Origin of the sequence: Streptomyces lasiicapitis (genome assembly GCF_014646335.1) — a bacterium.
GTDB lineage: Bacteria > Actinomycetota > Actinomycetes > Streptomycetales > Streptomycetaceae > Streptomyces > Streptomyces lasiicapitis.
This window is the reverse complement of sequence record NZ_BMNG01000008.1, coordinates 197,486-253,111: the sequence shown is the minus strand read 5'-3', so window position 1 is coordinate 253,111 and position 55,626 is coordinate 197,486. Positions and strand designations below refer to the sequence as shown.

General features: G+C 71.0%; 55 protein-coding genes (2 of these 55 only partly in view). 23 read left to right on the top strand and 32 right to left on the bottom strand.

Annotated features, from left to right (window positions below):
* On the bottom strand, positions 1–430 hold the 5' portion of the coding sequence (gene pdxH, locus IEY91_RS19605) for a pyridoxamine 5'-phosphate oxidase (protein ID WP_164323758.1). The gene continues 218 nt to the left of window position 1, outside the view; 430 of the gene's 648 nt are visible here — the first part of the coding sequence; the start codon lies at positions 428–430; its stop codon lies beyond the left edge, outside the window.
* A gap of 381 nt (positions 431–811) precedes the next feature.
* Between pdxH and IEY91_RS19600 the strand changes: the two genes are divergently transcribed.
* Positions 812–1,912 (top strand): citrate synthase 2, encoded by a 1,101-nt coding sequence (locus IEY91_RS19600; protein ID WP_189174991.1) that lies wholly within the window; start codon positions 812–814, stop codon positions 1,910–1,912.
* A gap of 114 nt (positions 1,913–2,026) precedes the next feature.
* Positions 2,027–2,497: a cupin domain-containing protein gene (locus IEY91_RS19595; protein WP_189174990.1), complete on the top strand. Its 471-nt coding sequence runs from the start codon at positions 2,027–2,029 to the stop codon at positions 2,495–2,497.
* A 38-nt stretch (positions 2,498–2,535) separates the two neighbouring features.
* Here IEY91_RS19595 and IEY91_RS19590 read toward each other — a convergent pair whose 3' ends face one another.
* The 9 genes from IEY91_RS19590 to IEY91_RS19550 all read right to left on the bottom strand — a co-directional run bounded on the left by IEY91_RS19590 (position 2,536) and on the right by IEY91_RS19550 (position 12,772).
* Positions 2,536–3,150 (bottom strand): TetR/AcrR family transcriptional regulator, encoded by a 615-nt coding sequence (locus IEY91_RS19590; protein ID WP_189174989.1) that lies wholly within the window; start codon positions 3,148–3,150, stop codon positions 2,536–2,538.
* Positions 3,151–3,250: 100 nt separating this feature from the next.
* Positions 3,251–3,853: a hypothetical protein gene (locus tag IEY91_RS19585; RefSeq protein WP_189174988.1), complete on the bottom strand. Its 603-nt coding sequence runs from the start codon at positions 3,851–3,853 to the stop codon at positions 3,251–3,253.
* A gap of 177 nt (positions 3,854–4,030) precedes the next feature.
* A complete protein-coding gene (locus IEY91_RS19580) occupies positions 4,031–4,654 on the bottom strand; it encodes a TetR/AcrR family transcriptional regulator (RefSeq protein WP_189174987.1) in 624 nt (207 codons plus the stop codon).
* Positions 4,642–5,391: an enoyl-CoA hydratase family protein gene (locus IEY91_RS19575; RefSeq protein WP_189174986.1), complete on the bottom strand. Its 750-nt coding sequence runs from the start codon at positions 5,389–5,391 to the stop codon at positions 4,642–4,644. Before IEY91_RS19575 ends, IEY91_RS19580 begins: the two co-directional genes overlap by 13 nt.
* Before the next feature lie 17 nt (positions 5,392–5,408).
* Positions 5,409–6,572 carry an acyl-CoA dehydrogenase family protein gene (locus tag IEY91_RS19570; protein ID WP_189174985.1) on the bottom strand — a complete coding sequence of 388 codons (1,164 nt, stop codon included), beginning with the start codon at positions 6,570–6,572 and terminating at the stop codon, positions 5,409–5,411.
* A gap of 40 nt (positions 6,573–6,612) precedes the next feature.
* Positions 6,613–8,526 carry an acetyl/propionyl/methylcrotonyl-CoA carboxylase subunit alpha gene (locus IEY91_RS19565; protein ID WP_189175110.1) on the bottom strand — a complete coding sequence of 638 codons (1,914 nt, stop codon included), beginning with the start codon at positions 8,524–8,526 and terminating at the stop codon, positions 6,613–6,615.
* 55 nt (positions 8,527–8,581) lie between these two features.
* Positions 8,582–10,183 (bottom strand): acyl-CoA carboxylase subunit beta, encoded by a 1,602-nt coding sequence (locus tag IEY91_RS19560; protein ID WP_189174984.1) that lies wholly within the window; start codon positions 10,181–10,183, stop codon positions 8,582–8,584.
* Between the two features lie 34 nt (positions 10,184–10,217).
* Entirely contained in the window at positions 10,218–11,933 is a 1,716-nt protein-coding gene (locus IEY91_RS19555) for an acyclic terpene utilization AtuA family protein (protein WP_189174983.1), read from the bottom strand.
* Positions 11,930–12,772, bottom strand: coding sequence for a TIGR03084 family metal-binding protein (locus IEY91_RS19550; RefSeq protein ID WP_189174982.1), 843 nt, complete (start codon positions 12,770–12,772; stop codon positions 11,930–11,932). Before IEY91_RS19550 ends, IEY91_RS19555 begins: the two co-directional genes overlap by 4 nt.
* Before the next feature lie 254 nt (positions 12,773–13,026).
* On the opposite strand from IEY91_RS19550, the gene IEY91_RS19545 reads away from it, so the two are divergent.
* A complete protein-coding gene (locus IEY91_RS19545; RefSeq protein WP_189174981.1) occupies positions 13,027–13,602 on the top strand; it encodes a hypothetical protein in 576 nt (191 codons plus the stop codon).
* A 96-nt stretch (positions 13,603–13,698) separates the two neighbouring features.
* On the opposite strand, the gene IEY91_RS19540 is transcribed toward IEY91_RS19545, so the two are convergent.
* Positions 13,699–14,163, bottom strand: a complete 465-nt coding sequence (locus IEY91_RS19540) for a hypothetical protein (protein ID WP_189174980.1) — start codon at positions 14,161–14,163, stop codon at positions 13,699–13,701.
* Between the two features lie 91 nt (positions 14,164–14,254).
* Positions 14,255–15,433: a helix-turn-helix domain-containing protein gene (locus tag IEY91_RS19535; protein WP_189174979.1), complete on the bottom strand. Its 1,179-nt coding sequence runs from the start codon at positions 15,431–15,433 to the stop codon at positions 14,255–14,257.
* A gap of 132 nt (positions 15,434–15,565) precedes the next feature.
* Here IEY91_RS19535 and IEY91_RS19530 point away from each other — a divergent pair, with 132 nt between their 5' ends.
* A complete protein-coding gene (locus IEY91_RS19530) occupies positions 15,566–16,105 on the top strand; it encodes a flavoprotein (protein ID WP_189174978.1) in 540 nt (179 codons plus the stop codon).
* A 58-nt stretch (positions 16,106–16,163) separates the two neighbouring features.
* Here IEY91_RS19530 and IEY91_RS19525 read toward each other — a convergent pair whose 3' ends face one another.
* From IEY91_RS19525 to IEY91_RS19505, 5 genes are all read right to left on the bottom strand, one after another.
* A complete protein-coding gene (locus tag IEY91_RS19525; RefSeq protein WP_189174977.1) occupies positions 16,164–16,724 on the bottom strand; it encodes a PIN domain-containing protein in 561 nt (186 codons plus the stop codon).
* 3 nt (positions 16,725–16,727) lie between these two features.
* A complete protein-coding gene (locus IEY91_RS19520) occupies positions 16,728–17,189 on the bottom strand; it encodes a helix-turn-helix domain-containing protein (protein ID WP_189174976.1) in 462 nt (153 codons plus the stop codon).
* A gap of 167 nt (positions 17,190–17,356) precedes the next feature.
* Positions 17,357–18,394, bottom strand: coding sequence for an EamA family transporter (locus IEY91_RS19515; protein WP_229697084.1), 1,038 nt, complete (start codon positions 18,392–18,394; stop codon positions 17,357–17,359).
* 175 nt (positions 18,395–18,569) lie between these two features.
* Positions 18,570–21,407 carry an FAD-binding and (Fe-S)-binding domain-containing protein gene (locus IEY91_RS19510; RefSeq protein ID WP_189174975.1) on the bottom strand — a complete coding sequence of 946 codons (2,838 nt, stop codon included), beginning with the start codon at positions 21,405–21,407 and terminating at the stop codon, positions 18,570–18,572.
* A gap of 47 nt (positions 21,408–21,454) precedes the next feature.
* A complete protein-coding gene (locus IEY91_RS19505) occupies positions 21,455–22,021 on the bottom strand; it encodes a DinB family protein (RefSeq protein ID WP_373287979.1) in 567 nt (188 codons plus the stop codon).
* A 215-nt stretch (positions 22,022–22,236) separates the two neighbouring features.
* Here IEY91_RS19505 and serC point away from each other — a divergent pair, with 215 nt between their 5' ends.
* Positions 22,237–23,355, top strand: a complete 1,119-nt coding sequence (serC, locus tag IEY91_RS19500) for a phosphoserine transaminase (RefSeq protein WP_164323732.1) — start codon at positions 22,237–22,239, stop codon at positions 23,353–23,355.
* A gap of 64 nt (positions 23,356–23,419) precedes the next feature.
* Here serC and IEY91_RS19495 read toward each other — a convergent pair whose 3' ends face one another.
* Both IEY91_RS19495 and IEY91_RS19490 read right to left on the bottom strand, forming a co-directional pair.
* The gene (locus IEY91_RS19495; protein WP_229697083.1) at positions 23,420–24,283 is read right to left on the bottom strand and encodes an ABC transporter permease; all 864 of its coding nucleotides are present in this window, start codon (positions 24,281–24,283) and stop codon (positions 23,420–23,422) included.
* The gene (locus IEY91_RS19490) at positions 24,280–25,287 is read right to left on the bottom strand and encodes an ATP-binding cassette domain-containing protein (RefSeq protein WP_164323730.1); all 1,008 of its coding nucleotides are present in this window, start codon (positions 25,285–25,287) and stop codon (positions 24,280–24,282) included. The genes IEY91_RS19495 and IEY91_RS19490 overlap by 4 nt, the downstream gene beginning before the upstream one ends.
* A gap of 85 nt (positions 25,288–25,372) precedes the next feature.
* Between IEY91_RS19490 and IEY91_RS19485 the strand changes: the two genes are divergently transcribed.
* Entirely contained in the window at positions 25,373–26,131 is a 759-nt protein-coding gene (locus tag IEY91_RS19485; protein ID WP_189174973.1) for a TetR/AcrR family transcriptional regulator, read from the top strand.
* 103 nt (positions 26,132–26,234) lie between these two features.
* On the opposite strand, the gene IEY91_RS19480 is transcribed toward IEY91_RS19485, so the two are convergent.
* Positions 26,235–27,263, bottom strand: a complete 1,029-nt coding sequence (locus tag IEY91_RS19480) for a TolB-like translocation protein (protein ID WP_229697082.1) — start codon at positions 27,261–27,263, stop codon at positions 26,235–26,237.
* Positions 27,264–27,416: 153 nt separating this feature from the next.
* Here IEY91_RS19480 and IEY91_RS19475 point away from each other — a divergent pair, with 153 nt between their 5' ends.
* Entirely contained in the window at positions 27,417–28,100 is a 684-nt protein-coding gene (locus IEY91_RS19475) for a GDSL-type esterase/lipase family protein (protein ID WP_189174972.1), read from the top strand.
* A gap of 90 nt (positions 28,101–28,190) precedes the next feature.
* Complete coding sequence (locus tag IEY91_RS19470; RefSeq protein WP_164323722.1) at positions 28,191–28,688, top strand: peptidylprolyl isomerase; 498 nt, start codon at positions 28,191–28,193, stop codon at positions 28,686–28,688.
* A 117-nt stretch (positions 28,689–28,805) separates the two neighbouring features.
* Here IEY91_RS19470 and IEY91_RS19465 read toward each other — a convergent pair whose 3' ends face one another.
* Positions 28,806–29,744, bottom strand: coding sequence for an MBL fold metallo-hydrolase (locus IEY91_RS19465; RefSeq protein ID WP_189174971.1), 939 nt, complete (start codon positions 29,742–29,744; stop codon positions 28,806–28,808).
* A 129-nt stretch (positions 29,745–29,873) separates the two neighbouring features.
* Here IEY91_RS19465 and IEY91_RS19460 point away from each other — a divergent pair, with 129 nt between their 5' ends.
* Together IEY91_RS19460 and IEY91_RS19455 are read left to right on the top strand one after the other, a co-directional pair.
* Entirely contained in the window at positions 29,874–30,821 is a 948-nt protein-coding gene (locus IEY91_RS19460; RefSeq protein ID WP_189174970.1) for an AraC family transcriptional regulator, read from the top strand.
* Positions 30,822–30,914: 93 nt separating this feature from the next.
* Positions 30,915–31,442 (top strand): hypothetical protein, encoded by a 528-nt coding sequence (locus IEY91_RS19455; protein ID WP_189174969.1) that lies wholly within the window; start codon positions 30,915–30,917, stop codon positions 31,440–31,442.
* A 52-nt stretch (positions 31,443–31,494) separates the two neighbouring features.
* On the opposite strand, the gene IEY91_RS19450 is transcribed toward IEY91_RS19455, so the two are convergent.
* Positions 31,495–31,968 carry a profilin gene (locus tag IEY91_RS19450; RefSeq protein WP_189174968.1) on the bottom strand — a complete coding sequence of 158 codons (474 nt, stop codon included), beginning with the start codon at positions 31,966–31,968 and terminating at the stop codon, positions 31,495–31,497.
* Positions 31,969–32,119: 151 nt separating this feature from the next.
* Between IEY91_RS19450 and IEY91_RS19445 the strand changes: the two genes are divergently transcribed.
* Entirely contained in the window at positions 32,120–33,913 is a 1,794-nt protein-coding gene (locus tag IEY91_RS19445) for a tetratricopeptide repeat protein (protein ID WP_189174967.1), read from the top strand.
* A gap of 4 nt (positions 33,914–33,917) precedes the next feature.
* On the opposite strand, the gene IEY91_RS19440 is transcribed toward IEY91_RS19445, so the two are convergent.
* A complete protein-coding gene (locus IEY91_RS19440; protein ID WP_306309902.1) occupies positions 33,918–34,907 on the bottom strand; it encodes a hypothetical protein in 990 nt (329 codons plus the stop codon).
* An 85-nt stretch (positions 34,908–34,992) separates the two neighbouring features.
* Positions 34,993–35,421, bottom strand: a complete 429-nt coding sequence (locus IEY91_RS19435) for a hypothetical protein (protein WP_189174966.1) — start codon at positions 35,419–35,421, stop codon at positions 34,993–34,995.
* A 119-nt stretch (positions 35,422–35,540) separates the two neighbouring features.
* Here IEY91_RS19435 and IEY91_RS19430 point away from each other — a divergent pair, with 119 nt between their 5' ends.
* The 5 genes from IEY91_RS19430 (at position 35,541) to IEY91_RS19410 (ending at position 41,891) form a co-directional block, all read left to right on the top strand.
* Complete coding sequence (locus tag IEY91_RS19430; RefSeq protein ID WP_189174965.1) at positions 35,541–36,317, top strand: helix-turn-helix domain-containing protein; 777 nt, start codon at positions 35,541–35,543, stop codon at positions 36,315–36,317.
* The gene (locus IEY91_RS19425; protein WP_189174964.1) at positions 36,314–36,523 is read left to right on the top strand and encodes a DUF397 domain-containing protein; all 210 of its coding nucleotides are present in this window, start codon (positions 36,314–36,316) and stop codon (positions 36,521–36,523) included. Before IEY91_RS19430 ends, IEY91_RS19425 begins: the two co-directional genes overlap by 4 nt.
* A 48-nt stretch (positions 36,524–36,571) precedes the next feature.
* The gene (locus tag IEY91_RS19420) at positions 36,572–37,906 is read left to right on the top strand and encodes a DUF418 domain-containing protein (protein WP_164323706.1); all 1,335 of its coding nucleotides are present in this window, start codon (positions 36,572–36,574) and stop codon (positions 37,904–37,906) included.
* A 115-nt stretch (positions 37,907–38,021) separates the two neighbouring features.
* Positions 38,022–39,482 (top strand): FG-GAP and VCBS repeat-containing protein, encoded by a 1,461-nt coding sequence (locus IEY91_RS19415; RefSeq protein WP_189174963.1) that lies wholly within the window; start codon positions 38,022–38,024, stop codon positions 39,480–39,482.
* 153 nt (positions 39,483–39,635) lie between these two features.
* A complete protein-coding gene (locus tag IEY91_RS19410) occupies positions 39,636–41,891 on the top strand; it encodes an FG-GAP repeat domain-containing protein (protein WP_189174962.1) in 2,256 nt (751 codons plus the stop codon).
* A gap of 7 nt (positions 41,892–41,898) precedes the next feature.
* Here the strand turns inward: IEY91_RS19410 and IEY91_RS19405 are convergent, their stop codons facing one another.
* On the bottom strand, positions 41,899–42,411 hold the full coding sequence (locus IEY91_RS19405; protein WP_189174961.1) for a carboxymuconolactone decarboxylase family protein: 513 nt from the start codon (positions 42,409–42,411) through the stop codon (positions 41,899–41,901).
* Between the two features lie 14 nt (positions 42,412–42,425).
* Between IEY91_RS19405 and IEY91_RS19400 the strand changes: the two genes are divergently transcribed.
* Entirely contained in the window at positions 42,426–42,953 is a 528-nt protein-coding gene (locus IEY91_RS19400; protein WP_189174960.1) for a MarR family winged helix-turn-helix transcriptional regulator, read from the top strand.
* A gap of 150 nt (positions 42,954–43,103) precedes the next feature.
* Positions 43,104–44,096 (top strand): aldo/keto reductase, encoded by a 993-nt coding sequence (locus tag IEY91_RS19395; RefSeq protein WP_189174959.1) that lies wholly within the window; start codon positions 43,104–43,106, stop codon positions 44,094–44,096.
* 128 nt (positions 44,097–44,224) lie between these two features.
* On the opposite strand, the gene thpR is transcribed toward IEY91_RS19395, so the two are convergent.
* A complete protein-coding gene (thpR, locus tag IEY91_RS19390) occupies positions 44,225–44,839 on the bottom strand; it encodes an RNA 2',3'-cyclic phosphodiesterase (protein ID WP_189174958.1) in 615 nt (204 codons plus the stop codon).
* 105 nt (positions 44,840–44,944) lie between these two features.
* Between thpR and IEY91_RS19385 the strand changes: the two genes are divergently transcribed.
* Together IEY91_RS19385 and IEY91_RS19380 are read left to right on the top strand one after the other, a co-directional pair.
* Entirely contained in the window at positions 44,945–45,706 is a 762-nt protein-coding gene (locus IEY91_RS19385) for a bestrophin-like domain (protein WP_189174957.1), read from the top strand.
* A gap of 9 nt (positions 45,707–45,715) precedes the next feature.
* Complete coding sequence (locus IEY91_RS19380; RefSeq protein WP_189174956.1) at positions 45,716–46,282, top strand: GNAT family N-acetyltransferase; 567 nt, start codon at positions 45,716–45,718, stop codon at positions 46,280–46,282.
* A gap of 108 nt (positions 46,283–46,390) precedes the next feature.
* On the opposite strand, the gene IEY91_RS19375 is transcribed toward IEY91_RS19380, so the two are convergent.
* The gene (locus tag IEY91_RS19375) at positions 46,391–47,746 is read right to left on the bottom strand and encodes an MFS transporter (protein WP_189174955.1); all 1,356 of its coding nucleotides are present in this window, start codon (positions 47,744–47,746) and stop codon (positions 46,391–46,393) included.
* A gap of 184 nt (positions 47,747–47,930) precedes the next feature.
* Positions 47,931–48,368 (bottom strand): MarR family winged helix-turn-helix transcriptional regulator, encoded by a 438-nt coding sequence (locus tag IEY91_RS19370; RefSeq protein ID WP_164323685.1) that lies wholly within the window; start codon positions 48,366–48,368, stop codon positions 47,931–47,933.
* Positions 48,369–48,534: 166 nt separating this feature from the next.
* Here IEY91_RS19370 and IEY91_RS19365 point away from each other — a divergent pair, with 166 nt between their 5' ends.
* Positions 48,535–48,717: a ribbon-helix-helix protein, CopG family gene (locus tag IEY91_RS19365; protein WP_164323683.1), complete on the top strand. Its 183-nt coding sequence runs from the start codon at positions 48,535–48,537 to the stop codon at positions 48,715–48,717.
* Between the two features lie 5 nt (positions 48,718–48,722).
* Here the strand turns inward: IEY91_RS19365 and IEY91_RS19360 are convergent, their stop codons facing one another.
* Positions 48,723–50,168 carry an NCS2 family permease gene (locus tag IEY91_RS19360; RefSeq protein WP_164323681.1) on the bottom strand — a complete coding sequence of 482 codons (1,446 nt, stop codon included), beginning with the start codon at positions 50,166–50,168 and terminating at the stop codon, positions 48,723–48,725.
* A gap of 237 nt (positions 50,169–50,405) precedes the next feature.
* Between IEY91_RS19360 and IEY91_RS19355 the strand changes: the two genes are divergently transcribed.
* Together IEY91_RS19355 and IEY91_RS19350 are read left to right on the top strand one after the other, a co-directional pair.
* Positions 50,406–50,711 (top strand): DUF2530 domain-containing protein, encoded by a 306-nt coding sequence (locus IEY91_RS19355; protein ID WP_164323679.1) that lies wholly within the window; start codon positions 50,406–50,408, stop codon positions 50,709–50,711.
* A 109-nt stretch (positions 50,712–50,820) separates the two neighbouring features.
* Positions 50,821–53,223, top strand: a complete 2,403-nt coding sequence (locus IEY91_RS19350; protein WP_164323677.1) for an HAD-IC family P-type ATPase — start codon at positions 50,821–50,823, stop codon at positions 53,221–53,223.
* Between the two features lie 9 nt (positions 53,224–53,232).
* On the opposite strand, the gene IEY91_RS19345 is transcribed toward IEY91_RS19350, so the two are convergent.
* The 3 genes from IEY91_RS19345 to IEY91_RS19335 all read right to left on the bottom strand — a co-directional run.
* The gene (locus IEY91_RS19345; RefSeq protein WP_189174954.1) at positions 53,233–54,012 is read right to left on the bottom strand and encodes a calcium-binding protein; all 780 of its coding nucleotides are present in this window, start codon (positions 54,010–54,012) and stop codon (positions 53,233–53,235) included.
* Positions 54,013–54,067: 55 nt separating this feature from the next.
* A complete protein-coding gene (locus IEY91_RS19340; RefSeq protein ID WP_189174953.1) occupies positions 54,068–54,919 on the bottom strand; it encodes a calcium-binding protein in 852 nt (283 codons plus the stop codon).
* A 220-nt stretch (positions 54,920–55,139) separates the two neighbouring features.
* A protein-coding gene (locus IEY91_RS19335; RefSeq protein ID WP_189174952.1) for a molecular chaperone Hsp90 crosses the window boundary here: on the bottom strand, positions 55,140–55,626 show its final stretch. 2,783 nt of this gene lie beyond the right edge of the window; 487 of the gene's 3,270 nt are visible here — the last part of the coding sequence; its start codon lies off the right edge, out of view — the gene reads right to left on this strand; the stop codon is at positions 55,140–55,142.

Here is a 55,626-nt window from a genome sequence, read left to right as displayed (position 1 = left end):
TCACGGAGGACTGCGCGCTGGCCCAGGCACCGAGCTGGGACCCGTGCGGGCGGCTGCGGAAGTAGCGGACGGTCTCGTCACGGCCGGTCCGCGCCGCCGTACCGGTGACGATGACCTGGCGCCGCATCGGATGCCAGGGGAAGAGCAGCGAGACATGCGGGTTCGCGTCGATGTCGCGCGCCTTGCGGGACCCGTAGTTCGTGAAGAAGACGAAGCCCCGCTCGTCGTACCCCTTCAGGAGCACAGTGCGGGAGCTCGGCCGCCCGTCGGCGTCCGCCGTCGACACGACCATCGCGTTCGGCTCGTGGATCACCCCGGCGGGGTCCGCCGCCTCGGCGGCCGCCTGCGCGAACCAGCGCCCGAACTGCTCGACGGGATCGGCGGCAAAGTCGGCTTCGGCGATGCCCTCGGCGGCGTAGTGCGCCCGCATGGCGGCCAGGTCACCGGCGTGGGATGCGCCAGATGATTCAGGTGCTACAGATGCTTCAGATGCGTCGGAGTCAGTGGCACGGAAGTCGGTCACGCGGTCATCTTGCCGTATACGAACACCCCCTCACACAGCGGCAGTCGGCGGGCGCACACCGCCACCAGGAGGTGATGTGTGGCACTGGGTGCCGCATTCCATCGCCAAGGGTGGCACCAAGGGTTATCGTTCCGAAGCCGTGTCGGTTGGGTGACCTCCGGCCGCGCGGGGCATCACCGGGTTACCCCGGACCCAAGCGCCCAGGCCTCGGGTCACAGACATCCCGCACACATCGCGTACACATCCCGACGTACACACCGTGTCGCACACATCATGAGGAGCCGCCTGATGTCCGACTTCGTACCCGGACTTGAAGGAGTCGTCGCGTTCGAGACGGAGATCGCCGAACCGGACAAGGAAGGCGGTGCCCTGCGCTATCGGGGCGTCGACATCGAGGACCTGGTCGGCCACGTCTCCTTCGGCAACGTGTGGGGCCTGCTCGTCGACGGCGCCTTCGACCCCGGCCTGCCGCCCGCCGAGCCGTTCCCGATCCCCGTGCACTCCGGGGACATCCGCGTCGACGTGCAGTCCGCGCTCGCCATGCTCGCCCCCGTGTGGGGCCTGCGCCCGCTCCTCGACATCGACGAGGCCCAGGCCCGCGACGACCTCGCGCGCGCCGCCGTCATGGCGCTTTCGTACGTCGCCCAGTCCGCGCGCGGCCAGGGCCTGCCGATGGTTCCGCAGCGTGAGATCGACAAGGCCGAGACGGTCGTGGAGCGGTTCATGCGGCGCTGGCGCGGTGAGCCCGATCCGCGGCACGTGCAGGCCGTCGACGCGTACTGGACGTCGGCCGCCGAGCACGGCATGAACGCGTCCACGTTCACCGCCCGTGTCATCGCCTCCACCGGCGCCGACGTGGCCGCCGCGCTGTCGGGTGCGGTCGGCGCCATGTCGGGCCCGCTGCACGGCGGCGCGCCCTCCCGCGTGCTCGGCATGATCGAGGAGATCGAGCGCACCGGTGACGCCGTCGCGTACGTCAAGCAGGCCCTGGACAAGGGCGAGCGCCTGATGGGCTTCGGGCACCGCGTCTACCGCGCCGAGGACCCGCGCGCCCGCGTCCTGCGCCGCACCGCCCGCGAGCTGGGCGCGCCCCGCTTCGAGGTCGCCGAGGCCCTGGAGAAGGCGGCCCTGGACGAGCTGCACGCCCGCCGCCCGGACCGCGTCCTCGCCACGAACGTCGAGTTCTGGGCGGCGATCGTGCTCGACTTCGCCGAGGTCCCGGCGCACATGTTCACGTCGATGTTCACGTGTGCGCGCACGGCCGGGTGGTCGGCGCACATTCTTGAGCAGAAGCGGACGGGGCGCCTGGTGCGGCCGTCGGCCCGGTATGTGGGGCCCGCCGCGCGTGGCCCGCAGGAGATCGCGGGGTATGGAGACCTCACGGGCTGAGCGCCGCACCGCCGACGCGGCGGCGCCGGGCCGGGGCACCGGTGCCCCGGCCCGCGCCCGGGGGTTCCGGCTCCCGGGCCGGCCCGCCGGTCGGCAGCGGAGGAGACACTCCCCATGCGGTGGCAGCGAGCACGGTCGCGTACACGTCTGATCACGGGTTTCGGTACGGCGCTCGCGGCGACCGCCGCCCTCGCCGTCCCCCTCACGGCCCCCACGGCCGCCCACGCCACGCCGCCGGGCCCCGGCGTCACCAGCGAACTGATCCGCCAGACGACCGTCGGCGACACCGACTACATCCTGCGCCGCGTGACCCTGCCGCCCGGTCAGGCCACCGGCTGGCACTTTCACGACGGCCCGCTGCACGCCGTGGTCAAGCAGGGAACCCTCAGCCACTTCGACGCGACCTGCGCGTCGGACGGCGTCTACCCGGCCGGCTCCCCCGTGTACGAACCGCCGGGCGCCGACCACGTCCACATCGGCCGCAATCTCGGCACCCGCCCGGTCGTCCTTGAGGTCCTCTACGTCCTGCCGCACGGCGCGCCCCTGTCGCAGGACGCGCCCAACCCGGGCTGCCCGTTCCAGTAGAGCCCGAGCGGGGCGGGGCTGAGTGGAGGGCGGGGCCGTCAGCCCAACGCCTCGTCCACCAGGCGTCCCCACTGCGCCACGACCCGCTTCCGCCGCACCGCGTCATCGGTGAGGAGGTTCGCGAGGCCCAGGCCCCGCGCCATGTCGAGCAGCCCCTGCACGGTCTCCCGGACACCGCTCCCGCTCTCGTCGGCGCCGAGCAGCTCCACCGCGATGCGGTGCGTCTCCCGGCCGACGCGGGCCTCCAACTCGGCGACCCGAGGGCTCAGTTGCTCCTCGTTGGACGCGGCGACCCAGAGCTGGAGCGCGGCCCGGAACAGCGGGCCCGTGTAGAGGTCGACCAGGGCCGCGACCACCGCCGTCCGGTCGGCCCCGGCCACGCCCCCGCCCGCGTCCGGGAACAGCCCCCGCAACGCGGCCGACCGCTCCTCGGCGACGTACTCCACCGCGGCGGTGAACAGCTCCTCACGCGTACGGAAGTGATGCTGGGCGGCCCCGCGCGACACCCCGGCCCGCTCCGCGACCACCGACACGGTCGACCCCGCCCACCCGTGCTCGGCGAGGCAGGACACGGCCGCCTCAAGGAGCCGCTGCCGGGTGACGCGGCTGCGGTCCTGCTTGGGCGCGCGATCCGCCTCCGTCTTGTCGAACACGTCAAGAACCCTAGCCGTGACACATTTCCTGGCGACGGCCAGCGCCCCCGGTCCGCTGCCGGACCGGGCGCGCCGCTGTGTGGAGGTGTGGAGGGGCCTGCTACCAGCAGGGGATGACGTAGCGGACGGGGTTCCAGTCGCCGTGCTTGTCAAAGCTGTACGCCTGTGGCGTCTTGTAGACCATGTCACCCCTGGGGTTGTACATCCTGGCCCGGCGGCTCTCCAGGTTGCGGGTCTGGTCGTTGATCCAAGAACCGCCCCTGCCCCAAGTGGACACGTAGTACTTCTTATTGCACGTGACCATGTCGATCCTGGTGCCCTCGAAGTTGTCCTTCTGGTAAGCACAGAAGGTCTTGGACACCACCGGACTCTTGCACGGGTCGGCGGCCATGCGCATCCCGTCGCCCGAGGCGAAGTCGCGCGGACGGTCCTCGCCCGGGAGGGCGACGAGGATCTGGCCCTTGCCCTTGAGGTCGATCTTGTTGAGCGCGACCTGGGTCCCGCCCGTCTTCTTCAGGTAGCGGTCCACGTCCGCCTGCAGCGCCGTGGTCTGCGCACTGGTCAGGCGCGCGGACTCGGCCTGCGAGGCGAAGCGCGGTGTGCTCGGTGCGGCGGACCCCGCCTGGGCCGAGGCCACGCCCGTGCCGAGCATCAGCAACGCTCCTGCGGCCGCGACGGCGAAGCGGCCCTTCGTGACTGCCATGTGGTTCCCCCTGGATCTTCGCGGTTCTCTGCTGAAGCCGCCGCGTTTCGCGGCGCACTCAGAAGATTCCAGCGGGACGAAGCCGAGTCATCTACCGAGGAGTTGAGCCGGATAAACCTCTGGTGGACGCCATGGATAAACCTTTGGTGGACGCTGCGGAGAAACCCTTGGTGGACGCTACGGACCACGGCGGTTCCGGCCGAGGACGTCATCGAGGACCGATGTCCACTGCGCCACCACCCGCTCCCGTCGCGCCCCGTCGTCCGTGAGGAGGTTCGCGAGGCCGAGGCCCCGCGCCATGTCCAGGAAGCCCTGGATGGTCTCCCGGACCCCTGGGGCCGACTCGTCCGCGCCGAGCAGCTCCACGGCCATCCGGTGCGTCTCGCGCCCCACGCGGCCCTCCAACTCGACGACCCGGAAACCCAGTTGGGGTTCATGGGAGGCCGCGACCCACAGGTGCAGCGCGGCGCGGAACAGCGTGCCGGTGTAGAGGTCGACGAGGGCGGTGACGACGGCGCGGCGGTCGGGGGCCGCGGCCTCCGCGGGGAAGAGGCCGCGCAGGGCGGCGGAGCGCTGCTCGGCGACGTACTCGACGGAGGCGGTGAAGAGGTCTTCGCGGGTGGGGAAGTGGTGCTGTGCCGCGCCCCGCGAGACACCGGCGTGCTCGGCGACCACGGCCACGGTGGAGCCGGTCCAGCCGCGGTCGGCGAGGCAGGCCACGGCGGCTTCGAGGAGGCGCTGCCGCGTGGCCCGGCTGCGGTCCTGCTTGGGCGACCGGTCGGGCTCGGTCACAGCGCCCATGAACGCTCCCTTCGTTCCAGGAACGCCGCCATGCCCTCCCGCGCCTCGGCGGAGCCGAAGCGGCGTGCGGACAGGGCGACGAGGGCGTCCGCGTCGTTGTCGAACGCGCTGAGCATCTCGGCCGTGACCAGCCGTTTCGTGTCGGCCAGCGCCCCGGGGGCGGCCTTGCGCAGCCCGTCGAGGACGGGCGCGAGCACCCCGTCGACGTCCTCGCCCTCGGCCGCGTACGCCGAGACCAGGCCGATCCGCGCCGCCTCCGCCGCGTCGAACCGCTCCCCGGTGAGGTAGTAGCGGCTCGCCGCGCGCGGGTCGAGGCGCGGCAGCAGGGTCAGGGAGATCACCGCCGGTACGACACCGATGTGCACCTCGGTCAGCGCGAAGGAGGCCGCTTCGGCGTCGGCCACCGCGATGTCGCACGCCGCGAGCAGCCCGAGCCCACCCGCCCGGACATGCCCCGTCACCCGCGCCACCACCGGCTTCGGCAGCTCCACGAGCTGCCGGAGGAGCGCCACGAACGCCCCCGGGTCCGGCGGTTCGCGCAGGTCCGCGCCCGCGCAGAAGGTGGTGCCGGTGTGGGTGAGGACGATCGCGCGTACGGCGTCGTCCTTGCCCAACTCCGCAAGCGCGGCGGAGAGTTCGCTCACGAGTGCAGCCGAGAGCGCGTTGCGGTTGGCGGGCGAATCCAGGGTGAGGGTGACGATGCCGCGGTCGGGCGGCGAGACGAGGACCACTGCCATGACGACTCCAGCTGCGACTAGTACGACTTGGGCAGGCCCAGGCTCTGGTGGGACACGAAGTTCAGGATCATCTCCCGGCTCACCGGCGCGATCCGCGCGACGCGGGACGCCACGATGAGCGAGGCGAGCCCGAACTCCTTGGTCAGACCGTTGCCGCCGAGGGTGTGCACCGCCTGGTCCACGGCCTTCACACAGGCGTCGGCCGCCGCGAACTTCGCCATGTTCGCGGCCTCGCCCGCGCCCATGTCGTCGCCGTCGTCGTACAGCCGGGCCGCCTTCTGCATCATCAGGCGGGCCAGCTCGATCTCGATGTGCGACTGGGCGAGGGGGTGCGCGATCGCCTGGTGGCCTCCGATGGGCTGCTTCCACACGGTGCGTTCCTTCGCGTACTCCACCGCCCGCGCCAGCGCGAACCGCGCCATGCCCAGCGAGAACGCCGCCGTCATGATGCGCTCGGGGTTGAGCCCCGCGAAGAGCTGGAGCAGGCCCGCGTCCTCGTCGCCGACGAGCGCGTCCGACGGCAGCCGCACGTCCTCCAGGACCAGCTCGAACTGCTTCTCCGGCGCCTGGAGTTCCATGTCGATGCGGTTGCGCGTGAAGCCGGGCGCGTCGCGCGGGACGATGAACAGGCAGGGTTTGAGCTTGCCCGTGCGGGCGTCCTCGGTGCGGCCGACGATGAGGGTCGCGTCGGCGATGTCGACGCCGGAGATGAAGACCTTGCGGCCGGTGAGGATCCAGTCGTCGCCGTCCCTGCGGGCGGTGGTGGTGATGCGGTGCGAATTGGAGCCCGCGTCGGGCTCGGTGATGCCGAACGCCATCGTCCGGCTGCCGTCGGCCAGGCCGGGCAGCCACTCGCGCTTCTGCGCCTCCGTACCGAAGCGGGCGATCACCGTGCCGCAGATCGCCGGGGACACCACCAGCATGAGCAGCGGGCTGCCCGCCGCGCCCAACTCCTCCAGGACGATGGAGAGTTCGGCGATGCCTCCGCCTCCGCCGCCGTACTCCTCGGGCAGGTTCACGCCCAGGTAGCCCAGCTTGGCGGCGTCCGCCCACAGTTCGTCGGGGTGGCCCTCGCTCTGGACGACGCGGGTCATGTAGGTGCGGCCGTAGCGCTTGCCGAGCGCCGCGACGGCCGCGCGCAGTGCCTTGTGTTCCTCGGTTTCAAGGACGGGAGCGTTCACAGTTCTTCCTCCTGTACGTCGTCCACGATCACGCTGCGACTTACTGGGCGCCTTCGGTGTCCTCGTTGTCCTCGGCGTCCTCGGTGTCCTCCTGGACCACCGCGAGCAGTGCGCCCACCTCGACCTGCCTGCCTGCTTCCGCGTGCAGCGCCGTGAGTACTCCGGAGGCGGGAGCCACGACGCGGTGCTCCATCTTCATCGCCTCCAGCCAGACGACCGGCTGCCCGGCCGTGACCCGCGCGCCCTCCGCAAGACCCTCAGCCACCCGCAGCACCGTCCCCGGCATCGGCGCGAGCAGGGAGCCCGGCTCCTGCCGCACGGTGGGCTCGGGCAGCAGCGGCAGCGCGGTGAGCGCCACGTTCCCGACGTACACGCGGTCGCCGCCGTAGCGCGTGACGGCGAACTCCCGCCGCACGCCGTCCACTTCGAGTGCGACTCGACCTCGAGAGGCCCGCACCACCCGCACGCCCTCCGCGACCGGACCGCCCCGCGTATCCGCGTACCGGACCTCGTGCTCGACCCCGTCCGCCTCGTTCCGGTACCGCTTGACCTGCTCCTGCGACCGCAGATTGCGCCAGCCCCCGAACCGGGACCGCCCGCAGGCGTCGGCGAGCGCGGCGGCCAGCGGCGCGTACCGGGACCCGGGGCCGGGGTCCGCCGCCGTCAGCTCCGGCAGATGCCGGTCGTAGAACGACGTGTCCATGCGGGCGGCCGTGAACTCCGCGTGCCGCAGGGAGCGTACGAGCAGCTCACGGTTGGTGACCGGGCCGTGTACGACGGTCCGGTCCAGGGCGCCCGCGAGCTTGCGGAGTGCCTCCGCGCGGGTGGGCGCGTGGGCGACGACCTTCGCGAGCATCGCGTCGTAGTGCACGCCGACGGTGTCGCCGTCCGCGTACCCCGTGTCGAGGCGCACCCCGTCCGGCACGGACAGGCGGTGCAGGGTGCCGGTCTGCGGCGCCCAGCCGGCCGCCGGGTCCTCGGCGTAGAGCCGGGCCTCGACGGCGTGACCGCGCGCGGGCGGCGGCTCCGGGCCCTCCAGCGGCTCGCCCTCCGCGATCCGGATCTGCAGGGCGACCAGATCGAGGCCGAACACGGCCTCCGTGACGGGGTGTTCGACCTGGAGGCGGGTGTTCATCTCCAGGAAGTGCGCGGTGCCGTCGGCGGCGACCAGGAACTCGACGGTGCCCGCGCCCCGGTAGTCGGTGGCGCGGGCGGCGCGCACCGCCAACTCATGCAATCCGCCGACGAGTTCCTTGCCAAGGCCCGGCGCCGGGGACTCCTCGATCACCTTCTGGTGGCGGCGCTGCAGCGTGCAGTCACGCGTCCCCAGCGGCCACACCGTCCCGTACGCGTCCGCGAGGACCTGCACCTCGACGTGCCGCCCGCCCTCGACGTACGGCTCGACGAACACTTCACCGTCCCCGAAGGCACTGGCGGCCTCGGCCCGCGCAGCCTCCAACTCGCCCTTCAGCGCGTCGAGTTCACGTACGACCCGCATCCCGCGCCCGCCACCACCGGCGGCAGCCTTCACAAGCACCGGCAGATCGGCCTCCGTCACCGCGTCGGCGGCGAGCGGCGCGAGGCCCATCAGTTCCTTCGCGCGCGTCTTGGACGCCATCGCCTCGATGGCCTCCGGCGGCGGCCCGATCCACGTCAGGCCCGCGTCGGCGACGGCCCGCGCGAACTCGGCGTTCTCGGACAGGAACCCGTAGCCGGGATGGACGGCGTCCGCGCCCGCCGCCTGCGCGGCCTTCACGATCAGTTCGCCGCGCAGATACGTCTCGGAGGGCGCCGCGCCCGGCAGTCGTACCGCCTCGTCCGCCTCGCGTACGTGAAGGGCGCCCGCGTCGGCGTCGGAGTGCACGGCGACCGTGGCGATGCCGAGCGCACGGCACGTACGGAAGACGCGGCAGGCGATCTCGCCCCGGTTGGCGACCAAAAGCTTGGATATCAACGGCCGGGAGGGCATGGGGGATTGGGAAGTCATGGGGGATCCAGTCACCTTGTTCCTACATCCTGAAGACGCCGAAGCCGCCGCGGGCGCCCTCGACCGGGGCCGTGTGGATCGCGGACAGGCAGATGCCGAGGACGGTGCGGGTGTCGCGCGGGTCGATCACCCCGTCGTCGTACAGCCGCCCCGAGAGGAACATCGGCAGCGACTCGGACTCGATCTGCTGCTCCACCATCGCGCGCAGCGCCGCGTCGGCGTCGTCGTCGTACGGCTTGCCCTTGGCCGCCGCGGACTGCCGGGCGACGATCGACAGGACGCCCGCGAGCTGCTGCGGACCCATCACGGCGGACTTGGCGCTGGGCCAGGCGAACAGGAAGCGGGGGTCGTAGGCGCGGCCGCACATGCCGTAGTGCCCGGCGCCGTACGAGGCGCCGACCAGGACCGACAGATGCGGCACCCGGCTGTTGGAGACCGCGTTGATCATCATGGCGCCGTGCTTGATGATGCCGCCCTGTTCGTACTCCTTGCCGACCATGTAGCCGGTGGTGTTGTGCAGGAAGAGCAGCGGGATGTCGCGCTGGTTGGCGAGCTGGATGAACTGGGCGGCCTTCTGCGACTCCTCGGAGAACAGCACGCCCTGGGCGTTGGCGAGGATGCCGATGGGGTAGCCGTGCAGCGCGGCCCAGCCGGTGACGAGGCTCGTCCCGTAGAGGGGCTTGAACTCGTCGAAGTCGGAGCCGTCGACGATGCGCGCGATGACCTCGCGCGGGTCGAAGGGGGTGCGCAGGTCGCCGGGGACGACGCCGAGGAGTTCGTCGGCGTCGTACTTCGGGGGGGCCGCGAGGGTGGCCGGATCGGCGTGCGCCTTGCGCCAGTTGAGGCGGGCGACGACGCGGCGGGTCTGGCGCAGCGCGTCGTGCTCGTCCTGGGCGAGGTGGTCGGCGAGGCCGGAGGTGCGGGCGTGCATCTCGGCGCCGCCGAGTTCCTCGTCGCCCGATTCCTCCCCCGTGGCCATCTTCACCAGCGGCGGCCCGCCGAGGAACACCTTCGCGCGCTCCTTGACCATGATCACGTGGTCGCACAGGCCGGGTACGTAGGCACCGCCCGCCGTGGAGTTCCCGAAGACGACCGCGATGGTCGGGATGCCGGCCGCCGAGGACTGCGTGAGGTGCTTGAAGAGGGCGCCGCCCGGGATGAAGATCTCCTTCTGGGAGGGCAGATCGGCACCCCCCGACTCCACGAGGTGGATGGACGGCAGCCGGTTGGCGTGCCCGATCTCGTGCGCGCGGAACGCCTTCTTCAGCGTCCAGGGATTGCTGGCTCCGCCGCGTACCGTCGGATCATTGGCGGTGATCAGACACTCCACACCCTCCACGACACCGATCCCGGTGACCATGGAGGCTCCGACCGGGTACTCGCTCCCCCACGCCGCGAGCGGCGACAGCTCCAGGAACGGCGTGTCGGGGTCGAGCAGCAGCTCGATGCGCTCCCGGGCGAGCAACTTCCCACGGTCGCGATGCCGTTGGACGTACTTCTCACCCCCGCCCTCCAGCGCCTTGGCCTGCTCGGCGTCAAGCTCGGTGAGCTTGGCGAGCATGGCTTCGCGGTGGGCGGCGTATTCGGGGCTCGCGGGGTCGAGCGCGGACGCGAGCACGGTCACGGTTGTACCTCCACGGTCACAGGAGCCTCGGCGGTCACAGCAGGCTCTCCGGTAGGTCGACGTGGCGGGCGCGCAGCCACTCGCCGAGGGCCTTGGCCTGCGGGTCGAAGCGGGCCTGCGAGGCGACGCCGTCGCCGAGGATGCCCTCGACGACGAAGTTGAGGGCGCGGAGGTTGGGCAGGACGTGTCTCCGTACGGCCAAGTCCGCGGTCTCCGGCAGAAGTTCACGGAACAACTCGACCGTGAGGGTGTGGGCGAGCCACCGCCACGCGTCGTCGGTACGCACCCACACGCCGACGTTCGCGTCCCCGCCCTTGTCCCCGCTGCGGGCTCCGGCGATCAGGCCGAGGGGGGCGCGGCGGGTGTCGGTCTTGTCGTACGCCAACGGCTCGGGCAGCGGCGGAGGCTGGAGGTCGGCCAACTCCCGCGTGTCCCCCGGCGCCGGAATGCGCACACGGCGGCCGCCGTCGTCGAGGACCGCCACGTGGTCGACGGTCGTGGCGTCGACGTACACGGCCTCGAAGACGCCGTACGGGGTGCCCTTGCCGGGCGGGGCCGTGACGTGGAAACCGGGGTAGCTGCCGAGGGCGAGCTCGATCGCGGCGCCCGTGACGGCGCGGCCGACGAGGTCCGCGTCCCGGTCGCGCACGACGAGCCGCAGCAGGGCGCTGGCGGTCTCCTCGGTGGGGGCGTCGGGGTGATCGGTGCGGGCGAGCTCCCAACGCACGGACTCGGGGCGGGACTTGGCCCGCCCGAGGGCGTCCTCGATCTGATCGCGTACAAGATCGGCCTTGGCGTCGATGTCGAGCCCGGTGAGGACGAACACGACCTCGTTGCGGTGCCCGCCGACGCGGGTGAGTCCGGCCTTGAGGGTGGGCGGCGGGGCCTCACCGCGTACGCCGTCGACGCGGACGCGGTCGGGGCCGTCCGGGGTGAGGCGGACGGTGTCGAGGCGGGCGGTGACGTCGGGCCCGGCGTAGCGGGCGCCGGAGGTCTCGTACAGGAGCTGGGCGGTGACGGTGCCGAGGTCGACGACGCCGCCGGTGCCGGGGTGCTTGGTGATGACGCAGGAGCCGTCTTCGTGGATCTCGGCCAGTGGGAAGCCCGGGTGGAGGAGGGTGGACGTGGGCTTCTCCGTGAAGAAGGCGTAATTGCCGCCGGTGGCCTGGGTGCCGCATTCCAGGATGTGCCCGGCGACGACGGCGCCGGCGAGCCGGTCGTGGTCGCCGGGTCCCCAGCCGAAGTGGGCGGCGGCGGGCCCGGTGACGAGGGCGGCGTCGGTGACGCGCCCGGTGACGACGACGTCCGCGCCGGCGCGGAGCGCCGCGGCGATGCCGAAGCCGCCGAGGTAGGCGTGGGCGGTGAGGGCGTCGGGGTGGCGGGGTCCGAGGTCGTCGCCTTCGACGTGGGCGACACGGGCCTCCAGGCCGAGGCGGTCGGCCAACTCCCGGATCCTGTCGGCCAACCCGGCGGGGTTGAGCCCTCCGGCATTGGCAACAACCCGCACACCTCTCGCCAGCGCCTCCCCCAGACACTCCTCCATCTGCCGCAGAAACGTCTTCGCGTAACCGCGATCCGGGTCCTTGAGGCGATCGCGACCGAGGATGAGCATGGTCAGCTCGGCGAGATAGTCACCGGTGAGGACGTCGAGGGGCCCGCCGGTGAGCATTTCCTGTACGGCACTGTGCCGATCACCGTAGAACCCACTGGCGTTGCCGATACGGAGAACGCCCTGGCCGTCACCGCTCACGCCGCCCCACCCCCCGCCGAGGCCTCCCGCCCCTCCCCGGGCGGCCCGGCGAAGGCCTGGGCGATGCCGAGCCACTGGTCGGCGTCGGCCCCTTCGGCTCGCAGGTCGAGGTCGTCGCGGTGGGCGCGCCGGGTGGCGAGAAGGCAGAAGTCGAGGGCGGTCCCGGTGACGCGCTGGGTGGCGCCCTCCTCCCCGAACGTCCACAACTCACCACTCGGGGCGACGAGTTCGACGCGGAAGTCCTCGGCGGGCGGAGTGAGCCCCCGCACCGCGTACGCGTAGTCACGAGCCCGGACGCCGATGCGGGCGACGTGGCGGAGCCGGTCGGTGGGCACGCGGTGGACGCCGAGGGCGTCGGCGACGTCCTGGGCGTGGGCCCAGGTCTCCATCAGCCGGGCGGTCCCGACGGAGGCGGCGGACATGGGCGGCCCGTACCAGGGGAAACGAGCCCCGGCGGGGGCGGCGCGCAGCACCCGCTGCAACTCGTCCCGCCCGGCCCGCCAGCGGGCGAGCAGCTCGGCGGGCGGCAGCGCGGCCCCTTCCCGGGCCCCGTCGTCGACGAAGGTGTCCGGCGACTTCATCGCCACAACCGCGTGCGCGGCGAACGCGTCGGCGTCGGTGGCGGCGAGCAGGGCGGCCTGATCGGTCCAGGCGAGGTGGGCGACCTGATGCGCGATGGTCCACCCCACGGCGGGGGTGTGCACCGCCCACTCCTCGTCACCCAACTCCCCGACCAACTGGTCGAGTTCGGCACTCTCGTCGCGCAGATCATCGAGAACGGCGATGACGGTACTGGCGGCACCGGACACGGGCGGCGCGGCTTTGGGCACGTCGGACACGGGGCGCTCCCCTCGGGGGACGGCGGTGTGTCCTGGAGCATGGCAGCGCCACGAGAAACAATCAAGCGTGCTTGGTTATCTTTTGCAGGATGACGGCGCCTCCGCCGCGCGGGGGAAGCGGATCATGAGCTGGCCTGATTTCTGCGTGCCTCGGATCCAGAACAGTGATCCCCATGGCAATCAGCGAAGCGAGTCCGACGAGAGCGACGAGAGCGACGAGGGCGGTCGAAGGAACCGAGGGGACCGAGCGGCCCGTGCCGCTCTGGGCAGAGCGCACCGCCCGCCTGATCCCCCTCATCGGCCTGCCGGTATGCCTGTGGCGGCTGCCCATCGGGGTCGACTTCATGATGGGCATGGACGCTTCGCCCACGCCGTGGAACCGGTGGGCCAGCGTGTCCTACGTCCTCGCGCTCAGCCTGCTGTCCGAGGCGTTCGCGCTGCTGTGCCGCGGTCTGGTGCGCCCGTGGGGCGAGACGGTGCCGGGCTGGGTACCGATGCTCGGCGGCAGGCGCATCCCGCCTTTCGCGGTGATCGTGCCCGGGACGCTCGGGGGGCTGCTCTTCACCGCGCTGCTGGTCGACTGGGTGCTCTGCACCTTCCACGTCGCCGGCTTCTCGGACGTCCCGTACACAAACGTGTGGTGGCAGCTACTGGCGTCCACGGTCAGCGGCTTGATCGCCCTGTGGGGTCCGTTGGTTCTTGCCCTGACGTACGCGTACTACCAGCGGCGTTGCCGCCGAGCTGACGCGTCTGCAGCGCCCGCAGGGACGCGGCCTGCGCCTCTCGCCATGCCCGGCGCAGGCGGGTGCCCTCGACGCACTGAGTCGTGAGGTGGTCATGCGAACAGTGGCTGAGGTGCCGCATATAGGCGGCGTAGAGGTGGGACGACGGGTCGTCGGGCGGAGGCGGGGTGGAGTGAGGCACGCTCATGGTTCGACCGTCCTCAGGGCGTCAACGGTCGAGAGCAGGGCGCGCAGGTGTGCCGGGTCGCAGAGGTTGCCGGGGTGCTGGGGTGGGACCGCCCAGGCCGCGAGCATCGAGGGGCTGCCGGGGCGGGGCACGCCGAGGTAGGTGCCGGTGGTGAGGCGTTCCTCGGGGCCGTCCCAGGCGGCGGACGGGGCGACCAGCGCGTAGTACGGCCGGCCGCCGCTCCGGGTGTCCCGGATCACGGGGCCGTGCAGCCAATCGGCCAGCGCGGCGGCCACCGTACGGGGTTCGTCGCTGCCGACGGCGGCGTGGATGCGCTCGGCGGGGACGCGGACGGCGTCGAAGCGGCGGCCGAGCGGGAGCAGGGCGATGCCGTGGTGCGACCACTCCGCGTGGGCTTGGCCCGGGACGGGGTGGGCGTATGCCAGCCAGTCGGAGATCGTTCGGTTCTCGTGGACGTTCACGTCACACCCCTGCCGTCCTCGCTGATCAGGTCTATGACCAGGGTGGCAAGGCGCAGGAGCGGCAACTGTCACCCTTCGGTGACAACTCCCGTCATATGCCGATCCAGGCTGCGAGGTGGCTGACCGTGTCCTGCGCACGCCGCTGTTGATGAACGAGTTCGTGGATCGTCTCGCGTGCGCCAGGGTGATATCTCGTCTGTTGGGGCGCGACTTCGCGAGCCTGAAGCAGGGACCTCGTCGCCGCGTCGATCCGGCCCGTCTCCACCTCCGAGCGGGCCCGGTCGATCAGGAGGTGGGCTCTTCGCGAGGCCGGCCAGTCACGGGGAAGCGTCACCTTCCGTGCCTTCTCGACCGCCTTGCCGTAGTCGCGCAGTTCGGCGAGTGCGGACACCTCGTGTGCCGCGACATTCGCGGGGCCGAAAGACAGCCAGTGCACGCTCCCGGCCTCGCCGACCCGGTCCGCGATCGCCCCGGCCTCGGCCAGGTGCAGGGCGACGCCGTCGGCGTCGCGCGCGCGGGCAGCGATGACCGTGGCGCCCAGATGGAGCTGCCCGGCCACGGCGAGGGACGCGGTGCTCTCCTCGGCCTGCTCCAAGGCCCTGTGTCCGGCTGCCACGAGGCGCTGCCCGATGGTGTGCTCCCCCTCGCGGAAGTACACGAGCCCTCGCATGTACTGGCGCACTGCGGACAGCAGCGGATCGGAGGCACGCTGTGCCGCCCACTCCATCCGGTCCAGGGCGATGGTGGAGAGATCGTAGAAGCCGAGCTTGACGGTGATGTCGTGTGCGCTCCGGTACGTGGAGCCGAGTGCGGCCCACAACTCCCGTGACGGCTGCCGGTAGGCAACCGTGGTGAGTTCGGCGACCACCTGCGGCAGTGCCCGCGCCGCCCTGTTCAGCTGAGTGGCACGCACGTGCGCGCACAACGTGTCTGCGGCCACCACCAGTTCGGCCGGACTCCTCGTCGCCAGGTCCGGGTCCGGCCCGAGGTCGTACAGGTCGAGGGATTCCCGGATGGGGCGGATGAGCTCGGCGATCCGGTCCTGTCGCAGCTCGGTCATGTAGGGCTGTCCGGTCAGGGCCGTGACGTCAATGCGCAGCGCCCGCGCGACCGCGGCGACGAAGCCGGGACTCGGCGTCTTGTGGCCGCTCTCGACCTGGTGGACCAGGCTGTAGGAGTAGCCCGCCCTGAGCGCGAGCCCCTGCTGGGTCAGCCCGGCAAGCTTGCGCTGCTCGACGATCCGGGCCCTGGTGTCACGGTGTCTGGGCATACGGGAACTCCGTTCCTGACTCGCCGGATGGAACGCTACCCGCGCCGTGCGCCACCGCACTCGTCGCTTCCCCACTCCACGTGGGCACGGGTCGGTTGCGGCTGATCGACCACACACGGTGGGATGAGGGACATGGCCTCACGGACGCTGTACCTGTTCGGCTCCGCCGCACCCCCGGTGTTCGATCTCGCGGGTGTCATCGAGACGGCGCAGGCGGACGGGTGGAACGTCTGCGTCGGGCTGACGCCTACGGCGGCGGAGTGGCTCGGTGACGGTCTCGACGGTCTCGCCTCGCTCACGGGGCACCCGGTGCGCAGCCAGTACAAGCGCCCCGGCGAGCCGGACGTGTGGCCCAAGGCGGACGCGATCCTTTTCGCGCCGGTGACCTTCAACAGCATCAACGCGTGGGCGCTCGGACTCACCCACACCTTCGTCGTGGGCGTCGTCGCCGAAGCGATCGGCAAGCGCATCCCCACGGTCGCGGTGCCGTGCGTGAACGCCGCGTACGCGCGGCACCGCGCCCTCGACCGCAGCGTCGCCGAGCTGCGCGACCAAGGCGTCACGGTCCTCTACGGCGAGGGAGGCTTCACGCCCAACCCGCCCGGCTCGGGCACGCCGGACGCCTACCCGTGGGGTCCGGCGCTGGACGCGGTGCGGCGCGTGGCCCGCTGATGCGAATGGGGCGCCCAGGCTTGTCGTTGGGTGCCTCCGCAGAAGCGCCAGAAGGCGGTCAGGTCAACGCCCGCAGCGCCGCCGCCGACGCCACCAGCCCCTCCCGCTCCAAGGAATCGATCACATCGGCGACCACCGCGTTGGGCGGCTTCCTCCACACGTCCGCCATCTGCGCGAGCACGGCATACACCAGCCCGGGAGACAGGCCGACCTGCGCTTCGATGAACGCATCCGGATGGACGGCCTGCACGTCCCAGGCGGACAACTTCTCGGCGGGAAAGTCCCTCAGGTTGGACGTGACGATGACCTGCGCCTTCGCCCGAATGGCAGCCGCCAGGACATGACGGTCGCCGGGGTCCGGCAGATCGAGTATGTCGATCAGCGGTTCGTATCCCTTGACCAGGACATCCCGGATCGCCCCCGCCATCCGATCCCGTGTCAGATCCAACTTCCGCGGATCCAGGTCGGGCCGGTTCTCCTTCAGGTTGCGGAAGGTCTCATCCAGGATCTGGTCCGTCCACTTCGCCTGTACGAGACCAGCCTGCGCCACGCGAATGAGAACGTCACGCAAAGTGCTCGGATACAAGACATTGGCGTCGTAGATGGCGACGAAAGCCATGCCCTAGATCGTTCCCATCTCCTGGCCGAGCTGGGTGAGCTCATCAGCCACCAGTCGACGACGGTGATCGTCTCTGCGCTGGTACTCCAGCAAGGACGACGCGGTGATTCTGCGGTGCGAGCCAACCGTTCGGTACTCGATCTCCTCGGCGTCCAGGAGGCCGATGAGGAAGGGGCGGGACACGTTGAGCATGTCGGCCGCTTGCTGAGTGGTGAGCTCGGCGTCGGACGGAACGATGGACACGGCCCGGCCGGCACCCAGGTGCGCCAGCAGCGAAGCGAGCAGTTCTACAGCTTCGCGAGGGAGAACCAGGGGCTCGCGGTCGACTCCGTCCTGGACGGTGACTCGGACCTGGGATGCGTCCTGGTGTTCCGCCAGGTAGTCCCGAACCCGGGAGAGGGCCTGATTTGCAGATTCCTGCTTCTCGTCCGGAAGTTTCACCGGGCGAACATCAATCTTGGTCATTTCGCGCGCCCCTAGATGCCGTGGGTGGGCGCCAGTGATAGTCCGCTGCCGTTGGCGCGACCGCGGGCTGGCGTGGCGGTCTCATGGTCGTGTCAGCGCTGTGCCACAAATCAAAGTATCCGCAATATTCGAAATAAGCGCAACAGAACACATGGCGCCTACCCCCCTCACCCCTGCGGCACCTTCGCCTTCCCCTGTCCCACCTGAGTCCGCACAGCCCCCATGCTCGCCGCGATGACCAGGGTGATCGCGAGGGACTCCAGGAGGGTGAGGGACTGGTTGAGGATGAGGAAGCCGGCGATGGCGGCGATGGCCGGTTCGAGGCTCATCATGACCGCGAATGTCGATGCGGGGAGGCGGCGCAGGGCGAGGAGTTCGAGGGTGTAGGGGAGGACGGAGGACATGACGGCCACGGCGGCCGCGAGGCCCAGGGTGCTGGGGACCGTGAGTTTCGAACCCGATTCGACGATGCCCAGGGGCAGGACCAGGATCGCCGCCACCGCCATCGCCAGGGCCAGGCCGTCCGCCTGCGGGAAGCGGCGGCCCGTGCGGGCGCTGAACACGATGTACGTCGCCCACATCGCGCCCGCCGCCAGCGCGTACGCCACGCCGACCTTGTCCAGCGCGGCGAAGCCCCCGCTCCCGCCCCCGCCGAGCAGGAACACACCGCACAGGGCAAGCCCCGCCCAGACGGCGTTCACCGCCCGGCGCGACGCGATGACGGAGAGGGCCAGCGGCCCCAGGACCTCCAGCGTGACCGCCGGGCCCAGCGGGATGCGGTCGACCGCCTGGTAGAAGAGGCCGTTCATCGCGGCCAGCGTCGCGCCGAAGGCGAGGACCGTGCCCCAGTCCGAGCGCGAGTGCCCGCGCAGCCGGGGGCGGCAGATGACAAGGAGGACGACCGCGGCGAAGAAGAGGCGCAGCGTGACCACGCCCAGCGCCCCGGCACGCGGCATCAGGCTGACGGCGATCGCACCGCCGAACTGCACGGAGACGCAGCCCGCGAGGACGAGGCCCACGGGCGCGAGGGCGGCACGGCGGCTTCCGGCGCCGTCCGACGCGGCATCGGCGGCTTCCCCCGCGACCTCGGGCTGACCGACGGTGGCCGGTGCCTCCACCGCCGCCACCGGCACGTCACCGGCCGCCGACGCCGCGGCACCCGGAACCGGCGCAGCAGCCGACCCATCCGTACGCGAGATGTTCACGCCAAGCCTTTCCCGCCGTCGCCGCCACGACGACCTTCCGTACAGTCCAAGCTCATGGACTCTTCCGTCCAAGGTAATGGACTACGTCAGGATTGTGGAACCCTTTCGCAGCTTACGAGTGGCAGAACCGGACGTACACCCGCAAAGTCCCGGGCGCCGCGTCAGGGAACGACGCTCACCCCTCGTCCAGCGCCTCCGCGAGCACCTCCGCGAGGTGCCGCCCCCGCACCCCCGCCATCTGCTCCAACTGCGTACGACACGAAAAGCCGTCCGCCAGGACCTCCGCCCCCTCCGGCGCCTGCCGCACGGACGGCAGGAGCTGCTCCTCCGCGCACGCCGTCGACACCTCGTAGTGCCCCTTCTCGAAGCCGAAGTTGCCCGCGAGGCCGCAGCAGCCGCCGGCCAGTTCGCCGTCCAGGCCCGCGGCGGCGCGCAGCCGGCGTTCGGCCGCGTCGCCGAGGACGGCGTGCTGGTGGCAGTGGGTCTGGCCGACGGCGGGGCGGTCCAGGCGCGGCGGGCGCCAGTCGGGGGCGTACTCCTCCAGGGTCTGCGCGAAGGTGCGGACGGAGGCGGCGAGTGTCCGCGCGGCCGCGTCGCCCACGCCGCCCAGTTCCACCAGGTCCGTCTTCAGGGCCGCCGCGCAGCTCGGTTCCAGGACGACGAGCGGCGTGCCCTCGCCCAGGCGCTCCAGGAGCGGGCGCATCAGCTCCAGCGTGCGGCGCTGCACCGCGCGAGCCCGGTCGAGCTGGCCCGTGGAGACGTACGTGAGCCCGCAGCACACGCCGTCCGGCGGCAGCACGACCGTCAGGCCCGCCGCTTCGAGTACGCGCACGGCGGCACGTGCGACGGAGGGCGAGAGGTGGTCGGTGAAGGTGTCGGGCCACAGGACAACCGTGCCGACGGAGCGGCCGGGAACGCCCGCACGCCCCACAGAAGCGCCCCCACGCGTACGCCACCACCGCCGAAACGTCCGCGCAGCCACCCGCGGCAACCCCCGCCGCGGCTCGATCCCGCCAAGCCGCTTGGCGAGCGCGGCCAGCGGCCCGACGGACGCGAGCAGGTTGACAAGGCGGGCGGACCGCGTCGCCGCCACCACCCGCAGCCACCGCGGCAGCCGCCCCATCGCGTAGTGGGCGGCGGGCCGCCGTCGCCCCGCGTAATGCTGGTGCAGGAACTCCGCCTTGTACGTGGCCATGTCGACGCCGACCGGGCAGTCGGAGCGGCAGCCCTTGCAGGACAGGCACAGGTCGAGCGCGTCGCGCACCTCGGTCGAGCGCCAGCCGTCCGTGACCACCTCGCCCGCCAGCATCTCGTGCAGCAGCCGGGCGCGCCCCCGCGTGGAGTGCTCCTCCTCGCCGGTGGCGCGGAACGAGGGGCACATGACGCCACCGCCCGAAGCAGCCGTCGGCGTACGGCACTTGGCGACGCCCACGCACCTGCGTACGGCCGCCGAGAAGTCCCCGCCGTCGTGCGGGTAACCGAAGGCCACGTCGACGGGCTCGCGCGGCAGCGGCGTGAAGCGGAGGTTCGTGTCGAGGGGGGCGGGGCGGACCAGCATGTCGGGGTTGAGGAGGCCCGCCGGGTCCCAGAGGTCCTTGACCTGCTCGAAGAGGCCTACGAGTTCGCGACCGTACATCTTCGGGAGCAGCTCCGCGCGCGCCTGCCCGTCGCCGTGTTCGCCGGACAGCGAGCCCCCGTGCGCGACGACGAGGTCGGCGAGGTCCTCGGAGAAGCGGCGGAAGCGGCCCACGCCCGCCTCGGAGAGGAGGTCGAAGTCGATGCGTACGTGAATGCAGCCGTCGCCGAAGTGCCCGTACGGGGTGCCGCGCAGGCCGTGCTCGGTGAGCAGCGCGCGGAACTCCCGCAGATAGGGCCCGAGTCGGGCGGGCGGCACCGCGCAGTCCTCCCAGCCGGGCCAGGCCTCACTGCCGTCCGGCATGCGGGTCGCCGTGCCGGACGCGTCCTCGCGCACCCGCCACAGGGCGCGCTGCCGCGCCGGTTCGTCGACGACGACGGCGTCCACGCAGTCCGCGGCGCGCACGATCGCGGTGGCGTGCGCCCGTGCCTCGGCCGGGCTCGCCCCGCCCGTCTCCACGAACAGCCAGGCACCGCCCTTGGGCAGCCCGCCCGTGTCCCGCACGAGGTCGGCGGCCATGCCCTCGACGGTGAGGGGGCGGTGCGGGAGCAGTCCGGGGGCGGCCTCGGCCGCCGCGCTCTCGTCGACGTATCCGAGGACGGCGAGCGCCCGCGCGCGCGGCGCCTCGACGAGGCGGACCGTGGCCTCGGTGAGCACGCCGAGGGTGCCCTCGCTGCCGCAGAAGAAGCGGGGCAGGTCGGGGCCGCGTTCGGGCAGGAGGGCGTCGAGGGCGTAGCCGGAGATGCGGCGCGGAAGGTCGGGAAAGCCGGTGCGCAGCGTGGCCAAGTGGGCGTCCACCAGGGGGCGCAGGCCCGCGGGGGCGCCGTCCCAACTCCCGCGCACGAGCGTGCGCGGGATGTCGCCGTCGCCCGCGATGACCGAAAGATCGTGGACGTTGTCCGCCGTCGTGCCCCACGCCACCGAGTGCGAGCCGCAGGAGTTGTTGCCGATCATGCCGCCGAGGGTGCAGCGGCTGTGGGTGGAGGGGTCGGGGCCGAAGGTGAGTCCGTGGGCGGCGGCCGCGTCCCTGAGGGTGTCGAGTACGACGCCGGGCTGCACGCGGGCGGTCCGCTCCTGCGGGTCCAGGTCGAGGATCCGGTCCATGTGGCGGGTGAAGTCCAGGACGACGCCGGTGCCGGTGGCCTGCCCGGCGATGGAGGTGCCCGCGCCTCTGGCCACGACGGGGACGCCGTGGTCGCGGCACGCGGCGAGGGTGGCCGCGACGTCGGCGGCGTCGCGCGGGGCGACCACGGCACGTGGGACGCGGCGGTAGTTGGACGCGTCCATGGTGAACAGGGCGCGCCCGGTCACCGAGAAGTCGACGTCCCCGCGCACCGCGTGCCGCAGCGCCTGCTCCAGCTCGTTTCCGTTACCCATGCCTCACAGGTTGCCCAGGGCGGCGCCTGTACTCACCGCAGGTCCCGTCACTGCCCCACGCGCCCGTCCACGCACTCCCGCAACAGATCCGCGTGCCCGCAATGCCGCGCGTACTCCTCGATCCGGTGCACCATCAGCTCCCGCACCGACGTCCTGTCCTTGCCCAGACGCGCCCCCAGGTCCGGGTGCTCGGCCAGTTCGGCGTCCATCGCTGACTGCTCGCGCTCCAGATCGGCGTACGCGGCGTCGACGACGGCCTGCTCGGCGACCGCGCCGTGGAAGTCGCCGTCGGGCTCGCCGTACAACTGCGGCAACAGGTCGTCCTCACGGATCCAGTTGCGCCAGTCCCGCTCCACCTCGGCGAGGTGCCGGACCAGGCCGAGCAGCGACATCGTGGACGGCGGCACCGACCGGCGGGCCAGTTGCTCCGCGTCCAGGCCCTCGCACTTCATCCGCAGGGTCAGGCGGTACCCGGAGAGGAAGTCGAGCAGCGTCGCGAGCTCGCCCTCCGGGCTGGCCTCGCTGTCGCGGGGGTCGTCGTCCGGGTCCGCCCACATGTCGGGGTAGACGGTCGCCTGCGTCCATCGTGCGGGTTGTTCGCTCATGCGGGCCATGGTCGTCCGCGGGGGTCGGGGGCCGCCACTGGTTAACGGCGGCCCCGCCCCTGAGCGCAGGCAGCACGGCCCCTTGCCGAAGGCAGCACGGCCCCTTGGCGGAGGCCGCCCCGCCCCTCAAGCCCGGCTAACGCCCAGCTCGCGCCCGGGACGAGCCGTCTCGCGGGATGGACCGGGCCCGCCCGGCGCGCCCGGGAACGGCTACGCTCCCTTCCGTGGCTGAGATCCAGATTCCCGCTGACATCAAGCCCGCCGACGGCCGTTTCGGCGCGGGCCCCTCCAAGGTGCGGACCGAGGCGCTGGACGCCCTGGCCGCCACCGGCACCTCTCTCCTGGGCACGTCCCACCGCCAGGCCCCGGTGAAGAACCTGGTGGGCCGTGTCCGCGAGGGCGTGCGCGACCTGTTCCAGTTCCCCGAGGGTTACGAGGTGATCCTCGGCAACGGCGGCTCCACCGCGTTCTGGGACGTGGCGACGCACGGCCTGATCGAGAACAAGTCCCAGCACCTGTCCTTCGGTGAGTTCAGCTCCAAGTTCGCGAAGGCGGCCAAGCTCGCCCCGTGGCTGGCGGAGCCGACCGTCATCACCTCCGAGCCGGGCACGCACCCCGCTCCCGAGGCCGAGCAGGGCGTGGACGTGTACGCGTTCACGCACAACGAGACGTCCACCGGCGTGGCCGCCCCCATCGAGCGGGTCGCGGGCGCCGACGAGGGCTCCCTGGTCCTCGTGGACGCCACGTCCGGCGCGGGCGGCCTGCCCGTGGACATCGCGCAGAGCGACGTCTACTACTTCGCCCCGCAGAAGTCCTTCGCCTCGGACGGCGGCCTGTGGGTGGCCGCGTTCTCCCCGGCCGCCATCGAGCGCGCCGAGCGCGTGCACGCGAGCGGCCGCCACGTGCCGGAGTTCTTCAGCCTGCCCACGGCGATCGACAACTCCCGCAAGAACCAGACGTACAACACCCCCGCGCTCGCCACCCTGTTCCTGCTCGCCGAGCAGCTCGACTGGATCAACGGCCAGGGCGGCCTGGACTGGTCGGTGCGCCGCACGGCGACGTCCGCGCGGACGCTGTACGGCTGGGCCGAGGAGTCCAAGTACGCGACGCCGTTCGTCACGGACCCGGCCAAGCGCTCGCAGGTCATCGGCACCATCGACTTCTCCGACGAGATCGACGCCGCCGCGGTCGCCAAGGCGCTGCGCGCCAACGGCATCGTGGACACGGAGCCGTACCGCAAGCTGGGCCGCAACCAGCTGCGCGTCGCGATGTTCCCGGCGATCGACCCGGCGGACGTCGAGGCGCTCACGAAGTGCGTCGATTACGTGATCGAGAAGCTGTGAACGTACGTACGTAGACGAGAGGGCCCGGTACACCGCGTGTACCGGGCCCTCTCGCGTTGCCGGACTAGCGGCTCAACCGCTTGAACCTCCGCACCGCCAGCGGCAGGAACACCGCCGTCACCACCAGCGGCCACACCACCGCCATGAGGACCGCGTTCTGCTCGATCCAACTGGAGCCGCCCGCACCGGGGTTGCCGAAGAGTTCGCGGGCCGCCGTGCCCGTGGACGACACCGGGTTCCACGCGGCGATCGGGCCCAGCCAGTCCGGCATCAGGGACGGGGCCACGAACACGCTGGAGATCATGGTCAGCGGGAACGCCACCCCGTACAGGCTGCCCGCCGCCTGCGGGGTCGGCACGACCAGGCCGAGCCAGACGCCCACCCAGATCAGGCTGAAGCGGAGAAGGAGCAGGAGGGCGAAGGCGGCCACCGTGTTCAGGACGCCGTTGTCGGGGCGCCAGCCGATCGCGAGGGCCGTCAGCGCGAGGATCGTCAACTCGGCGCAGGCCACGACGAGATCGGACAGACCGCGTCCGGCCGACACCGCCGACGGCGCCATGGGCATGGAACGGAAGCGGTCGATGACGCCCTTGGAGGCGTCCATCGCGACGCCCATCGCGGTGTTCATGAAGCCGAAGGCCATCGTCATCACGAACATGCCGGGCATCAGGAACTGCTTGTAGTCGCCCTCGTTGCCGGGGGTCTTCATGGCCTCGCCGAAGACGAAGCCGTACAGGAGCACGCTGATGATGGGGAAGCCGAGCTGCCAGGCGATGGTGATCGGCTGGCGCTGGAAGTGGGTGAGGTAGCGGCGGGTGATGTTGAGGGTGTCGGCGAGCGCCCAGTGGGCCCGCCCGCGTCTGGGGCCCGCGGGCGCCTGGGACACCCCGGCCTGTGTTCCGGCCACTGCCGTCGTCGCGTCGCTCATGCTGCCGCCTCCGTCTTCTCGTACGTGGCGTACGCGCCGTCCGCGTCGCGGTCCTGTGCGGGCCGGTCCCCCGTCAGCTGCAGGAACACGTCGTCCAGGCTCGGGCGCCGCAGCCCGATGTCCTCGACGGCGATGCCCTCGTCCTGGAGGGTGCGGGCGACGTCGGTGAGCGCGGCAACCCGGTCGGTGACCGCGGCCTGCACGCGCCGCTCCGCGATCACGGTCTCCGTGGCGCCCCTCGCGACCCGCGCGACGGCCTTCTCGACGGCCGGCAGGTCGGCGGCCTCGGCGACCACGACCTCCAGGTGGCTGCCGCCGACGGTCGCCTTCAGGCCGTCGGGGGTGTCGTCGGCGATGGCGCGGCCCTGGTCGATGACGGTGATGCGGGAGGCGAGCCGGTCGGCCTCCTCCAGATACTGCGTGGTGAGCAGGACGGTCGTGCCGCCCGTCACCAAGTTGCGTACGGAGTCCCAGACTTCGCTGCGGCCGCGGGGGTCGAGGCCGGTCGTCGGCTCGTCCAGGAACAGGACGGACGGGGCGAGGATCATCGAGGCGGCGAGGTCGAGGCGGCGCCGCATGCCGCCGCTGTACCCGCCCGCGCCCTTGTCGGCCGCGGCCTCCAGGTCGAACTGCTCGAGGAGTTCCTGCGCCCGGCGCGCGGCGAGCGTGCCGCCGAGGTGGAAGAGGCGGCCGAACATCTCCAGGTTCTGCCGGCCGGTGAGGATCTCGTCCACCGCGGCGTACTGACCGGTGAGGCCGATGCGGGAGCGGACCTGGCGGGCCTCGCGCGCGACGTCCGCGCCGCCGACCTCGGCCCGGCCGCCGTCGAGCCTGATCAGCGTCGCCAGGGCGCGCACCGCCGTGGTCTTGCCCGCGCCGTTCGGCCCGAGCAGGCCGTGCACCGTGCCGTGCTCGACGGTCAGGTCGAAGCCGTCGAGGGCGCGCTTGTCGCCGTACCGCTTCTCCAGGCCGCGGGCGAAAACCGCGTAGTCGCTGCTGCTCACTACCCCTCCAAGTGCGCTGAGTACACCGTACCCAATCGAGAGTACACCGTACCCAGTTTTGCCCCAAGGGCTTATCGTGAGATCCATGGCGACCACGGAGACCAGCGGCAGCGGCGACATCACACGCAGCCTGGAACTGATGTGGGGCAGCGGCGAGCGCCCCACGCGCGGACCCAAACCGGGTCTGACCCTGGAGCGGATCGTCACCACCGCCGTGCGCCTCGCCGACGCCGAGGGCATCGCCGCGGTCTCCATGCGCCGGCTCTCCACCGAGCTCGGCACGGGCACGATGTCGCTCTACCGCTACGTCCCCGGCAAGGCCGAGCTGCTCGACCTGATGCTCAACCACGTCCAGGCGCCCGGCGGGGACAGCGCCGCGTTCCCGGACCACTGGCGCGCGGCCCTGGAGACCTTCGCGCGCGGAACCCTGGAGCAGTACCGCGAACACCCCTGGCTGCTCCAGGTCAACCAGGCCCGCCCGGTGCTCGGCCCGAGCGTGGTCGAGGGCCTGGAGCTGGTCCTGTCCCCCATCAAGCCGATGGGCCTGCGCGACGTCGAGCTGATCTCAGTACTGATCATGGTCGAGGGTTACGTGGCCGGGGTCGCGCGCACCCAGGTGCAGGCCGCCCAGGCGGCAGAGGAGAGCAAACTGACGGACGAGGCGTTCTGGGACGCACAACGCCCGGTCCTGGAACGCATCATGGAAAGCGGCAAGTACCCCTTGATCGCAGGCCTGTCGGAAGACTCCTTCGGCTCAGAGTTCGACCACTTCGAGTTCGGCCTGGCGCGCATCCTGGACGGCTTGGAGGTCTTGGTGAAGGCGCGCGCAGTGCGGCCTGCCTAGGGAGCGTCTTCAGGGGCGCGGGGCTGTGTCGATATGCGGCTCCGCCGCGTGGGCGCGACCAGCCCCCACCGGCCCGCAGGTCACTCACGACCCAGTGAGGCACTCACCCCTCCTTGCGCCGGAACAACCGCTTCAACCCAAAGAAGGCGACCAGCACGGCCCCCAGTGCAAGGGCCCCGCCCTTGTACCCGCCAAGCCCACCGTCCCCGTCCCCGTCGGACGACGCCCCGCCGGACGACGCCGCCCCGCCGGGGGACCCGGCGCCCTCGACATCCCTCGGCTCGACGTCGCTCTCCTGCCCCTCGGTCCCGAACATCAGCCGGCTCCCGTCCGGGCTGAAGGCCAGGGACTCGCCCTGGCGCTGCAGCGGCACGCTCAAGCGCCCTTCGCGTTTGATCTTCCCGCCGGGGCCCTCCCACTTGTACGTGACGCCGCCCAGGTACCCCCGCAGGGCGAGCTGCTTGCCGTTGGGTGAGAAGGCGCCGTCCGTGGCCCACAGGTCGATGTCGGCGACGCGCTTGAAGATGTTGGGCCGTGAAGTGGACAACTCGGCGGGCGGCGGGCTCTCGTACAGGCTGCCCTCGCCGTCCTCCTTCTTGTCGGCGATGTAGATGCGCCCCGTCTTCGGGTGGACCATCAGCGACTCGGCGTCGCGCGGGCCGTCGGAGTACTTCACGACGTACTGCTCGGCGCGGATCGACTGGTCCTTGAGCTGCTTGGGCTCGGGCAGCTTGTAGACCCACACGAAGGACCACTTGCCGCCGAGGTTGTCGCCGATGTCACCGACGTACAGATCACCGTCGGGCCCCATGGAGATCGCCTCGACGTCGCGCGGGGTGCCGACGCCCGTCATCGTGATCGTGGCGACCGTCTTGCCCGTCCTGCTGTCCACCGCGTACAGGAAGGCGCCCTTGTCCTGGTCGTTGTGGGTCCAGTAGACGCCGGGGTGGGCGCGGGACGCGACGAGTCCGCTGGACTCGGTGATGCGCGGGTCCTTGATCGAGAAGCCGTCGTTGCCCGGCTTGTCGTCGGCGCGGGCCGCGGGGGCGGTCAGGGCGAGCGCCGTGCACACGGCGACGGCGGTGGCAGCCGTGGCGGCGGCACCGGGGGCCAGAGGCGGAAGCGAGCGCATGGCCTCAAGCGTGCCATCCGCGCGGCGCGGCCGGTCGCGCGCCCGCGCGAGGTGCCGAGCCTCACACCCCACGTGCCCAGCGTCACACCCCGCGTGCCCAGCCTCACACGCGAAGCGGCGGCCGCGGCCCCGTCGTGGCGCGATGATGAGCGGATGCTCAGGTTCATGTTCGTCGGCGACTCGATGACCATCGGAAGCGCCGGTGAACACACCTGGCGCTACTGGATGTGGCGCCACCTGTGCGCCACCCACGGCGCCCCCTTCAAGATCGTCGGCCCTCGGGAGACGCTGTACGACAAGGCGACCGAGGCCCCGACGTCGTACGAGTACGCCGAACCCGACTTCCCCCGGCGCCACTTGGCGGGCTGGGGCGAGGGCTGGCAGCACATGGTCCCGCTGATCGGCGACGCCGTCACCGCGCACCGCGCGGACGTCGTCCTCGTCTCCCTCGGCCTCATCGACCTGGGCTTCTACACCAACGCCGAGCAGACAGCGGAGAACGTACGCGGCTTCGTCGCCGAGGCCCGCGCCGCCAACCCGCGCGTCGCCCTCGCCGTGCTGCCCGTCATCCCGAACGTCCGCGCGGAGGACGACCCCGGCTTCGGCGCCGAGGTCGCCCGCTTCAACGAGCTCCTGGCCAAGACGGTCGCCGACCTGGACACGGCCGCGTCCGCGCTGCTCCTGGCCTCGCCGCCGGCCGCGTACGACATCAATCTGGACACGTACGACGGCACGCATCCGAACGAGCACGGCGAGCGGAAGCTGGCGGCGGCGTTCGCGGCGGCGATGTGGGAGGCGTGGGACCTGGGCGGGCCGCCGGACCAGGTCCCGGACTAGGCCCGGACTGAGGCCCCGACCAAGGCCTGTCTCGTGGCTTTGCGGGTGGCCTGGCTCGACCCCGCGGGAGCAGATGCCAGGATGGGGACCATGACAATCAAGGTTTACTTCGACATCACCATCGACGACGTCCCCGCGGGCCGCATCAACATGGACCTGTTCGACGACGTCGCCCCCAAGACCGTGGAGAACTTCCGCGCGCTGGCGACCGGCGAGAAGGGCTTCGGCTACGCGGGCTCGTCGTTCCACCGCGTCATCCCGGACTTCATGCTCCAGGGCGGTGACTTCACCCGCGGCGACGGCACGGGCGGCAAGAGCATCTACGGCGAGAAGTTCGCCGACGAGAACTTCACGCTCAAGCACACCAAGCCGGGCCAGCTCTCCATGGCCAACGCGGGCCCGAACAGCAACGGCTCGCAGTTCTTCATCACGACGATCGTGACGTCGTGGCTCGACGGCAAGCACGTCGTGTTCGGCGAGGTCGCCGACGAGGAGAGCATGAAGGTCGTCAAGAAGATCGAGAGCCTGGGCTCGGGCTCCGGCCGCACCTCCGCCAAGATCACGATCGCGGAGTCCGGCCAGCTCTGAGTGGCAGGTAGCCCTGGCTGACGGAGCAGGGCTCAGGGCGCAGGGGGGCCGCCGACTCACGCGGCCCCCCACCGGCCCCGGCCGACTCACGCGGCCCCCACCGGGCCCGGGGCCGGCTCACGCGGCCCCCCACCGCCCCACCGCGAACCCACCCCCCTCGCGCCGCACCTCGGCCACGCCCGCCCCGCCGAAGTGCGCGGGCACGAACAGCTCGCGTTCGTCGGCGGCACGCTCCAGGACGCGGCGGCGGCTGACGGCAGCAGCCTTCGGGTCCTCGCAGAGACAACTGCTGCACGCGGGATCGAGGATCTGTACGGGGGTGTGGAGCAGGTCGCCCACGAAGACCGCCCGGTCCGTGCCGGAGGCCAGGCGCAGCACGCTGGAGCCCGGGGTGTGACCGGGGGCGGGTTCGAGGGTCAGGTTGCCGTCGATCCGGTACCCGCCCTCCCACAGCACGGCCTGCCCCGCCCGCCGCACCGGCTCCACGCTGTCCGCGAAGACGTTCCGGTGGTCCTCGCGGCGGCCGCGCTCGGCGTCGTCGCGCGGCGCGGGCAGTGCGGCGGCGCCTTCCGGCGAGAAGTGGGCGTAGTCGGCGGCGGGCATGAGGTAGGTGGCGTTCGGGAAGGTGGGCACCCAGTCACCTCCCGCCGCGCCGCCGCCCTCCGCGCGGGTGTTCCAGCCCACATGATCACCGTGCAGATGCGTGTTGACGACGACGTCCACGTCCTCGGGACGTACGCCGACGGCATCGAGCCGACCCAGGAAATCGGTCTCAAGCCGGTGGAAGACCGGGGAGCCGGGCCGCTCGCGCCCGTTCCCGACCCCCGTGTCGACGAGCACCGTCCGCCCCTCGCTGCGCAGCACCCACGTCTGTACGACGCCCACGACCTGGTCGTCCTCCGGGTCCCAGAAGTCGGGCGCGAGCCAGCCGGCGTTGTCCCGCCACACGTCGGGCGGGCAGTCGGGCACGAGAACCTTCCCCGCTCCGAAGCGCCCCCGAAGCTCCTCGACCCGGATCACGTCGACGTCCCCCAACACGAACCGCTGCTGCTCCATGCCGTCCCCTCACCCTCTCTTCCACTTTCAATGCCTACGCCTCACCGTAAGGAGCAGACCTGAGCGTCCCAATGCCTGAAGCCCTCATCTGAATACGCAAACGACTCACCATCCGCGTACGCTCTCCGCATGGATGTAGTCAGCGACGCGATCTCGGCCGTACGCGTGGGCAGCCCCTCGGCGAACCGGGTGCGGGCGTCCGGGAGTTGGTGCACCCGGCTGTCCGCGTACGAGGGGGCGGGCTTCCACGTGGTCCTGTCGGGCAACTGCCGACTCCTGCTCGACGAGGGCCGCCGCCCGGTCGAGCTGAGCGCGGGCGATGCGGTGCTGCTGCCGCACGGCTCGGAACACGTCCTGGCGGACGCGGCGGCGGAGGGGGATGTGGCGGGGAGGGCGGTGCTGTTCGAGCGATGGCTGGACGCAGAACCACCCCGAGGCACCGGCACGGCCCCCGTCGAGTTCATGTGCGGCAAATACCGCCTGGACCGCGCCCGAGCCCACCCCCTCCTCACCGAGCTGCCCGACGTCATCCACCTCCCCGCCCGCCCGGACCGCCACCCCGAACTGCACGCGGCGGTGGGCCTGTTGGCGAGGGAGACCGAGGCCGGCGCCCCCGGAACCGGAGCCGGAGCCGACATCGCCGTACCGAGCCTCCTGGACCTCCTGCTCGTCTACATGATCCGCGCCTGGATGACGGACCACGCGGCGGACGCCACCCCGGGCTGGCCATGCGCCCTCGGCGACCCGGTCGTGGCGACAGCCCTGCGCCTGCTGCACTCGGACCCGGCCCACCCCTGGACCAACGACGGCCTGGCCGCCCGCACGGGCGTCTCGCGGGCCACCCTCGCCCGCAAGTTCACCGCCCTGGTGGGCCGCCCGCCGATGGCCTACCTCGGCTGGTGGCGCATGACGCGGGCGGCGGCCCTGCTGCGCGCCGGCGAGGCCCCTTTGACCACGATCGCGCACCGCGTGGGCTACGCCTCGCCGTACGCCCTGTCGCACGCGTTCAACAGGGAGTTCGGGACGACACCGGGGCGCTACCGGGCGAGGCACGCACCGCTCGCGCGGGTGCCATGAGGGACTGCGGCACGCCCGTCGGCAGCCGCACGGACGGGCCAGTCCCTCGTGTGGGCGATGGCGCAGCCATGACTTTCAAACTAGTTTCGAAGTATGAGCGCTGAGAACGCAGCCGCCCCCGCTGCGGCATCTGCCGTACCTCCCGCAACGGCCGCCGTGACCTTCTCCGAGTTGGTGAACAAGAACAGACAGACCCTCGCCCGGCTCAAAGACTCACCACACTTGCTGCTGCACCGGAGGGACGGCGAGGACTTGGTCCTCACCACCGCGGCGCGGGCGCAGCAGGACCAGACCGTGGTGTCGGCGGCGACGCGGATTCTGGCCGCGATCGCGCAGCGGGAGCCGGGCAGCATGGATCTGCTTCTCGACATACTGCCGGACGCGTTCCCTTGGGTCCGTTTCCTGCCGGAGGCAGACATCCACGCCTTCGCCGTCGAACTGGTCGACACGATGCGGGCCGCTGACTCCGTCGCCAACAGCGCGTCCGTGGCTCAGCTCCTCATCGCGTGGCAACACACGGCGGAGGTCCACTCGGACCCGGAGCTGCGCGGGGCGCTGACCAGGGATCACGACGGCGACTACGGTCCGGCACCCGACCCGCGGGTGACGGACCGACGCTAGTGCTCCGCCCGGCGCCGGCGCTGTACCCGCCGTCACCAAACCGCAGAGCGGATCAGAGCCCCTTCTTCACCAAGAAGTCCACGAACTTCTCAAGGACGTTGGACGCGTCGCTGCGGGGCTGGCCCTCCACATAGAGGCAGGCGACGAGGGCGGTTCTGGACTTGGCGGCGAGGAAGCCGTTGAAGCCGTTCGAGCCGTAGAGCGTGCGGACTTCGTGTCCGAGGTTGGCGTACTCGTTGCCGCCGATCCTGACGGACCGGGAGCCGAGGTTCTCGGGTTCGTCGACGAGGGCGCCGAGGAGAAAGCCCTCCTTCTCGGTGACCTGAATGTCGTAGGAGGTGGCGAGGGTCCTGCCCTCGAAGTCGAGGATGACGCCGCTGGAGAAGGCGCCGCTGCCCATGAGGTAGTAGTCCATGTACTGCTGCCACTCGTCCCCGGGCTTCGTGGACCACTGCCCACCGGGCCGTTGGTACTGATCCCCGAAGTCGTCCCCTTGCCCCATGAACTTCTGCCAACGCTCACGCACAGGTGCCTCCTAGCCGACCGTGCCACTGCTTCTGACGGCGTCCCCCGAGAGGATCTCTCCTTGAAAACGTAATGTCCGCGGACCGAGTTCCGATCCGATACGGAGAATCCAGGCCACGCCGACCGCGCGCCCCCGTCTACCGTAGGGAGGCATGGCGGCCAACCACATCTCCGGCGGCGAGCAACGCGACGTCATCCAGGCGCAGTCCATCGGGTCCGTCACGTTCGGCGCGGCTCAAGCGGGGGCGCCGCAGCGGTACTTGCAGGACCCCGACCGCTGGCCGCTCGCCCGCGACTGGGACGCCCTCGCCGCCGGGGCGCATCGGGCGCGGCCCGGGAAGGACGGCAGCAAGCTGCCTCCGTACGTCGCGCGGGACATCGACGAGGAGTTGCGGGAGCGGGTCCGGGAGGCGGCCGAGGAGGGCGGCCTCGTGCTGGTGGTGGGTGACTCCACGGCGGGCAAGACGCGGGCCGCGTTCGAGGCGATACGTGAACTGCTCCCGGAGTACCGGGTGTTGGCGCCCCCGGTGGGTGCGAGGCTGCGGCCCGCTCCGGAGGCGCTGGAGGCCTGCGGGCACCTGCGGTGCGTGGTGTGGCTGGACGACCTGGAGCAGTATCTCGGGCCGGAGGGCCTTGAGCCCGAGGTGCTTGCGGAGTTCGTACGGCTGCGGGTGCCGGTCGTGGCGACGATGCGGTTGAAGCCGTACGAGACGTTCAGCGCGGCCGACGAGGGCGGCGCCGCGCAGAGTTGGGCCGGGCTCGGGGCGCGGGTGCTGCGGACGGCGGAGGTCGTGGATCTGGACCGGCTGTGGAGTGAGGGCGAGTTGGCCCGCGCCGGGGACTGCGACGACTCACGGATCGCGGATGCCGTGGTGCACCACGGGACTTACGGGATCGCGGAGTACATGGCGGCCGGGCCGGTGGTGATGCAGGAGTGGCGGCGTGCTCGACGGGTGTGCGGCCACGCGCGTGGGGCGGCGCTCGTGACGGCGGCTGTGGATCTGTCTCGGGCGGGACTTCGGGGGCCGTACTCGCGGGGGTTGCTGGTGGAGGTGCACGAGCGGTGTCTGGCGGAGGCGGGCGGCTCGGTGCTGCGGCCGGAGGGGCTTGAGGAGGCGTTCGCGTGGGCTTCGGGGGTGCGGCTGGGGGTGACGAGTCCGCTGGTGCCTATGGCCGAGGGGTGGTCGGCGTTCGACTACCTGGTGGACGGTACGGAGTCGGCGGTGCCGGACTGGGTACGGGAGACGGCGCTCGCCCACGCGGCCGGCGACGACGACCGCTCGGCCATCGCGACGAGCGCCTACCGAGGTGGCGCACTCCACGTCGCAGAGGCGGCTGTGCGGCCGCTGGCCGACAAGGGCGACACACGAGCCGCCTGCAACCTCGCGCTCGTGCTGGACAAGACGGGCCGCACCGAAGAAGCCGAAACCCTCTGCCGCCACGCCCACGAAAAAGGCCAACTCCACGCCACATTCAGCCTCGCCCACCTCCTGAGCAGGTCCGGCCTCACCGAGGAAGCCGAAACCCTCTACCGCCACGCCCACAGCAGAGGCCACCTCAACGCCACGTTCAACCTCGCCCACCTCCTGAACGAGTCCGGCCGCACCGAGGAAGCCGAAACCCTCTACCGCCACGCCCACAGCAGAGGCCACCTCAACGCCACGAACAACCTCGCCCTCCTCCTGGCCGACGCGGGCCGCGTCGAAGAAGCCGAAACCCTCTACCGCCAAGCCTACGAAAAGGGCCACCTCAACGCCACGAACAACCTTGCCATCCTCCTGAAGCGGGCAGGCCGCACCGACGAGGCGGAGACCCTCTATCGCCAGGCCCACGACCGGGGCCACCCCAACGCCACGAACAACCTCGCCATCCTCCTCGACGAGACCGGCCGCACCCAAGAAGCGGAAGCCCTCCGTCGCCAGGCAGCCGACAGCCCCCCGGACTGACCCCTCACCCCACAGCCCCGGCCGCCCCAGCCGTCACCCCCGCCACCCGCTCCCTCCACGGCACCCCCCGCACAACCCCCTCCCGCCCGGCAGCCACAGCCGCAGCCACCCGGCACCGCCCGCACTCCCGCTCCTCCCCCACCCGCCGAAACACGTGCTCGTCCCCGGGCCCCTCGCACGTCACCAACGCTTCAGCCCCAACTCCCGCCCCGGCCACGGGCACCACTTCCGCCACAGCCGGAAGCTTCTGGACCAGCCGATGCCGTACGAATCCGGCAGCCGACCGCACACCCTCCACCGGTAACCCGGCCGTCAGCGCCAGCCGCAGCTCCGCCGCCGAAACACCCCTCCGCAGCCACTCCGCCGCCGCGTCCGCGAGGCCTCTGGCCTCACGCACCCCCAGCAGCAACTCCCTGCTGACATGCCGCAGCGACAGCAACACCCGCTCAGCTTCGGCGACTTCCGGCGCGGGCTTCGATCCGGGCTCGGGATCGAGTTCGGGTGGGAGGTGGGAAAGATCTTCCCCCACGTTCTTGTCCGGGTAAGAGCCACCGACCTCCCGACCCCTCGGCCGACCGACCGTCCGTGGCTGCGCACTCGGCGACACAGGCGGCACCGAGGGCCCCAACGGCTCAGGACAACCGCCCTCCCGAACCACCCCCGCCCCCTCACGCGTGAGAGTGACGTTCGCCAGCAACTGCTCCGTGATCCAACGCCCCCGCTCCCCCTGCCACCGCCACTCGTGCAAGTAGCCGCTGTCGGCGAGGAGTTGCTTGGCCCGCTGGTAGGCCCGTCCCGTGATCCCGAGGCGAGCCGCGTGCTCGCTCAGCGACTTGGCCGACGCGTCCGCGTCCGGGAGCCCCTGCACGTACAGGAGCAGAATCTTCGCGTCGCTGTTCAGGCACGGATGCCGTACGACGTCGTGCGAAGCCTTCGTATAGCGCCGCGCAGGCGCGATAGCATGCCGAAGCATCCCGATGGACTCCAGATCCACTCGGTGGTGAAGGTCCTCGGACGGTGTTTCAGCACCTCCGAGGACCGCTCTAAGCGACGTTTCCGCACAGAGCGTGATTGCACGGTCACCGTACCGTAGCCAAAACCCGCTCCACCACGTGTCGCAGCAACTCCCCCACCACGTACGGAGTTTCCCGCGTCGGCGGCGACCGCCAGTCCAGCGGCCAGGTGTTGCCCTCAAGGGCGGGTACGCCGACGAAGGCCACGCCTCGGCTGTCGCGCCCGAGCGCCCGGGCGCCGCCGCGCCATACGTGCAGGGCTGCCGTGCCCGCCCGGAGGACGAAGTACATGTTCCGCCCGCCGGTGACCTCGCGGATGATCGGGCCCGCCTGGAAGTCGGTGAACTGGATGAGTTCGTACGCGACTTGGTCGCCGAGGGCGCCGGGGACGCGGATCGCGTCGAAGTGGATGCCGGTGTGGCGCAGGGCGTGGCCGGAGGCGGGGATCCAGGGGTGGGCGAGCGTCGTGGGGGGAGTCTGAATTTCCGGGTTCATACGGCAGATGCTTATGGACGCTCACATACTGTGACCAGGGCCTGGTGAGGGCCGTGCAGGGCTGTGCGTTCGGGGAGGTCGCTGTGCACTCCGGTGAACGAGGTTCGGGGAACCTCAAGATGTTCGGCGCGTTGCTGCGGTTCTTCCGCGAGCGGGCAGGGATGACCCAGGAAGGGCTTGGCGTGTACGTCAAGTACTCCAAGTCCCAAGTGGCCATGGTGGAGCGGGGCGAGCGGCCGCCCAAGGGCCAGTTCGTGGAGATCGCGGACGACGCACTGGGTGCACAAGGTGCACTTCTGGCTGCGGGCGTGAACTTGAAGGTCAGCCGTTTCCCTGCGTGGTTCGAGGACTACGCCGAGGAGGAGGCGAAGGCCGTCGGCATCTACATGTACGCGAACCACGTGATCTCGGGCCTGCTCCAGACGGAGGCGTATGCGCGGGCCATCTTCGGCTCCCACTGCCCGCCCATGGAGGACGATGAGATCGAGGCCCGAGTAGCGGCTCGGCTGGAACGCCAGCATGTCTTGCAACGCAAGCCCGCGCCGGTTGTCGGCTTCGTACTGGAAGAGATCACGCTCACCCGGCCCATCGGCGGCCCCGAGGCCCTCAAAGGGCAGTTGGAGAACCTGCTCGACATCGGCCGCAGGCGCAATGTCGAGATCCAGGTGATGCAACACAACCGAAAGGTGCACGCAGGGCTGGACGGGCCGATGATTCTGCTGGAGACCGCCGAACGCAACCACCTCGCGTACGTCGAAGGCCCGAGCGGCGGCTACTTCGTCAGCGAACAACCCGAGCTAGGAAACCTGTTCGCACGCTATGGCATTCTGCGAGCTCAGGCTCTCAGCCCCGAAGAGTCCGCGACCTTCATCGAAGAGGTGGCACAGGCCTCATGAGCACCGACCTGAACTGGTTCAAGAGCAGCTACAGCGGCAGCCAAGGCGGGGAGTGCCTGGAAATAGCCCTCTGCCCCACTCCCGGCGAAGCCACCACCGTCCACATACGCGACTCCAAGGCCCCCGACGGTCCGACCCTCCACATAGCGCGGGCCACGTGGACCGCCTTCCTCTCCACACACTCTCCTTCGGGTAGCCGTCGATAGCCGATCGGACGATGCTCGGCCCCGGGCGGAGTTCGTAGCGTCGAAGGCATGACGGTCCACACCGACGCGACCCCACAGCCCCGCGCAGCGGAGCCCACCCCGACAAGCATCCGCGCAAGCGAACGCGCACTCGCGCCCGACCTCGGGCGAGGGCTGATGCTCCTGTTCATCGCCATGTCCAACACGGCGTTCCACCTGTGGAATTCGGAGTACGGGCCGTCCGGCTGGCAGCCGGTGAACGGCTCGTGGGCGGACCACACGGTGCAGTTCGCGATGATCGTGGGCCTGGACCTCCGGATCTACCCGCTGTTCGCGTTCCTGTTCGGGTACGGAATGATGCAGCTCTTCCTCCGCCAGACGGCGGGCGGGACGTCCGAGCGGAAGGCGGTCGGCCTGCTGCGCAGGCGGAGCCTGTGGATGATGGTGATCGGCTTCGCGCACGCGACACTGCTGATGGCGGGCGACATCATCGGCTTCTACGGACTGGTGAGCCTGGTCCTGGGCTGGCTGTTCCTGCGGCGCAGCGACCGCGCGCTGAAGTGGTGGATAGGGATAGCGGCGACGCTGCTCGTGGTGCTGTCGGCGCAGCCGGTCGTCACGACGATGCTGAGCGGCGGCGACCTCGGATCGATGGGGGACGCGGGCGCGGACCCGGGCAGCGAGGCGTTCGGGGCGGGCAAGGAGAGCTGGCTCGCGGCGGCGGGCACGCGCACGGAGACCGGCCTGTACCTGATGGGCCTCGCCGCACCCCTCGTGCTGCTGACCGGCGGCTGCGTCATCTTCCTGCTGGGCTTCTGGGCGGCCCGGCGCCGCATCCTGGAGGAGCCGGGCAGGCATGTGAAGCTGCTGCGCGGCACTGCGGTCGTCGGGATCGGGATCGGCTGGCTCGGCGCGCTGCCCACCGCCCTCGCCCACGTCGGCGTCCTCGACATACCGGCGGACGCGCTGAGCGAGTCGGGCCCGCTGTTCACCCTGCGCGACGTCACGGGCAACGCCGCCGGGCTCGGGTACGTGGCGCTGGTGGCCCTGTTCGCGCACTGGTGGACCCGGCGCCCGCGGCGCCGTGGCGCAAAGGCGATCACGGCCGTGTCGGCGGTCGGCAAGCGGTCCTTGTCCTGCTACCTGACCCACTCCCTCCTCTTCGCACCGCTGCTCGCGGCCTGGGGCCTGGGCCTCGGCGAGCACCTGACCAGCGCGAGCATGGTGCTGGTGGCGGTGGGGGTGTGGCTGGTGACGGTCGCGGGCGCGTACGCCCTGGAACTGCGGGGACTGCGCGGCCCCGCCGAGACACTGCTGCGGCGCCTCATGTACGGGCGCAAAGACGGGAACGGGGGCAGCCGGGAGGCCGATGGGGCGGGTGCGACGGAAGGGATACGGACGTGACCGTTCCCGCCTCGTTGCGCTTATCATCTGGCTGGATTTGATCTTTTGGCGGCTATTCCGGGCAACCCGGCCCTCGGGTCCGCCCGGCCCGCCATGGGAAGTGGGGGGACCACACATGCGCCGCAGAGCGCTCACCGCGGCCGCCGTATGCGCGGCCGCACTCGCGGGGACGACGGCCGGGACGACAGCCCTGGCACCCGCCGCCCTCGCCGCACCGTCGGCACCCTCGGCGCCGGCGCCGGGACAACCGGCCGGGAACAAGGCCGACTTCAACGGAGACGGCCGCCAGGACCTGGCCATCGGCGCCCACACGGCGACCGTCGGCGACGTCAAGCGCGCGGGCGTCGTCACGATCGCGTACGGCTCGGCGACCGGCCTGAAGTACGACACCGCGACGATCCTCAGCCAGGCGACCCCGGGCGTCCCGGGCGAGCCCGTCGCGGACGGCAAGTGGCGCGAGGTCAGCGCCACGGGCGACCTGGACGGCGACGGGTACGACGACCTGGTCGTCCACTACCTCCAGAAGAACATGGTCCTCTGGGGCGGCAAGGACGGCATCACCGGCGAGGGCACCGAACTGCCGCCGGGGAACTACACCGCCGACTCGCCGAAGCTGCTCGGCGGCGGCATGGGCGTGGGCGACGTCAACGGCGACGGTGTCGACGACTTCGTCAGCCGCGCCCACCACGGCATGGCCTACGGCGTCTCCGCCCTGCTCGGCCCGCTGAACCGCACCACGGGCAAGCCGGCCGGTATCTGGAACCGCGACACCGTCAAGCTGGACAAGACCAACACAAGCACTGTGTACGTCGCCGACCTGACGGGCGACGGCACAGCCGACGTCGTGGTGGGCGGCGGCATCGGCCTCGGCGACGGCTCGAGGGGCGGCGTCATCCTGAAGGGCTCCCCCGACGGCCTGGTGAAGGCCGCCGAGTTCCCGGGGCCGTACAAGTACGAGGAGTCCCGGCCCTCCGCCGTCGGCGACCTGAACAAGGACGGCTACCAGGACCTGGTCACCGGCCACCCGTCGCTGAACAAGGTGTACGTGACGTACGGCGGCAAGAACGGCGTCAGCGACACCGTGAAGTCCCGCGAGTACACGCAGGCCAGCGCGGGCGTGCCCGGCGTCGAGGAGGCGGGCGACAAGTTCGGCTCGTCGGTGGCCATCGGCGACACCGACCGCGACGGCTACCCGGACCTGATAGTCGGCGCCTCGTACGAGACCGGCTCCGACGCTGCCACCACCGCGAAGTCCGGCGCGATCACCGTGCTGCGCGGCAGCGCGACCGGCATCACCACCACCGGCGCGGCCTCGTTCACGCAGAACTCCAAGGGCATACCGAGCACGTCGGAGAACGACGACCACTTCGGCGCCTCGGCGGCCGTGGTCGCGGGCGAGGACGGCGCCGCGGAGCTGTACGTCGGCGGCAACGGCGAGGATGGCTACAAGGGCCGCGTCTGGAAGCTGGCCACCGGCACCTCCGGGGTGACCGGAGAGGGCGCCACCAGCTTCCACCTGGGCGCCATCGGCGGCCCGGCCGGCGGCGGCAACTTCGGCTACCGCATGGCCAGTTGAGCGACTGACCCGCTGGCTGCCCGTCCGCCTGACCGCCTGAGCAACGCAAGCGACGGACGGGCCCGCCGACCGGCGGGCCCGTCCACCCCAGCACACGCACATCCGCGCGTCCGCAGCGCATCCGCACATCAAGCCCGGGGGGGGCTCACACACATGACCATCCGCACCACCAGACCGGCGGCAGCCCGCCGGTCGTCGCGACAGGCCCGCACGCTCCTGGGCAGCGCGCTCGCCTCCGCTCTCGCGCTGGGCATCGCCGCGCCGTACGCCCAGGCGGCCACGCCCACCGCACCCGCCGCACCCGCACCCACACCCGCGGCCACAGCCGTCCCGGCCGGACTCGGCCCGTGGACCGCGCCGAAGGAACTGCCCGGCGTCACCGCCGTCCTCGACCTGAAGTCGGCGAGGAACGGCACCGTTGCCGGGCTCTTCACGCAGGACGGCAAGACCGTCCTCTCCGTGCGCCCGGCGGGCAGCACCACCTGGCAGCAGACCGCGCCCGTGCCCACCGGCGCCACGCTCCAGCGCACCGACGACGGCGCGGTCTCGCTCCTCTCGTGGACGACCGCCGCCGAAGACGGCAGCCGCACCCTGAAGCTGTCCCGCCTCGCACCGGACGGCACCGCGTTCGGCCCCGCCGAGGACGTCACGACCGGCACCCTCGCGGGCGACTGGGCGCACTGGCGCACGCAGTTGACCACCCTCGCCGCCAACGCCAAGGGCCACCAGGCCGTGGCGTGGATGGACAAGGACCACCGCCTGACCGTCGTCGAGCGGTCGGCGCCGAGCGGTGACTGGTCGGCGCCGAAGACCCTGGACCAGCTCCCCGACCCGATAGTCCGCGAGGACAACGTCTACAACTACGTGCTGTGGGACCTGCGCGTGGCCGTCGACGAGTCGGGAACCGTCGGCGTTCTCTGGGGCGGCAACAGCCACTACACGGGCGACGGCGTGGACCCGGACCCGACCGCGTACAAGTGGCACTACAAGTACGTCGAAAAGCCCGCGAAGCCCGCGGCAGCCGGCTCCGACTCCTCGTGGACCGAACCGAACGACCTCCCCCTGCTCGGCGAGCGCCCCAAGCAGGTCACGCTGGCCGCCCACCCCAAGGGCGGTTTCCACCTGCTGTCCAACGGCACGTACGCGCGCAAGGCGGCGGGGGCGGCCGAGTGGGGCGCGGCGGAGCAGACCGGGGTCGGCGCGAGGTCGTACGCACCGGCCGAGCTCCTGACGACGCCGAACGGCGACGTGACGGCGGTGGGCATGACGGGCGCGGGCACCCCGGGCATAGCCACTCGCCTTGCTGCACAAGGCAGTTGGAGCGCGCCCCGCAAGCTGGCCTCCTACGTGGAGTCCGACTCGCTGACCGCCACGACCACCGCAGACGACACCACCGTCGTCACGTACACACAGAAGCGCTTCGAACTCGGCCGCAGCGTGCGGCAGGACTTCGTCGCGCAGACCGTGAAGGGCGGCGACCTGTCAAAGCCGCGCACCCTCAGCGCGCGGACGAAGGACACAGTCAGCACGGGCCGCGTGGCCGCCGACGGCAAGGGCCGCCCGGTGGCGGTGTGGACGCAGTCGGCGCCGGGCGCAGCACCCGCCACGTACACGGCGACGACGGGCACGCGCGCGAAGCCGAAGTGGCACGACTACGCGGACGACGACCGGGCGGACGTCCTGGGCCTGTCGCAGAGCGACTCCATGAAGCTGTACACGGGGGACACCACGAACCCCACGGAGACGTTCTACGCCTCCCCCTGGAAGTCCGAGACCCGCGTCGTGCCGTTCGGCGACTTCGACGGCGACCGCTGCAACGACCTGATCGTCCGGCTCCCCGAAGGCGAGACCCGCCTCTACACCCCGGTGTGCGGCGGCCTCCCCACCCCCGACTCCCCGCACAAGCGCCTGGCCCGCGACTGGAGCGGCTACGACACACTGCTCGCGAGCGGCGACCAGACGGGCGACGGCCGCCCCGACCTGCTGGCCAGGGACAAGGCGACCGGCGACATATACCTGTACGCCCACAACGGCACGGACGCCTTCAAGCCCCGCGTAAAGATCCGCTCCGCCTGGACCACCTACAAGCGAGTCATAGGCGCAGGCGACCTCAACGCCGACGGCCTCGGCGACGTCCTCGCCCTCGACAAGTCCGGCAACCTCTGGCGCTACGACGGCCTGCCCACCGGCAAGTTGAAGGACCGGGTGCGGGTCTTCAAGGACTGGGGCGGGTCCTACAAGGACGTCGTCGGAGCGGGTGACGTCGACGGCGACGGCAAGCACGACCTCGTCGCGCGCGACACCGGCAACCGCCTGTGGCTCAACGCGGGCAAGGGGAACGGAACGTTCGGCAACCGGGTCGCGCTCGGCGACGCGCCCTACTGGAAGCAGTGGGCGTCCCTGGGCTGACCCCGGTTCAGACCGCTCGCGTGAGGCGGTTGGCGAGCGTCGACATCGTGTACGTGCCGATGCCCATCACCACCTCCAGGGCGTTCCGCTCCGTGTAGCCATGATCCAGGAAGGCCTTCAGGTCACCGTCGTCCACGCCGCCCGCACTCTCGATGACCCGAAGGGCGAACTGCCTGACAGCTTCGAGGCGTTCATGCCCTTCGGGCAGCTCCCCGCCCTCCCGGAGCGCGGCGACAAGCCCCGCGTCGGCGCCGAGCTTGCGCAGCTTGCCGGTGTGCAGGGTCACGCACACATGGCAGTCGTTGCGCACGGCGACAGTCATGACGACGGTCTCGCGGGCGAGCGGGTCGAGCGTCGTGCGCTCGAACTTCTGGCTCAACTCGAGGAATCCGGTGAGCAGTTCGGGTGAGGCGGCGAGCCGGGCGGCGGCGTCCGGCAGCACGCCGAAGGCACGGGTGACGCCCTCCATGGCGGCCCGGGAGCCCTCCGGCGCGGTCTCCACGGTGTGTGCGGTGAACATCCCGTCCCCCTAAAATGGACAACATGGTTGACGATGAGAAGGTAAACCAGGTTGTCGAAAAAGGAAAGGGGGGCTACGAGCCCCGTCCGGGCTACGAGCTCCCCCTCCTCCTCTTCGCCGGCTTCCGCACCCTCATCGACCGCCTGCACGCCGAACTCGCCCGCCAGGGCCATCCGGACGCCCGCCCCGCCCACGGCTTCGCGATGCAGGCGATCGGCGTGGAGGGGGCGAGCGCCAGCGAGGTCGGGCGCCGCCTCGGCGTCACCAAGCAGGCGGCCGGCAAGACGGTGGACCGCCTCGTCGCCCTCGGCTACGCCGAACGCGCCGACGACCCCACCGACGCCCGCCGCAAGCTGGTCCGCCTCACCCCGCACGGCCTGGACGCCCTCGCCCGCTCGGCGGCGATCTTCGACGAGCTGCGCGCGGAGTGGGCCCGGACCCTGGGCCCGGCCCGGGTCCAGGCCCTGGAGGACGACCTGCGCGCGGTCGTCCCCCCGGAGTCCTTCCGCCTCGACGCGGCGGGGTGGCTGGGCGGGGCGTGACGCCACGGTGAAGATCCCGCTGTATCTGGTCGTCGACCCCAGCACGGCACGCTGCCACCTCTACTCGGCCCCCGGAGGGGGCGACTACGCCCGACGGCTCTCCGACACCCTCTTGCCTAGAGCCCGCTCCACCCCGTTGGCTAAGGCCCCATGAAGTACACGCAGCTGGGACGCACAGGACTCAAGGTCAGCCGCCTCACGCTCGGCACGATGAACTTCGGGCCGCAGACGGGGGAAGCGGACAGTCACGCGATCATGGATGCCGCGCTCGGCGCGGGGATCAACTTCTTCGACACCGCCAATACGTACGGCTGGCACGAGAACAAGGGCCGCACCGAGGAAATCATCGGCAGCTGGTTCGCGCAGGGCGGTGACCGGCGCGACAAGGTCGTGCTCGCCACCAAGGTGTACGGCAACATGACGGCCGACGGCGTCGCGCCCTGGCCGAACCACGACAAGCTCTCCGCGGTCAACATCCGCCGCTCCGTGGAAGCCTCGCTCAAGCGCCTCCAGACCGACTACATCGACATCTACCAGTTCCACCACATCGACCGGAACACTCCCTTCGAGGAGATCTGGCAGGCCGTCGACGTACTGATCCAGCAGGGCAAGATCCTGTACGCGGGCTCCAGCAACTTCCCCGGCTACAAGATCGCGCAGGCCAACGAGCTGGCCGCCCGCCGCGGGAGCCTCGGCCTGGTCACCGAGCAGTGCCTGTACAACCTCGCCGAGCGCCGCGCCGAGATGGAGGTCCTGCCGGCCGCGCGGGAGTACGGCCTCGGCGTCATACCCTGGTCCCCGCTGCACGGCGGACTGCTCGGCGGTGTCCTGAAGAAGGAGGTCGAGGGCGGAAGGCGCGCCTCCGGCCGGGCCGCCTCGGCCCTCGCCGACCCCGCGGCCCGCGCCCAGGTCCAGGCGTACGAGGACCTGCTCGACAAGCACGGCCTGCAGCCCGGCGAGGTCGCCCTGGCCTGGCTGCTCACCCGCCCCGGCGTCACGGGACCGATCGTCGGGCCGCGCACCGCGGACCAGCTCGACTCGGCCGTGCGCGCCGTCGAGCTGAAGCTGAGCAAGGAAGTACTGCTGTCGCTCGACGAGATCTTCCCCGGCCCCGGCCCGTCCCCGGAGGCCTTCGCCTGGTGACGGCGTGAGCGCGGGCGGCGGTCCGGGTCTAGTTGCCGAGCGCCGCCGCCAGCGCCACCACGACGAACATCAGCACGAGCACACCGGCCATGATCCGGTTTCTGATCCTTGGGTTCACACCATCGAGGTTAACCGGCCCCGCCGAGGCCGCCCGCGCCGCCTCCCGCACCCCCCGCGCCGCCTCCCAGCGCCCACCGCCCCACCACCTCGTACCGCGGCCGCTCCCCCGGCACCCCGCTCACCGGCAGATTGCTGCGTACGAGGGTCAGCTCGGGCACGGTCCACGGCGTCCCGTCGAACGCGGCGAGCGCCTCGACGTACGGCCGGAAGTCCGCCTCGCCCCGCGAGCGCGCGAGCGTCAGGTGCGGACGGTAGGCGCGGTGCTCCTCCATCTTGAGGCCGGCCTTCCGCGCCGCCGCGTCCGCCCGCCCCGCCAGGATCTTCAGCTCGGCCACCGCGCCGCCCGCCCCCGCCCACAGCGCCCGCCCGCCGAAATGCCCGCCGCCACGAAGCGCCAGCGCAAAGGGCTCCGTACGCCGCGCCGCCCGCTCCAGACGCTCACACAGCCCCGGCACCACGTCCTCGGGCACCTCCGCCATGAACGCGAGCGTGAAGTGCCAGCTGTCCCGCTCCATCCACCGCACGGAGTCGGCGGCGCCCGGCAGCTTCCTCAACTCGTCGACGTACGCGGCGAGTTCGTCCGACACGGGATCCGGAGGCAGCACCGCCGCGAAGAGTCTCATGCGCCCAGTCTCCCCCGCGTCACCCGCACGGGGAATGGATCACCGGACGCCGGGCGCCGCACCATGGACAGGGCCGATCCGTCGGGGGACATCGGGGGGACTTGGATGCCGCTGTTCGGATTCCTGGCCCTGCTCGTCGGCGCGGCGGCCGTGACCGGCGGCGTCTTCGTCGTCGCCCGCCTCGTCCCGGTCGGCTGGCGCAAGGCCCACAACGACGTACTGGGCATCGTGTACGCGCAGATCGGCGTGCTCTACGCCGTGGTGCTCGCCATGGTCGTCGTGGGCGTCTGGGACACCCGCGCGAAGGCCCACGAGAACACGTACGCGGAGACGAACGCCCTGCTGCAGATCGCCTGGTACAGCCGCACACTGCCGCCGCAGGACCGCGCCCGCCTCGGCGGCCTCACCGAGGCGTACACGCGGCGGGTCGTGCGCGAGGAGTGGCCCCTCCTCGGCGAGCAGCGCGCGGACCCGACGGCCTGGGGCATGTTCACCGACATCCGCGAACTGATCAACACGCGCCAGCCCGCGACGGGCCCGGACCAGGTGCGCTACGAGAGCGCACTCGACTCCGTCGCCCAGCTCGGGGACGCGCGCCGCGAGCGCGTGAACGAGGCGGCGAGCGCGCGCGTGCCGCCGCTGCTGTGGGTGGCACTGCTCATCGGCGCCCTCGTGACCATCGTCTTCGCCCAGCTCTTCGGGATGGACAGCGTGCGCGCGCACGCGGCCGTCGTCTTCTCGGTCTCCCTCACCGTCGGCGTCCTGTTACTGATCGTCTATGAGTTCAACTACCCGTTCAGCGGCGCCCTGAGAGTCGGCCCGACCGCCTTCGAGCTGGCCCTGGACCGGATACGGGGGCTCACTTAGCATCCCCGGATGGAGCCGACAGATACCACAGAGACAGCAGGGGCCACAGAGACCACAGGGGCTGCCGCTCTGACGATCCGGCCCGGCGGCCCCGCCGACATCCCGCACTTCCTCCGCATCCTCGACGGCGCCGTCGAGGGTCTGGTCGCCCGGGGACGTACGAAGCAGTGGGGCACGGAGCCGCTGTCGCGGAACCCGAAGGTCGTCGAGGCGATCGAGAAGTACGTGGCCGACGGCTCCCCGTGGATCGCCGAGGTCGGCGGCGAGCCCGGGGGAATGCTGATGCTGACGGACGGCCCCGGCTCGTACATCCCGCCCGTCGACGAGCCCGAGCAGTACGTCCACTACCTGGCCACGGACCACCGCTTCGCGGGCCTGGGCGTGGGCAGCGCCCTCCTCACCCACGCGGCAGCCGAAACCCGCAGGCGGGGCATCCACCTGCTACGAGTCGACTGCTACGCGGGCAACGAGGGCGCGCTCGTCGCGTACTACGAGAGCAACGGCTTCGTACGAACCGAAACGTTCACGGAGAAGGACGGCACGTGGCCGGGCCAGATCCTGGAGATGCGCCTGTAGTGGCCAGGGATGAGGCGGGGGCGGGGGCGAAGCCCCCCGCCCGCCAGGGGCGCGGGGAACTGCGCGACCAGCCCCCACCGACCCGCAGCTAACGCCGCAGGCGAAAACTCACGCCGCAGGCGCAAGCTCACGCTCCCGCTCGCGGGCAACAAACTCCACATGCGTACGGCCGCGCCGAAGATCCACCTTCAACCGGAGGTTCGCCGCACGGGCAAGCGCCAGGCCGACGCCCAGCGCAGCGACGGCGACAACAAGCCCGCCCACCGCAAAGCTCACGCGCACGCCATACGCGTCGGCAAGCCATCCGAACAAGGGCCCACCCAGCGGCGTACCCCCCACGAACACCATCATGAAGAGGCTCATCACCCGCCCCCGCATCTCAGGGTCGGTGGCCATCTGCACGGACGAGTTGGCAGTGACGTTGACGGTGAGTCCGATCGCGCCGACAGGCACAAGCAGCGCAGCGAACACGTACGCATTCGGCACCGCGGCCACAGCGACAAGCAGCACACCGAAAAGCCCCGCCGCGCCGGCAAGCATCCGCAGCCGGGAGGACCGCCGCCGAGCGGCGAGCAACGCGCCGATCAGCGACCCGGCCGCCATCAGCGTGGTGAACGCCGCGTACATGCCGGACCCGCCGCGGAAGACGTCGTCGGCGTAAGCACTCAGCCAGATCGGGAAGTTGAAGCCGAAGGTGCCGATGAAACCGATGAGCACGATGGGCCAGATCAGCTCGGGGTGCCGGGACACGTAGTTCAGGCCTTCGCGGAGCTGTCCCTTGCCGCCGCGCGGGGCGAGCGGGCTGTGGGTCAGCTCGCGGGTGCGCATCAGCGCGAGACCCACAATCGGCGCGACGAACGACAGACCGTTGGCGAGGAACGCCCAGCCGGGCCCGACGGCGGCCGTGACGACGCCCGCGACGGCGGGGCCGACGAGGCGCGCGGACTGGAAGTTCGCGGAGTTCAGCGAGACGGCGTTGCGGAGCTGGTCGGGGCCGACGAGTTCGGACACGAAGGACTGGCGGGTGGGGTTGTCGACGACGGTCACCAGGCCGGTGAAGAACGCCGTGACGTACACGTGCCAGACCTCGACGTGGCCCGAGAGGGTCATCGCGGCCAGGAACAGGCCGCCGAGTCCCATCGCGCCCTGGGTGACGAAGAGGAGGTTCCGCTTGGCGAAGCGGTCGGCGATGACTCCGCCGTAGAGGCCGAAGAGCAGCATCGGCAGGAACTGCATCGCGGTCGTGACACCGACGGCCGCGGACGAGCCGGTGAGGCTGAGCACCAGCCAGTCCTGGGTGATCCGGGCCATCCAGGTGCCGGTGTTGGAGACGACGGCTCCGGCGGCGAAGAGCCGGTAGTTCCGGATCTTCAGGGAGCTGAACATCGATGTTCTGTGTGGGTGGGCGGTTTTGTCGAGGGTGGTTGGTGCGGGGGCGGAGTCTGCTCCGGATCCCGTACTCAAAGGACGTCGCCTCCTTGACGGTGGGGCCTGTTGGGGCTCCTGGGGCCTGTCAGGGCTCCTTCGTGGTCGGTGCGGGGTCGCGGTCGCGTACGTACGCGGCCCCCGAGCGGTCGGGCGCCGTCGGACCGGAGTCCGACGGCACGGGGTGGGCGTGCGGGTGGGCCCGCCTAGGGGCCCATCAGGGTCAGAGGTGGGCCAGCTTCTCCAGGACGGGCGCGGCGGCGCGCAGCCGCTCCCACTCGTCCTCGTCGAGGTCGGCCGCGAGGGTCGCGAGCCACGCGTTCCGCTTGGTGCGGCTCTGTTCGAGCATGGCTTCGGCCCGCTCCGTCTGGGTGACCACCTTCTGGCGGCGGTCCTCCGCGTGCGGCTCGAGCCTGACCAGGCCCTTCGCCTCCAGGAGCGCGACGATGCGGGTCATCGACGGCGGCTGCACATGCTCCTTGCGGGCGAGCTCGCCCGGTGTGGCGCTGCCGCAGCGGGCAAGGGTGCCGAGCACCGACATCTCGGTGGGGCTCAGCGACTCGTCGACCCGCTGGTGCTTGAGTCGACGGGAGAGGCGCATCACGGCGGAGCGCAGCGAGTTCACGGCGGCGGCATTGTCGCCATGGGAGAGGTCCGGCATGTTCTTTAGAGTAACTCATTACTCTAGCTAAAGACCACCCGGTTACGACTGGGCGGCGCCCGGGTTGCCCGTGATCTGGCACACAGAACCCTTTCGTCACCCAAATGAGTGAGCTGGATTCGGAAAGCCCGGCGTCCCCCACGAGGGGACGGCGACCCTGGCACGCATGGGATCGAATGTGCTCAGCCTGCGGATAGACGGCGATCTGCTCGACCGGCTCCGGCAGCACGCCGCCAAACGAGGAATGAGCGTCCAGGACTATGTGGTCCGGACGCTCATTCGTGACGACTTCGACGAACGGTTCGCGACGTCGGTCGAGGAGACGGAGAAGTTCTACGGGGTGGCGTAAAGCTCTTAGGTGAGATCCAGCGCCGGCATCAGGTAGTAGAAGGCGAACACGGCCGACACCGCGTACATGGCGACCGGGACCTCCCGCCCACGGCCTGCGGCCAGCCTCAGCACCGTGAAGGCGATGAAGCCCATCCCGATGCCGTTCGTGATCGAGTACGTGAACGGCATCATCAGCATCGTCACGAACGCGGGAATCGCGATCGTGTAGTCGCTCCAGTCGATCTGCCCGATCGAGCCGGACAGGATCAGGAAGCCGACCGCGAGCAGCGCGGGCGTGGCCGCCTGCGAGGGCACCATCGTGGCGAGCGGCGTGAGGAACAGCGCGACGGCGAAGAGCCCGCCGGTGACGACGTTCGCGAAGCCGGTGCGCGCGCCCTCGCCGACGCCCGCCGTGGACTCCACGAAGCAGGTGGTGGCCGACGAGGAGGAGGCGCCGCCCGCGGCGACCGCGATGCCGTCGACGAACAGCACCTTGTTGATCCCGGGCAGGTTGCCCTTGTCGTCGGTCAGGTGGGCCTCGTCGCTGATGCCCATGATCGTGCCCATCGCGTCGAAGAAGCACGAGAGCAGCACGGTGAAGACGAAGAGCACGCCGGTGAGGACGCCGACCTTGTCGAAGCCGCCGAACAGGCTGATCTCACCGACCAGGCCGAAGTCGGGCGTCGCGACCGGGTTGCCGGGCCACTCGGGCGTCGTGAGCCCCCAGGAGGGCACGTCCGCGACCGCGTGGATGATCATGGCCAGAACCGTCATCGCGACGATCGACAGCAGGATCGCGCCCGGCACCTTGCGCACCAGGAGCGCCAGCGTGAGCAGCACGCCGAGGACGAAGACCAGGACCGGCCAGCCGTTGAGGTGACCGTCGCCGCCGAGCTGGAGCGGCACGGTGGTGTGCGCGGCGTCCGGGATGCGGGAGACGAAGCCGGAGTCGACGAGGCCGATCAGCATGATGAAAAGGCCGATGCCGATCGCGATGCCCTTGCGCAGGCCCAGCGGCACGGCGCTCATCACGCGCTCCCGAAGGCCGGTGGCCACGAGCAGCATCACCACGAAGCCCGCGAGCACCACCATGCCCATCGCGTCCGGCCAGGACATCCGCGGCGCGAGCTGCAGGGCGACCACGGTGTTCACGCCGAGTCCGGCGGCGAGCGCGATCGGTACGTTGCCGATGACGCCCATGAGCAGCGTGGTGAACGCGGCGGTCAGGACGGTGGCGGTGACCAGCTGCTTGTTGTCGAGCTGGTGGCCGTACATGTCCTTGGCGCTGCCGAGGATGATCGGGTTCAGCACGATGATGTAGGCCATCGCGAAGAAGGTGGCGAAGCCGCCGCGGATCTCCCTGACCAGGGTCGAGCCCCGCTCCGTGATCTTGAAATACCCGTCGAGCCCGCCTTGGGGGGAGTGCGGGGGCTGCTTGGCGTCGACCGGAGCGCTGGCCGAGGGGGACATGCGGGACCTCATGACCTGTGATGAACGGGATGGACCGGATGCTGAACGGGCTGAGCCGGACGCGCACGAGACTTGCGCGAGCTTGTGTCTTCGTACGAAAGCAACTGGCCATTAAGAAGCCGTTTCAGTATGAATACATGAGCGAGAAATGGCCATCTCCGCGCGTAGAGCCTTGGGGCGCAAGGGGAACGAATGTGCGCCCGGGGGCCGGAACCGGCCCCGACTAAGCTGGGGGGCATGGCGAAGTGGACACCCAAGCACGAGGCACCGGAGCCCCTGGAGGGCCCGATCGTCGCCACCATCACCGGCGGCACGATCCTCTGGTTCGTCCTCTTCCTCGTGCAGCTGCCGTTCTACGGCTGGTTCGACGATCGCGGCACCACCTGGTGGGTGTGGACCTGCCTCGCGGGCGGCGGGCTCGGGCTCATCGGCATCTGGTACGTCCGGGGGCGCGACGCGGCGATCAAGCGGGCCGCGGCGGAGGCGGCGGAGGCCGCGGAGGCTCCGGGCAGCGCTCAGGCCAAGGCTTCGGGCGCCGCGTAGTACGTCGGCAGTACGGCATACGACCTGAAGGCAAACCTCGTCCTACCGTGGTCGGATCTTTCCCCTACTCAAGGGGTGAAGGCCCCACTCCCCCCGTACCGTCGAAGCCATGACGCATATCGACGCGGGCGCCGAGCTGGACCCGGTCCACCCGGTAGCGCCTCCGACGGGACGTGCCACCGGGCTCACGGCGGCCGAGGTCGCCGAGCGGGTCGCCCGCGGCGAGGTCAACGACGTACCGGTCCGCAGCAGCCGGTCCACCACCGAGATCATCCGCGCGAACGTCTTCACGCGCTTCAACGCGATCATCGGCGTGCTCTGGGTGATCATGCTCTTCGTCGCGCCGATCCAGGACAGCCTCTTCGGCTTCGTGATCGTCGCGAACACGGGCATCGGCATCATCCAGGAACTGCGCGCCAAGAAGACCCTCGACGGCCTCGCGGTCATCGGCGAGGCCAAGCCCACCGTGCGGCGCGACGGTGTGGCAGCGGAGCTGTCCACCTCCGAGATCGTCCTCGGCGACCTGGTGGAGCTGGGCCCCGGCGACAAGATCGTGGTGGACGGCGAGACGGTCGAGGCGGACAGCCTGGAGGTCGACGAGTCCCTGCTCACCGGCGAGGCCGACCCGGTCCTGAAGAAGCCCGGCGACAAGATGATGTCGGGCTCGTTCGTGGTCGCGGGCGGCGGCGCGTTCACGGCGACGAAGGTGGGCCGCGAGGCGTACGCGGCGCAGCTCGCCGAAGAGGCGAGCCGCTTCACGCTCGTCCACTCCGAACTGCGCTCGGGCATCTCCACGATCCTCAAGTACGTGACGTGGCTCATGATCCCGACCTCGATCGGCCTGATCATCTCCCAACTGGTCGTCAAGGACGACAACTTCAAGGAGTCGATCGCGTACACGGTCGGCGGCATCGTCCCGATGATCCCCGAGGGCCTGGTCCTCCTCACCTCCGTGGCCTTCGCGATCGGCGTGATCCGGCTCGGCCGCAAGCAGTGCCTGGTGCAGGAGCTGCCCGCCATCGAGGGCCTCGCCCGCGTCGACACGGTCTGCCTCGACAAGACGGGCACGCTCACCGAGGGCGGCATGGACGTCACCGAGCTGCGTCCGCTCAACGGCTCGGAGAAGACGTACGTACGCAAGGTCCTCGGCGCCCTCGGCGAATCGGACCCGCGGCCGAACGCCTCGCTCCAGGCCATCATCGACTCCTACCCCGACAGCGAGGAGTGGCGCTGCACGGAGTCGCTGCCGTTCTCCTCCGCCCGCAAGTACAGCGGCGCGAGCTTCAGCGAGGGCGACGGCGAGAACTCGACGTGGCTGCTCGGCGCGCCGGACGTACTGCTTCCGTCCGGCGACCCCGTCCTCGACGAGATCGAGCAGCTCAACCACCAGGGCCTGCGCGTCCTGCTGCTCGCCCGCGCGGCCGGCGACCTGGACGCCCCGGACGTCGCTTCCGGGGCTCGCGCCACCGCCCTCGTCGTCCTCGAACAGCGCCTTCGCCCCGACGCCGCCGACACCCTGCGGTACTTCGAGGAGCAGAACGTCCAGGCGAAGGTGATCTCCGGCGACAACGCGGTGTCCGTCGGCGCGGTCGCGGGCAAGCTGGGCCTGCCCGGCGCGGCGAACACGGTGGACGCGCGGCAGCTCCCCACGGACCAGGACGAGATGGCCGAGGCCCTGGACGCCAACTCCGTCTTCGGCCGGGTGACGCCCCAGCAGAAGCGGGACATGGTCGGCGCCCTACAGTCGAAGGGCCACACGGTCGCGATGACCGGCGACGGCGTGAACGACGTGCTGGCCCTGAAGGACGCGGACATCGGCGTCTCGATGGGCTCGGGCTCCGAGGCCACCCGGGCGGTCGCCCAGATCGTCCTCCTGAACAACAGCTTCGCGACGCTGCCGTCGGTGGTGGCGGAGGGCCGCCGAGTAATCGGCAACATCACACGAGTAGCGACCCTGTTCCTCGTAAAGACGGTCTACTCAGTAGTCATCGCCCTGCTGGTGGTCTGCTCGCAGGTGGAGTACCTCTTCCTCCCCCGCCACCTGACCCTGCTCTCCACCCTCACCATCGGCGTCCCGGCCTTCTTCCTGGCCCTGGCCCCCAACAAGGAACGCGCGAAACCCCACTTCGTACGCAGGGTCATGCGGTACGCCCTGCCGGGCGGCATCATCGCGGCGGTGGCCACCTTCGCGACCTACTTGCTGGCCCGGCACCACTACACGGGCGAGGGCGCCCGCGAGGCCGAGACCAGCGCGGCGACGCTGGCGCTCTTCCTGGTGTCCCTGTGGGTCCTGGCGATCATCGCCCGCCCGTACACCTGGTGGCGCATCGCCCTCGTCGCCGCGATGGGCCTCGGCTTCCTGATCGTCCTGACCATCCCCTACCTCCAGGACTTCTTCGCCCTGAAGCTGGTGGGGACGACGATGCCGTGGGCGGCGGTCGCGATCGCGGCGGTCGCCGCAGCGGCGATCGAGCTCGCGTTCCGCTGGATCGACCGCCGCTTCACGGCATAGCGGGATTGCTCAACGTACGTCGATGAAGTCCCCGGCCGAGGTGACGGCCGGGGTCGTCGACGTCCCCGCGAAGACGTACCGGAAGGTGCCGTCGGCCGACGCCTTCACCGTCGTCTTCAGGTTGCCCTTGCGGTCCGACTTCACCGTCTTGACGGTGGTGTAGGACGAGGAACCCTTCTTCTTGAACTGCAGTTGCACCGGCTGCTGGGTGTAGCCCGCGTACTTGCGGGTCTCCCAGTTGGCACGGGTCAGGGCGCCGGAGACGGTGATGGTCTTGTTCTTCTTGACCGGCTCCGGGGTGGCGTTGACGGTCAGGCGGGCGGCGCGCTTGACGTTGACGGTCTTGTACGACTCCACGATGGCGTGGTCCTCGGCGCTGCCCTTGGCCAGCAGGCCGGCCATGACCTTCCACTTGCCCGCGTGGTGGTTGCCGAGCTGGCTGGGGGAGCGCTTGAAGTTGAGCTTGCACGTCCCGGTGGTCGCGTCGACCTTGGTGCACTTGGCATCGCCCACCGGGGGCAGGAGGCCCGTCAGGGACCCCGGCTCGAACTTCGTGCCGCGCCACAGGACGGCCATGCCGTCCTTGATGCCCTTCGGGTCGGTGCCCGTGACGGTGACGGTGAACTTCTTGGTGGACGTGCCGATCACGATGTCCTTGCCGCCGTTGACGACAACCTTCGTGATCTTGGTGTCGCCCTGGACCGAGTCGGCCGCCTGGGCGGCCGGGACGGCGAGGGCGGACAGGGCGAGGGCGCCGGAGACGGCGGCCACGGTGGTGCGGATGCGCATGGGTTCTCTCAGTTCAGGTGGCGCGGAAGAGGGCCTTGAGGTTGGCCGAACGGCGTCAGCGCACGTCGATCGCGTCGCCCGCGGACGTCACGGCCGGAGTCGTGGACGTACCCGCGAAGACGTAGCGGAAGGTGCCGTCGACCGAGGCCTTCACCGTGGTCTTCAGGTTGCCCTTGGTGTCCGACTTCACCGTCTTCACGGTCGAGTAGGACGAGGCGCCCTTCTTCTTGAACTGCAGCTTCACCGGCTGCTGGGTGTAACCCGCGTACTTCTTCGTGTCCCAGTTGGCGCGGGTCAGGGCGCCGGAGACCGTGATGGTCTTGCCCTTCTTCACCGGCTCCGGGGAGGCGTTGACCGTCAGGCGGGAGGCGCGCTTGAGGCGGATGTCCGACTTGAGGTTCTCGAACCTGACCAGCTCGTCGTTGCTGTTCCGCACGGCCGCGTAGACGTTCCAGCGGACGCCCGCGCCGAGGTTGCCGAGGCGCGCCGGGTCCGCGGTGACGTTGACCGTGCAGGTGCGCGTGGTGGCGTCCACGTCGACGCAGGTGGGGTTGTACTCGGCCTCGGTCGCCGGGGTGATCAGGTCGGCCGTGTCGAGGTCGTCGCCGAGCCAGAGGAAGCCGCTGGAGAGCTTGATGCCGGCCGGGTCGGTGGCCGTGATGGCGAGCGTGAACTTCTTCTTCGCGGTCGTACCGAGCGTGACGTCCTTGCCGCCGTTGACGGTGACGTCGGTGACCTGGATGTCTGCCGCGGCGGCACGCTTCGCGCCCACGGCCTCGGAGACGTCGGAGATGGAGGCGGACGCCTTGGGGGCGGCCGGCTCGTCGCCCGCGTGGGCGGCGGGAACAGCGAGAGCGGACAGAGCCAGGGTGCCGGACACGGCGGCGACAGTGGCACGGATACGCATGTTGTTTCCCCAGGTGGAGAAGGGGGCCCCGCGGTGCGCGGTGCCGTCACGCGAGGCCCCAGTGATCTAGGAGTCTGTTGACTCGGGAGATCAGACCCACGACCTTGGCCATGGGTTGTACGCACAGTGAAAATTTTGCGCCGGTTGTTTTCGGCCAGGTGGCCAGGCGGCCGGTCAGTCGGTCAGCCGATGGGGCCGTCGGCCTACCCCGGCCGACCCCTCAGTCGAACCAGCGGTCCCGCGCCAACTCCTCCGTACGCGTCGGGTCCTCCAGAAGCGCCGCCACCTCGAACCGCCGCGGCCACTGCCGCGCCGCCCAGGCGAGCCCCGCCGCCACGCCCTCCAGGGTGGCCGCGTGCACGGCCCCGTCGGGGGTGCGGCGCCACTCCAGGTCGACGCCGTCGACGATCAGCTCCTCGTACTCCCGGTACGTCGCCGGGGTCCCCGCACCGAGCAGCACCCGCACCGACTCGGGCACGTCGTGCTCGACGCCGCCCCCGGTGTCGACCTCCGCCGGGACGCGCTCGCTGAGGCGCCGCACCTGGAACAGCTCGGCCAGGTCCCCCGCCCGCGACGGCGCCACGGGAAGCAGCGGCACCCCGGACGCGAACGGCAGCAGATCCGGCGCGTCGGCCACGACCGCGTCGGCGGCGTCGACGACCACGACCTCGCCGTCGGAGCCGCCCATGACGGCCCGCACGTCGTCC

Coding starts and splice junctions, on each gene's coding strand:
- IEY91_RS19600 (WP_189174991.1), top strand. CDS start 812: ATGTCCGACTTCGTACCCGGACTTGAAGGAGTCGTCGCGTTCGAGACG.
- IEY91_RS19595 (WP_189174990.1), top strand. CDS start 2,027: ATGCGGTGGCAGCGAGCACGGTCGCGTACACGTCTGATCACGGGTTTC.
- IEY91_RS19585 (WP_189174988.1), bottom strand. CDS start 3,853: ATGGCAGTCACGAAGGGCCGCTTCGCCGTCGCGGCCGCAGGAGCGTTG.
- IEY91_RS19580 (WP_189174987.1), bottom strand. CDS start 4,654: ATGGGCGCTGTGACCGAGCCCGACCGGTCGCCCAAGCAGGACCGCAGC.
- IEY91_RS19575 (WP_189174986.1), bottom strand. CDS start 5,391: ATGGCAGTGGTCCTCGTCTCGCCGCCCGACCGCGGCATCGTCACCCTC.
- IEY91_RS19535 (WP_189174979.1), bottom strand. CDS start 15,433: ATGCCCAGACACCGTGACACCAGGGCCCGGATCGTCGAGCAGCGCAAG.
- IEY91_RS19530 (WP_189174978.1), top strand. CDS start 15,566: ATGGCCTCACGGACGCTGTACCTGTTCGGCTCCGCCGCACCCCCGGTG.
- IEY91_RS19525 (WP_189174977.1), bottom strand. CDS start 16,724: ATGGCTTTCGTCGCCATCTACGACGCCAATGTCTTGTATCCGAGCACT.
- IEY91_RS19520 (WP_189174976.1), bottom strand. CDS start 17,189: ATGACCAAGATTGATGTTCGCCCGGTGAAACTTCCGGACGAGAAGCAG.
- IEY91_RS19510 (WP_189174975.1), bottom strand. CDS start 21,407: ATGGGTAACGGAAACGAGCTGGAGCAGGCGCTGCGGCACGCGGTGCGC.
- IEY91_RS19505 (WP_373287979.1), bottom strand. CDS start 22,021: ATGGCCCGCATGAGCGAACAACCCGCACGATGGACGCAGGCGACCGTC.
- IEY91_RS19495 (WP_229697083.1), bottom strand. CDS start 24,283: ATGAGCGACGCGACGACGGCAGTGGCCGGAACACAGGCCGGGGTGTCC.
- IEY91_RS19485 (WP_189174973.1), top strand. CDS start 25,373: ATGGCGACCACGGAGACCAGCGGCAGCGGCGACATCACACGCAGCCTG.
- IEY91_RS19480 (WP_229697082.1), bottom strand. CDS start 27,263: ATGCGCTCGCTTCCGCCTCTGGCCCCCGGTGCCGCCGCCACGGCTGCC.
- IEY91_RS19475 (WP_189174972.1), top strand. CDS start 27,417: ATGCTCAGGTTCATGTTCGTCGGCGACTCGATGACCATCGGAAGCGCC.
- IEY91_RS19470 (WP_164323722.1), top strand. CDS start 28,191: ATGACAATCAAGGTTTACTTCGACATCACCATCGACGACGTCCCCGCG.
- IEY91_RS19465 (WP_189174971.1), bottom strand. CDS start 29,744: ATGGAGCAGCAGCGGTTCGTGTTGGGGGACGTCGACGTGATCCGGGTC.
- IEY91_RS19460 (WP_189174970.1), top strand. CDS start 29,874: ATGGATGTAGTCAGCGACGCGATCTCGGCCGTACGCGTGGGCAGCCCC.
- IEY91_RS19455 (WP_189174969.1), top strand. CDS start 30,915: ATGAGCGCTGAGAACGCAGCCGCCCCCGCTGCGGCATCTGCCGTACCT.
- IEY91_RS19445 (WP_189174967.1), top strand. CDS start 32,120: ATGGCGGCCAACCACATCTCCGGCGGCGAGCAACGCGACGTCATCCAG.
- IEY91_RS19435 (WP_189174966.1), bottom strand. CDS start 35,421: ATGAACCCGGAAATTCAGACTCCCCCCACGACGCTCGCCCACCCCTGG.
- IEY91_RS19430 (WP_189174965.1), top strand. CDS start 35,541: ATGTTCGGCGCGTTGCTGCGGTTCTTCCGCGAGCGGGCAGGGATGACC.
- IEY91_RS19425 (WP_189174964.1), top strand. CDS start 36,314: ATGAGCACCGACCTGAACTGGTTCAAGAGCAGCTACAGCGGCAGCCAA.
- IEY91_RS19420 (WP_164323706.1), top strand. CDS start 36,572: ATGACGGTCCACACCGACGCGACCCCACAGCCCCGCGCAGCGGAGCCC.
- IEY91_RS19415 (WP_189174963.1), top strand. CDS start 38,022: ATGCGCCGCAGAGCGCTCACCGCGGCCGCCGTATGCGCGGCCGCACTC.
- IEY91_RS19410 (WP_189174962.1), top strand. CDS start 39,636: ATGACCATCCGCACCACCAGACCGGCGGCAGCCCGCCGGTCGTCGCGA.
- IEY91_RS19405 (WP_189174961.1), bottom strand. CDS start 42,411: ATGTTCACCGCACACACCGTGGAGACCGCGCCGGAGGGCTCCCGGGCC.
- IEY91_RS19400 (WP_189174960.1), top strand. CDS start 42,426: ATGGACAACATGGTTGACGATGAGAAGGTAAACCAGGTTGTCGAAAAA.
- IEY91_RS19395 (WP_189174959.1), top strand. CDS start 43,104: ATGAAGTACACGCAGCTGGGACGCACAGGACTCAAGGTCAGCCGCCTC.
- thpR (WP_189174958.1), bottom strand. CDS start 44,839: ATGAGACTCTTCGCGGCGGTGCTGCCTCCGGATCCCGTGTCGGACGAA.
- IEY91_RS19385 (WP_189174957.1), top strand. CDS start 44,945: ATGCCGCTGTTCGGATTCCTGGCCCTGCTCGTCGGCGCGGCGGCCGTG.
- IEY91_RS19380 (WP_189174956.1), top strand. CDS start 45,716: ATGGAGCCGACAGATACCACAGAGACAGCAGGGGCCACAGAGACCACA.
- IEY91_RS19370 (WP_164323685.1), bottom strand. CDS start 48,368: ATGCCGGACCTCTCCCATGGCGACAATGCCGCCGCCGTGAACTCGCTG.
- IEY91_RS19365 (WP_164323683.1), top strand. CDS start 48,535: ATGGGATCGAATGTGCTCAGCCTGCGGATAGACGGCGATCTGCTCGAC.
- IEY91_RS19360 (WP_164323681.1), bottom strand. CDS start 50,168: ATGTCCCCCTCGGCCAGCGCTCCGGTCGACGCCAAGCAGCCCCCGCAC.
- IEY91_RS19355 (WP_164323679.1), top strand. CDS start 50,406: ATGGCGAAGTGGACACCCAAGCACGAGGCACCGGAGCCCCTGGAGGGC.
- IEY91_RS19350 (WP_164323677.1), top strand. CDS start 50,821: ATGACGCATATCGACGCGGGCGCCGAGCTGGACCCGGTCCACCCGGTA.
- IEY91_RS19345 (WP_189174954.1), bottom strand. CDS start 54,012: ATGCGCATCCGCACCACCGTGGCCGCCGTCTCCGGCGCCCTCGCCCTG.
- IEY91_RS19340 (WP_189174953.1), bottom strand. CDS start 54,919: ATGCGTATCCGTGCCACTGTCGCCGCCGTGTCCGGCACCCTGGCTCTG.